44 protein-coding genes, 1 pseudogene and 1 other annotated feature (2 of these 46 only partly in view) are annotated in these 57,671 nt (G+C 44.6%); of the genes and pseudogenes, 3 read left to right on the forward strand and 42 right to left on the reverse strand.

Going from position 1 to position 57,671, the window contains the following annotated elements; genetic code table 11:
- The 18 genes and pseudogenes from C7U56_RS13365 to C7U56_RS13450 form a co-directional block, all read right to left on the reverse strand.
- On the reverse strand, nt 1-136 hold the start of the coding sequence (locus tag C7U56_RS13365; RefSeq protein ID WP_107001627.1) for a nucleotidyltransferase family protein. 779 nt of this gene lie to the left of the window's left edge; the window shows 136 of its 915 coding nt (coding positions 1-136); its start codon is at nt 134-136; its stop codon lies off the left edge, out of view.
- Nucleotides 137-164: 28 nt separating this feature from the next.
- Nucleotides 165-1,718, reverse strand: coding sequence for a DUF6020 family protein (locus C7U56_RS13370; protein ID WP_181357252.1), 1,554 nt, complete (start codon nt 1,716-1,718; stop codon nt 165-167).
- A 232-nt stretch (nt 1,719-1,950) separates the two neighbouring features.
- Nucleotides 1,951-2,888 (reverse strand): annotated as a pseudogene (locus tag C7U56_RS13375) (glycosyltransferase family 2 protein).
- 326 nt (nt 2,889-3,214) lie between these two features.
- Complete coding sequence (locus C7U56_RS13380; protein WP_107001629.1) at nt 3,215-4,234, reverse strand: acyltransferase; 1,020 nt, start codon at nt 4,232-4,234, stop codon at nt 3,215-3,217.
- A 29-nt stretch (nt 4,235-4,263) separates the two neighbouring features.
- Nucleotides 4,264-5,181 carry an NAD-dependent epimerase/dehydratase family protein gene (locus C7U56_RS13385; protein WP_233430276.1) on the reverse strand — a complete coding sequence of 306 codons (918 nt, stop codon included), beginning with the start codon at nt 5,179-5,181 and terminating at the stop codon, nt 4,264-4,266.
- 9 nt (nt 5,182-5,190) lie between these two features.
- Nucleotides 5,191-7,059, reverse strand: coding sequence for a DUF4422 domain-containing protein (locus C7U56_RS13390; RefSeq protein WP_181357253.1), 1,869 nt, complete (start codon nt 7,057-7,059; stop codon nt 5,191-5,193).
- Nucleotides 7,060-7,073: 14 nt separating this feature from the next.
- Complete coding sequence (locus C7U56_RS13395; protein ID WP_107001632.1) at nt 7,074-8,051, reverse strand: glycosyltransferase family 2 protein; 978 nt, start codon at nt 8,049-8,051, stop codon at nt 7,074-7,076.
- Between the two features lie 45 nt (nt 8,052-8,096).
- Nucleotides 8,097-9,932, reverse strand: coding sequence for a DUF4422 domain-containing protein (locus C7U56_RS13400; protein WP_107001633.1), 1,836 nt, complete (start codon nt 9,930-9,932; stop codon nt 8,097-8,099).
- Nucleotides 9,933-9,958: 26 nt separating this feature from the next.
- Complete coding sequence (locus C7U56_RS13405; RefSeq protein WP_333490955.1) at nt 9,959-10,696, reverse strand: ABC transporter ATP-binding protein; 738 nt, start codon at nt 10,694-10,696, stop codon at nt 9,959-9,961.
- A gap of 30 nt (nt 10,697-10,726) precedes the next feature.
- Entirely contained in the window at nt 10,727-11,515 is a 789-nt protein-coding gene (locus C7U56_RS13410) for an ABC transporter permease (protein WP_107001635.1), read from the reverse strand.
- Between the two features lie 2 nt (nt 11,516-11,517).
- On the reverse strand, nt 11,518-12,471 hold the full coding sequence (locus C7U56_RS13415) for a glycosyltransferase family 2 protein (protein WP_338108871.1): 954 nt from the start codon (nt 12,469-12,471) through the stop codon (nt 11,518-11,520).
- A 169-nt stretch (nt 12,472-12,640) separates the two neighbouring features.
- A complete protein-coding gene (locus tag C7U56_RS13420; RefSeq protein ID WP_107001637.1) occupies nt 12,641-14,011 on the reverse strand; it encodes an exopolysaccharide biosynthesis polyprenyl glycosylphosphotransferase in 1,371 nt (456 codons plus the stop codon).
- Between the two features lie 100 nt (nt 14,012-14,111).
- Nucleotides 14,112-15,107 (reverse strand): glycosyltransferase, encoded by a 996-nt coding sequence (locus tag C7U56_RS13425; RefSeq protein ID WP_177272137.1) that lies wholly within the window; start codon nt 15,105-15,107, stop codon nt 14,112-14,114.
- Nucleotides 15,082-15,777, reverse strand: coding sequence for a transcription termination/antitermination NusG family protein (locus C7U56_RS13430; protein WP_107001639.1), 696 nt, complete (start codon nt 15,775-15,777; stop codon nt 15,082-15,084). Before C7U56_RS13430 ends, C7U56_RS13425 begins: the two co-directional genes overlap by 26 nt.
- A 690-nt stretch (nt 15,778-16,467) precedes the next feature.
- Nucleotides 16,468-18,879, reverse strand: coding sequence for a leucine--tRNA ligase (leuS, locus tag C7U56_RS13435; RefSeq protein WP_022360162.1), 2,412 nt, complete (start codon nt 18,877-18,879; stop codon nt 16,468-16,470).
- Nucleotides 18,880-19,073: 194 nt separating this feature from the next.
- Nucleotides 19,074-19,313 (reverse strand) — a binding site (T-box leader).
- A 128-nt stretch (nt 19,314-19,441) separates the two neighbouring features.
- Nucleotides 19,442-19,654, reverse strand: a complete 213-nt coding sequence (locus C7U56_RS13440; RefSeq protein ID WP_022360163.1) for a FeoA family protein — start codon at nt 19,652-19,654, stop codon at nt 19,442-19,444.
- A gap of 232 nt (nt 19,655-19,886) precedes the next feature.
- The gene (locus C7U56_RS13445; RefSeq protein ID WP_107001640.1) at nt 19,887-20,945 is read right to left on the reverse strand and encodes an MBL fold metallo-hydrolase; all 1,059 of its coding nucleotides are present in this window, start codon (nt 20,943-20,945) and stop codon (nt 19,887-19,889) included.
- Nucleotides 20,946-20,975: 30 nt separating this feature from the next.
- Nucleotides 20,976-22,331 (reverse strand): MATE family efflux transporter, encoded by a 1,356-nt coding sequence (locus C7U56_RS13450; protein WP_107001641.1) that lies wholly within the window; start codon nt 22,329-22,331, stop codon nt 20,976-20,978.
- Between the two features lie 393 nt (nt 22,332-22,724).
- Here C7U56_RS13450 and C7U56_RS13455 point away from each other — a divergent pair, with 393 nt between their 5' ends.
- Entirely contained in the window at nt 22,725-24,044 is a 1,320-nt protein-coding gene (locus C7U56_RS13455; RefSeq protein ID WP_107001642.1) for an acetyl-CoA hydrolase/transferase family protein, read from the forward strand.
- Nucleotides 24,045-24,202: 158 nt separating this feature from the next.
- Here C7U56_RS13455 and C7U56_RS13460 read toward each other — a convergent pair whose 3' ends face one another.
- The 3 genes from C7U56_RS13460 to C7U56_RS13470 form a co-directional block, all read right to left on the reverse strand.
- Nucleotides 24,203-24,724: a hypothetical protein gene (locus C7U56_RS13460; RefSeq protein WP_107001643.1), complete on the reverse strand. Its 522-nt coding sequence runs from the start codon at nt 24,722-24,724 to the stop codon at nt 24,203-24,205.
- A complete protein-coding gene (locus tag C7U56_RS13465) occupies nt 24,721-25,851 on the reverse strand; it encodes a hypothetical protein (protein WP_107001644.1) in 1,131 nt (376 codons plus the stop codon). Before C7U56_RS13465 ends, C7U56_RS13460 begins: the two co-directional genes overlap by 4 nt.
- A 380-nt stretch (nt 25,852-26,231) precedes the next feature.
- Nucleotides 26,232-28,322, reverse strand: a complete 2,091-nt coding sequence (locus C7U56_RS13470) for an elongation factor G (RefSeq protein ID WP_107001645.1) — start codon at nt 28,320-28,322, stop codon at nt 26,232-26,234.
- A 334-nt stretch (nt 28,323-28,656) separates the two neighbouring features.
- Between C7U56_RS13470 and C7U56_RS13475 the strand changes: the two genes are divergently transcribed.
- Both C7U56_RS13475 and aroA read left to right on the forward strand, forming a co-directional pair.
- Nucleotides 28,657-29,763, forward strand: a complete 1,107-nt coding sequence (locus tag C7U56_RS13475; protein WP_107001646.1) for a prephenate dehydrogenase — start codon at nt 28,657-28,659, stop codon at nt 29,761-29,763.
- Nucleotides 29,764-29,829: 66 nt separating this feature from the next.
- A complete protein-coding gene (aroA, locus tag C7U56_RS13480) occupies nt 29,830-31,107 on the forward strand; it encodes a 3-phosphoshikimate 1-carboxyvinyltransferase (RefSeq protein WP_107001679.1) in 1,278 nt (425 codons plus the stop codon).
- A 74-nt stretch (nt 31,108-31,181) separates the two neighbouring features.
- Here aroA and C7U56_RS13485 read toward each other — a convergent pair whose 3' ends face one another.
- From C7U56_RS13485 to C7U56_RS13585, 21 genes are all read right to left on the reverse strand, one after another.
- A complete protein-coding gene (locus C7U56_RS13485; protein ID WP_107001647.1) occupies nt 31,182-32,642 on the reverse strand; it encodes a peptidoglycan D,D-transpeptidase FtsI family protein in 1,461 nt (486 codons plus the stop codon).
- Nucleotides 32,626-33,966 carry an FtsW/RodA/SpoVE family cell cycle protein gene (locus tag C7U56_RS13490; RefSeq protein WP_107001648.1) on the reverse strand — a complete coding sequence of 447 codons (1,341 nt, stop codon included), beginning with the start codon at nt 33,964-33,966 and terminating at the stop codon, nt 32,626-32,628. Before C7U56_RS13490 ends, C7U56_RS13485 begins: the two co-directional genes overlap by 17 nt.
- Before the next feature lie 47 nt (nt 33,967-34,013).
- Nucleotides 34,014-36,398, reverse strand: coding sequence for a U32 family peptidase (locus C7U56_RS13495; RefSeq protein ID WP_107001649.1), 2,385 nt, complete (start codon nt 36,396-36,398; stop codon nt 34,014-34,016).
- Nucleotides 36,399-36,411: 13 nt separating this feature from the next.
- On the reverse strand, nt 36,412-37,632 hold the full coding sequence (locus C7U56_RS15715; RefSeq protein WP_181357254.1) for a cell division protein ZapA: 1,221 nt from the start codon (nt 37,630-37,632) through the stop codon (nt 36,412-36,414).
- A gap of 88 nt (nt 37,633-37,720) precedes the next feature.
- Nucleotides 37,721-38,743 (reverse strand): Holliday junction branch migration DNA helicase RuvB, encoded by a 1,023-nt coding sequence (gene ruvB / locus C7U56_RS13505; protein ID WP_107001650.1) that lies wholly within the window; start codon nt 38,741-38,743, stop codon nt 37,721-37,723.
- Between the two features lie 158 nt (nt 38,744-38,901).
- Nucleotides 38,902-39,525: a Holliday junction branch migration protein RuvA gene (gene ruvA, locus C7U56_RS13510; RefSeq protein WP_107001651.1), complete on the reverse strand. Its 624-nt coding sequence runs from the start codon at nt 39,523-39,525 to the stop codon at nt 38,902-38,904.
- A 256-nt stretch (nt 39,526-39,781) separates the two neighbouring features.
- A complete protein-coding gene (locus C7U56_RS13515; RefSeq protein WP_107001652.1) occupies nt 39,782-41,308 on the reverse strand; it encodes an FGGY-family carbohydrate kinase in 1,527 nt (508 codons plus the stop codon).
- A 3-nt stretch (nt 41,309-41,311) separates the two neighbouring features.
- The gene (locus tag C7U56_RS13520) at nt 41,312-42,133 is read right to left on the reverse strand and encodes a BtpA family protein (RefSeq protein WP_107001653.1); all 822 of its coding nucleotides are present in this window, start codon (nt 42,131-42,133) and stop codon (nt 41,312-41,314) included.
- A gap of 14 nt (nt 42,134-42,147) precedes the next feature.
- Complete coding sequence (locus tag C7U56_RS13525) at nt 42,148-42,984, reverse strand: sugar phosphate isomerase/epimerase family protein (protein ID WP_107001654.1); 837 nt, start codon at nt 42,982-42,984, stop codon at nt 42,148-42,150.
- 29 nt (nt 42,985-43,013) lie between these two features.
- Nucleotides 43,014-43,850, reverse strand: a complete 837-nt coding sequence (locus C7U56_RS13530) for a sugar phosphate isomerase/epimerase family protein (protein ID WP_107001655.1) — start codon at nt 43,848-43,850, stop codon at nt 43,014-43,016.
- Between the two features lie 108 nt (nt 43,851-43,958).
- The gene (locus C7U56_RS13535) at nt 43,959-45,326 is read right to left on the reverse strand and encodes a sodium/glutamate symporter (RefSeq protein WP_107001656.1); all 1,368 of its coding nucleotides are present in this window, start codon (nt 45,324-45,326) and stop codon (nt 43,959-43,961) included.
- A 31-nt stretch (nt 45,327-45,357) separates the two neighbouring features.
- The gene (locus C7U56_RS13540) at nt 45,358-45,768 is read right to left on the reverse strand and encodes a hypothetical protein (RefSeq protein WP_022360184.1); all 411 of its coding nucleotides are present in this window, start codon (nt 45,766-45,768) and stop codon (nt 45,358-45,360) included.
- A gap of 389 nt (nt 45,769-46,157) precedes the next feature.
- On the reverse strand, nt 46,158-47,135 hold the full coding sequence (locus C7U56_RS13545; RefSeq protein ID WP_107001657.1) for an SIS domain-containing protein: 978 nt from the start codon (nt 47,133-47,135) through the stop codon (nt 46,158-46,160).
- A 39-nt stretch (nt 47,136-47,174) separates the two neighbouring features.
- Nucleotides 47,175-48,032: a fructoselysine 6-kinase gene (locus tag C7U56_RS13550; RefSeq protein ID WP_107001658.1), complete on the reverse strand. Its 858-nt coding sequence runs from the start codon at nt 48,030-48,032 to the stop codon at nt 47,175-47,177.
- 259 nt (nt 48,033-48,291) lie between these two features.
- On the reverse strand, nt 48,292-49,053 hold the full coding sequence (locus C7U56_RS13555; RefSeq protein WP_338108872.1) for a GntR family transcriptional regulator: 762 nt from the start codon (nt 49,051-49,053) through the stop codon (nt 48,292-48,294).
- Nucleotides 49,054-49,432: 379 nt separating this feature from the next.
- Nucleotides 49,433-50,740, reverse strand: a complete 1,308-nt coding sequence (locus C7U56_RS13560; protein ID WP_107001660.1) for an AMP-binding protein — start codon at nt 50,738-50,740, stop codon at nt 49,433-49,435.
- 104 nt (nt 50,741-50,844) lie between these two features.
- Nucleotides 50,845-51,990, reverse strand: coding sequence for an acetyl-CoA C-acyltransferase (locus C7U56_RS13565; RefSeq protein WP_107001661.1), 1,146 nt, complete (start codon nt 51,988-51,990; stop codon nt 50,845-50,847).
- Nucleotides 51,991-52,125: 135 nt separating this feature from the next.
- Nucleotides 52,126-52,695: a biotin transporter BioY gene (locus C7U56_RS13570; RefSeq protein WP_022360190.1), complete on the reverse strand. Its 570-nt coding sequence runs from the start codon at nt 52,693-52,695 to the stop codon at nt 52,126-52,128.
- A 182-nt stretch (nt 52,696-52,877) separates the two neighbouring features.
- Nucleotides 52,878-53,519 carry a hotdog family protein gene (locus C7U56_RS13575; protein WP_146143928.1) on the reverse strand — a complete coding sequence of 214 codons (642 nt, stop codon included), beginning with the start codon at nt 53,517-53,519 and terminating at the stop codon, nt 52,878-52,880.
- Nucleotides 53,520-53,586: 67 nt separating this feature from the next.
- Nucleotides 53,587-54,741, reverse strand: a complete 1,155-nt coding sequence (locus C7U56_RS13580) for an FAD:protein FMN transferase (protein WP_233430277.1) — start codon at nt 54,739-54,741, stop codon at nt 53,587-53,589.
- 21 nt (nt 54,742-54,762) lie between these two features.
- On the reverse strand, nt 54,763-57,671 hold the 3' portion of the coding sequence (locus tag C7U56_RS13585; RefSeq protein ID WP_107001663.1) for a hemoblobin-interacting domain-containing protein. 1,516 nt of this gene lie beyond the right edge of the window; 2,909 of the gene's 4,425 nt are visible here — the last part of the coding sequence; its start codon lies beyond the right edge, outside the window; its stop codon occupies nt 54,763-54,765.

Raw genomic sequence — 57,671 nt, forward strand, 5'->3', positions numbered from 1 at the left:
AACCAGCTTCCTTCGCATCGTAAATCGAAAAATCCATAATAATCTCTCCATTCGGAGCCATCTTAGCCAGCTGTTTGATACCGGTTCCGAAACGAGAACCGATACCGGCAGCCATGATAATGAGGGTTGTGTTCATGTTTTTTCCTCCGTAAACTATTTAACTTTTATTTACTCCTGGTCTCTTCTTTCAAAAGGAACATTGACGAAATATATAGTGGAGCTGTAAATATAAAAGGTGCACAGTAACGATACATAATTACTGGACTTAAAAGTACAGTAAGCCATATACCAAATATCATACTCAAAAGCAAAATTATTTTCTTATTTCTATTAATCAAAAGAGTATACACACCGAGAAAAAGCAAAAGGCAACTATAAAATCCTGCCTGACATAATATCGAAAAAATCGGTATTTTAGAAAAAATCATTTTCAAACTTCCACCATAACCATTACCTGGAATTCCCTTTCCATACAAATTCTCTAACAATAATTGATAACTCGGAAACAAACTTTCTCTATTAATCTCAAATCCAGGATCATATGCCACCGACTTATCATAACACAGGATATCTATATATGGATGCCATGGTCTGGCATCCGGCCAGTTTTTGTCTGGATACCATAAAGTCAGAGTCTGTAATCCAAATGCCTGTACATATCCTATTGAATCAAAAGCAGCAAATTTTATATATGATTTCAAAAAAGAAATCTTATCCCTCTGTACCTCTTCTACTTTTAAATTTGATTTTACCGGATCCGAAATAAAGGGCGTATAATTTTTCCATCCCTCATCAGGGACAAAGCTTTGCATCTCTTTGCGTTGCTTTTCCGTCAAATCATCATTATTATATACCCACGCCATTTGTTGCAAGGGTAAGCTCAGCATCTCTCTCAGTGCCGTTCCCTTCTGTACTCCACACAAAGCATATACCGGTCCTTGATACACAGCTACCAATATTATAACGCTTGTCAATAACATCAACAATTTTCTTCTGGCTTTCAACAATAAAGCAGTCAGAAGCACAAAAGCAAGAACATATACTCCATTATTTCTAATGACACACATTAAAAACATCCATAAAAACAATTTTATAGTATTTTTCTTGTCCAAAAATTGCTCATCCAGCAAATATTCAATTAGCAATAAGACCACCATGGCAAAAGACGCTGTAAAAATTGAATCTTGCGCTGATGTTAAGGAAAGAATTACATGCATAGGCAACAGAAAAAAAAGTGTAGATAGAATCACCAACGTTTTGTTTGTCTTATCATTTATAAATGATAAGATATTCCAGATAACATAAAGTGAAATACTCATTTGCAGTAAAGTAAACACTGCAAATCCTATGGAATAATTATCAAAAAACAACTTTCCACTATTAACAAACAAATAAAATATTCCACAATATAGTGGAGACCATTGAGATGATATAGGAATATCTTTTCTCAAAAACTCATGATACCAATATGGTGCATCTGTTGCATAAACCCCTGGAAACAGTGCCAAATATGCCATTATCCAAGCAAAAAGAATTATAACAAAACAATTTCTTAAACTTTTTTTATCTTCTTTACCAACAATCTTTTTTTTATCAAAATACTCCATCATGCAAACAATAAATGGAAATATTTCAATCATTAAAAAAAGTAGACTTAAAAGTGTGATTCCATTTAATTGGATTGTGGATAACAAATCCAATTGAATTCCAAAATTCAAAATCACTGCATAAAAAGCAGATAAAGCAACTTGGATATAAAATCTAATACCTCTCTTTATCGAAATTTGATAATACAACTTGGAGGTGACGAAAAATACAATCGCCAGAATACCCCCCCCGGAACATTTTGAGCATAATTCAAATATTACATCTGTATTCCGGTTATACCTATAAATCCCATTACTATCGAAAATATAATTTTTGCTTCATTATATTTTTCTTTTAATACATTCATTTAACAATCCTCTTCTTGCTCATTTCAATCATTTGTAATCTAAATTCATATTCTCTACGTTCTTTCTCCACAATTTCCGATAAAATGAGTCCTGAAAAGAATGAAATCAACGCGGATAATGCAATAAAGCCTGATACAATTAGCGTTGGAAAATTAGGAACTAATCCTGTCTGTAAATATAAAAAAACACCGGCACAAACAATATCAGAGACAAAACAAATAGTAAAACTGACATCATTCCAAAGAAGTTCATCGGTCTATAATTTTTATACAATCTTCCAATAGTCTTTAAAACTTTTACGCCATCAGAATATGTATTTAACTTTGACTCACTTCCTTCCGGGCGATCTCTATATTCAATTATCATATTTTCAACACTCATATTTTTCTCAACTGCGTGGATCGTCATTTCTGTTTCAATTTCGAATCCTTTGGAAAGAACCGGAAAACTTTTCACAAAAAGATAACTAAATGCACGATATCCTGTCATAATATCTCGAATGTTGGTATGGAACAATCGATTAATACTCCCTCTTACTAAACTATTTCCAAAATTATGAAATGGTCTTTTATTTTCTTCAAAATATGTAGATGAAAGCCTGTCCCCTATAACCATATCTACATTTTTATGGAGTACTAGCTCCACCATATTTTTTCCATATTCCGCTGGATAGGTATCATCTCCATCTATCATGATATAACACTCAGCATTAATTTCTCTGAACATTCTTCGAATAACATTACCTTTACCTTGACTATACTCATACCGCACAATTGCCCCAACTTTTTTTGCCAGTTCTACCGTATTATCGGTTGAATTATTATCATATACATAAACCATTGCATCTGGTAATTCTTTTTTCCAATCTTTCACAACTTTTCCAATTGTTTTTTCTTCGTTATAGCACGGAATTAAAACTGCTACTTTATCCATTATTTTATCTCCTACTTTTATGGCAGAAAATATTTTCTACGTATTCTGATTTTTGCATTAGTCTAATAGTTACTCCTACCATTCCATCAAATAGTTTATACCACAGATAAAAGCTTTTATAATTATCCAATTTAATCCACTTTTATCAGTTTTTTGATGCCTGTTTCAAAACAAGTTCCAATATTATCAACCTTAACAATGAAAATCTTATACATGTTTTTCTCCGTAAATCAGCTAATTTTTTTCACTTCTAGTTTTCTCTTTCAAAAAGGACATTTCCAAAACACTAATATAAGTTCTTTGCAACATTTCTTATGATAATTAAATCATGGCAAAACCTTTCTAATGATTTGATTTTTTTTTGCAAAATGCGTAAATAGCGCGCATATTAAGAATATTAAAATTCCTCCTCCAACTCTCCATATCAATCTTCTTCCGTCTATATTAAACTCTTTTGGAAGCCCTATAACAAAAAAATAATGTAACAAATATACACCAAATGTACATTTTGCACATTTAAATATCATATCAGACACAATGTGATAAAATCGACCAAATATTTTTTTATAATCCATATATTTAAAAAGAACAAATATAGCAACTGATTGCAGTAGACACGGAAAATTGGTATATCCTTTAAACATTGTATTTATCTCTGCTCCTGTTGAAAGCATACTTGTTCCTTCAAAATGTATAAACCATCCAATTATACCTACTATATATATACTCCATCTTTTCTTCTTATCCAACGTCACTTTATCTAATATATAACCAAGAAATATATATACCATATATCCACTAACTACAGGCGGTACTACATCTTTATTCATAGTAATATGAAACAACTCACACAGCAAGGGTAGAGTAAACACTACTATGCTTCCAATCAGAGCAAAAAAAGTCATAAGCTGAATATTTTCAGCTGCAAAACTAATAATTGGAAATGATATATATATGGCAAACAAAGGAATAAAGAACCAATAGATTGAAAAGTATCTTGTATTAAACGTATTATCTATTATATGAATAATATTCCAATCCATCGGAACTTCTGAAATATATGCCATAAACATTCCTGAAATCAAACTCCAAAACACGAATGGAACTACTGTCTTTTTTATTCTATTTTTATAAAATTCTGCTGTAGTATATCGTTCTCTATAATCCATCAATGTAGCACCTGAAATCATAAAAAATATCGGCACCGCCCAGTAAAAATAAGTTTCAATAAAATTCGCCGAAATCCAAAGTTCTCCCGAAGGATGACTCCAAAAAATCCCATTTGTGTGTAACAGAACAACAGCAACACATGAAACACAATTCAAAACCGAAATATATAATTTCATTTATCCGTTCTCCATCGTTAATATCTATATCAATTGATGCATTTAAGTTTTCTTTTTTTTAGAAAGCAATAGTATTCATTAATTCCTACTTCAATTGACCTACAGTTACATTTTGAGATTTCCACTATATTGGTGTTATCCAAAATGATTTTTGGAACATCTACGGTTCTATATGGTAGGTATTCAACCTTAATATCAGGGATTAATTTATGCAAAATTTTTAAAATTTCATTTTGAGAAACTCCTTTTTGAGAACTAATATTAAAAATTTCTCTTGAACCTTTATATTCTATTAAAGAGCCTAGCATTTTACATACATCCTGAATATGTATATAATCTCTTACAACAAATCCATCTCCCCAAATCTCTATTGTTTCTTTATTAATTGCTTTTTTTAAAGCTGCGTCGATAAACCCAACTCCTTTTCTATAATCCTGCCCCGGTCCATACGGATTAGAAATTCGAGCAATTATATTGTTCAACCCCATTTGTCTATTAAATGTTCTAATCGTATTTTCGATACATAACTTTAAATTACCATAATGATTTATTGGGACTGGTAAATCTTCTTCTTTTATCGGCATTGCTTCTTTATTTCCATACACAGTACCACCTGATGATAAGAAAAGAATTCTAAACTCATATTGTTTTGACCATTCGCACAATTTTATACTCTGTAAAAAATCATTTTTATATCCAAAGAAATATTTTTCATTTGAATTTCCCGGATTAATTGTGCTTATTGCATGAACTACAACATCACTTTTTTTAAGATAAGGAAGTATATCGGTATCATTAAAGAAATCCCCTTTAATATACTTAATTTTCTTATTGTCTAAAACATTTGGTATTTCTCTATCAAAGGAAAAGACCTCGTAATCATCCTTTAAATATTCTGCTAGATTTTTTCCTATAAATCCATTCCCACCCAATATTAATATTTTCATTAAATCCACCTATATAATACGTCTTATCTTTTTGTAAATCCATTTAACACAACTTCTACGCATAGTTCCGTATGGCATCACTATTTCCGAAATTCTACGCACTTGTTGTCTAAAATTTCTTTTTCCATTAAAATTATTACTTACATGATTTTCTATATCAAGCATTCTTTGTCCAACAAAGCCATACCAAAATGGTGTTCTTACAAATGCATTCCAAAACTCATCCGCCCATTCTTGTTTCGGATATAACCATGGTTTTTCATTCCCAGCATAATGTATAATCTTAGGATTTTGACTCGCTTTTTGATATTCCAAATAATATTGTCTTGGAGCAAATGTTTCAACATATCCCCTATATCCTTCTACTTCATCTCCCATGAAATTCCAGCTTTGTTCTAACCATTTTATTTGATCTTGACACAAAACATTCAACGCATCTTGGTCTTGAAATTGAAATGAAGAACCTTGTGCAAACTCTAACAAATATTTAAAGGTAAATTCTTCTCTCATTTTACTAACGTTAAATAGTAACACACCTGCATTAAATTGCTTAAATACATTTTTCAATCGCATCTTTTCATGAACATATTTTCTGCGAATATCATCAAATCCATTTGCCACTCCAGCAGCTGCAATATCTACTACTCCGGCAACACAAAATTGTGAAATATCCGTTTGAAACAACTCTGATATATCACTTTTTATAATCATATCCCCATCCAAATATAAAACTTTATCGTATTTCTTAAACACTTCAATAATTGATAATTTAAAATATGTCTCAACTGGGATTGTAGGACTTGCATTTAAATTTGAATGTTCAAACAATGGTCCCACATTATAAAACCGTATTTTTACATTTTCTATGTCTTTTATTAATTTTAAAAATAACTCTTTTGTTTTTTTCTTAAAATCTCTATGCAAAAAAACAAGATCATAATTACAATTGTCATTCAAATTATCTAACAACGATCGTATCATTGCAGCGTAAAACGGTGCATAATTGTCATTTGATACCATTGCGATCGGAATATTTCTACTTGAAAATGCTGGCTGTAATTCCTTGCAAGAATCTGTATTTGAAAAAAAATACAATTGTAATTCTTTTGAAGTAATGTTCCTATTGTTCAGTAACCACATATAATATATACCGAACAAACGCTCTCCCAAATGTCCGGGGGTTCTATATCCTTCTACAGAATATGTTGACATATCAACTCTTTTTTCAAATTCATTCAATATATCAAAAAGCCATTTACAATAACTATTAAAAAGTTCTTTTTTCATTATAAATATATTTCCAATATAAGCCGTATATCCATTTAAATATTCTTTGGCTATATCATAAAAATCCGAATATTTCTCATTTATAATTTCAAGCATAATATCCAAGTCCTTAACATGTAGCCTAACTCCATCTTTTTTATATTGCTCATAAACGGTTAAACCGCACGCTTTTTTCAGATCAATTGGTTTCATGGTTAAAACATCATAATTATCAACCATATTTTCAATCTGCTTTAAATACCTATTATCTATATGCATTGCATTAGTTTCATATTTTGTTAAATAATTTTTTGTGACAATATTCCAATTATCCACTTTTTCTTTCAAACTATCATTAAAAGATAAATATCGTCTATAATGGAAAAAGCCGTAATACTCAACATCTATATTTTTCCAAGCCCAATACTGAGCTGTCAATTCACAATACATAGGATTTTTTTCTGAAATATTTATTCCTGTATTATCTTTGTCCATTCCATCAAACTGTTTTTTCGAAAAAGCAGCTCCAACTTGTACTGGTTGTATAAAATCACATTCTGGTATGTAATTATTCTCTTTATGATTTGCGATAAATATTTTCAGTTTTGACATTTTACCCTCCATTTTTAATGTATATTTTTCATACATCTAAAAAATTTATTCTTATATATATCATTCGCATATTCTAAAATCATCTTATTATTAATTGTATTTATAACTTTAATCTTTTTTTCATCTAGTATTTTTCTCATACTTTCAAAAAAATACTTATAAAAACGTATTGTACTAGAATTTCTCTGATGCATAATGGCATTTTCCATAAAAAATTCGTAATAAGCTTTGTTTACTTTTAATGATGTTTTGTTTTCATCCAATATTTCTTGTATTTTTTTATGAATACGTAAAAAATCCGTTTTAAAAGCATCATTGTCTGCTTCCTTGTCTGTAATAGATTCTCCTGCATTTTTTCTATAGTAATATAAATGTTCTGGAATCAACGAAATCCTATTCGCATACAATTCTGCCTGAACGCTATATAAATGATCTTCATAAATAATATTTTCCCAAAAAAGAAGATTGTTTTTCTTTAAAAAATCTGTTTCAAAAAGCTTATCCCACACTCCAACATACTTTATTATTTCAGGACATTCCTCAACTGTAAAAACTTTATTTTTCAAAGTATAATATAGAACTTCATCACGATAACTTTCATATCGTCCTGTATCTTCAAAATAAAGTGAAAAATTAGTGATAACAATATCTGCATTCGTTTCTTCTGCTTTTAAAACCATTTTTTCAATCATATCTAACTCTATGAAGTCATCGCAATCAACAAAAGAAATATATTTTCCAGATGCTCTGCGTATTCCTTCATTCCTCGCCTTACTCTGACCTGCATTTTTTTGATCAATAACTATAAAACGATCATCTTTTTTTTGGTACTCTTTTAAAATACTCAAAGATTTGTCTCTTGAACCATCATTTATACATATAATTTCTAAATTCGTATATGTCTGATTCTGAATCGTATCTAGACATTCCGCTAAATGTTTTTCACCATTATAAATTGGAATAATTATTGAAACTTTATCTTTTTTATACATATCTTGATTTCCTCTATTTTTAGTCCATTTATATATATCTGCATTTTAATATTTCTTTTTTTTCAAATACCTCAACGTATACCCAATCCCATGATCTCTGACGCACCGGATACCTCCTAGAATTTTTCTGCTCCACTTCCTTTTTTCTTCTTTTTCCTGAATCGAAGCAAGCGTCATATCTCTAAGAAGTGTTTCATAATACGGTGTGCGTCTGGCATACTGCCAAAATACACTTCCAAAATCCATCTCTGGATGGTTCCATGGTTTTTCTGAGCCTGCATAATGAATGATTTTCGGATGTTTTCTGGCTTCCAGATACATTTCATTTAACCATGCCGGCGCTTTTGTTATAATCTGCTCTTTTCGTATTCCGGCATAATCGACCATCATGTTCCAGGACATATCTATATAGCGGACTCTGCCCTCGCAGAGTTTGTTCAAGATATCCTGATCCAAGAGCTGAAATTTCCTGGATGCTGCATATTGAAGCTTTTTCTCTACCGTATAGGTTGCCCGAAACGTTTCCAGGTTTATTAGCAACGTTCCGGCCTGAAAATACTGATAAGGATGTTTTAATTGCAGCACCTGATCCATGTATGCTTTTTTATTTGGCTCATAACCGTTATAGAGCCCGGCTGTATCTGCATCGTAACACGCTCCCAGCAGATAGCCGTCAATTGATTCGTTATACAATTTTGCAACATCGTCCAGTACAACCATGTCCGAATCAAGATACAAAATTTTTTTATAATCTGGCAGCAACTCCGGAAGAACCAGTCTGAAATAGGTTTCTATACTAAAATGCCCTCTGATATAAAAAGAACATCCCTGTATATACGGCGTCGGATTGAGATAGCGGATTTTAAAATTACTTTTATCCCCTATTATGAGTGAAAGAATTTTTTTACTTTTTTCCGATATATCTTGTGTCAGTACAAGGATGTCATAATTATTTTTCTGCTCCGCCTGTTCGCAAATACTTTGCAGGAGGACTGCCATATATGGAACAAATTTTTCGTTGCAGGCAGCTGCGATTGCAATATTATTTTTCTCGAACGCTGGAGATACATTTCCCTGCAAGGCAGGCTCTGTATGAAACAGGATAACTGTTTGTAAACTTTTTATTTTTATTTGTCGGGTTCTCTTAAGATGCAGATAGTAAAGCGTCAAAAGGCGTTCTCCCAGATGCCCTGGTGTTCTTCGGCCTTCTATGGAATAATCGTGCAGATTGGAGCGTTTTTCAAATTCTGACAAGATATCAAACAGCCACTCCATATATTCATGAAATAACTCCTTTTTCATGATATACATATTGCAAAAACAAGTATATTTTCCGTTCAGATATTCTTTCAGATCTTGTACATATTCCGGATGTTTTTCCTGTACAATCGAAACGATGCAGTCCAGGTCTTCTATATGAAGAGAATCCCCGTATTGATACTGTTCATAGACATTCGTCGCCTTTCCAGGCATGGATGCTACGTTTTTCTCTTCTGATATGATCAAATCATAGGAAGTAACCACTTTCTCTATCTGTTTATCCGAGAGCCCATATTTTTCTTTTATTGCATCAGAGAATGTATCTTCCCGCACATTTCCCCAACGATCTTCCCGATATTTTTGTTCTGAAAAACTTAAGTATCTGCGATAATGAAAAAATCCGTAATAGTCTGCCTCCAGATTTTTCCAGGCCCAGTACTGCGCTGTCAATTCACAATACATTGGATTTTTCGCAGATATCTGATCCCCTGTATCATCTGAAAGCATTTGTTCAAATCGTCTTGCTGATCCAGCTGCCCCCACCTGGATTGGAATCAAAATTTTACTGTCCAGCAGGGCCGTATCTTTATGACACGCTATGAGAATTTTTATATTACTCATTGAATTTTTCTCTATTCCTCTTATCTTTATGCCAAACTGTCCATGTATTGTTTCGCTATCTCATCCACATTTCCTGCGCCTTTCACTATGCCTTTTTGAAGCCACAGCGCATGATCACAAATCTTTTGAACCGATTCAATCGAATGTGAAACATAAAGCAGCGTTGTTCCTGCTGCCCGCATCTCATTCATCCGTTTCTCGCACTTTTTCTGAAATGCATAATCTCCAACCGAAAGGACTTCATCACAAATCAAAATATCCGGCTTCACAATCGTAGCGATTGCAAATCCAAGTCTCGCCGCCATACCGGAAGAATAGTTCTTAATCGGCATATCCAGAAAATCCCGCAGTTCTGCAAACTCAACAATTTCATCGAAATGCTGTTCCATAAATTTCTTATCATGACCCAATACAGCACCGTTCAGAAATATATTCTCTCTGGCTGTCAGATCCCCATCAAATCCAGCTCCCAGCTCAATCAGCGGTGCGATGCTTCCGTTGACAGTGATTTTCCCTTTATACGGTTTCAGAATCCCGCAAATTGCTTTTAAAAGGGTCGATTTTCCAGAACCATTGACTCCAATGATTCCCCAGGCTTCTCCTTTTTTTACTTCAAACGAAACATCGTTCAGCGCCAGAAACTCTTTAAACATCAGCTCATGCTTTACAAGTTTGATAAAATATTCCTTCAAATTATCGATTTTTTCTGACGCCATATTAAAGCGAATTACTACATGTTCCGCTTTTACAGCACAGTTATTCATATCCATATAGGTTTCTCCTATTTCAAGCAGTTAAATATACAGTATAAAACGATCCTGATTTTTCATAAAACACAGGGTTCCGACAATCAAAACGCCCAAGGCAACCAGACTCCCCTGCAGTATCATCCCCCATTCCGGCAGCTGCTGCATCAATACAACCGTTCTAAACTGGGTAATATACGAATAAAGAGGATTAAATGTCATAATCCCCCACCGTATTCCTTCCGGAAGCTGATTGATCGGATAAAAAATAGGTGTCAGATACATCCATCCCGTCATAAAAGCTGCATATATATACTGAACATCTCTGAAAAACACGGTTGCCTGCGACAAAAACAAACCAATTCCTGTACTAAATACATATACCTGTAAAATAATGACCGGAATAAAAAGCATATACCAATTTAAAGGAACTCTGCATACAAGCAGGACAATCAGCATAGCTCCCAATGAAAACAGCATATTCACACAGGAACTCGTGACTTTAGAAAGTGTAAAAATATATTTAGGCACATATGTCTTTTTCAGCAGTGATGCATTGCCTGTGATAGACCACATTGCCTGATTGGTTGATTCTGATACGAAATTAAATACAGTCTGACCAATAATCAGATAAACCGGATAATCCTGAATATCAAAGCGGAACATATTGGAAAAAACAATTACCATAATCATCATGATCATTAAGGGATTTAAAATACTCCACAAATACCCCAAAAAACTTCTTCGATATTTCAGTTTGACATCTCGTTCAACTAATTGCTGCAAAAGATTTCTATAGCTATATAATCCATTTAATCTTTGTCCCAATCGACCCATTTTTAAAAGCTCCTATTCATCTTACTAAGCGCCCATACCGCCGCCCGGTACAGCCCATACCGGCTTACCCGCAGCAGCTTCACCGCCTTATTTCGGTTCGCATGGTAAATCTCCGGATAGTCCCGAAGTAATTCATCTTCAAACTGCATCAATGCATGCTTTACTTCCTTGTCGGCCGGAAGGCTCAGAAGTATCTTCACTCTCCCAGCTGCCACCCTGGCGATTCCATTTTCAAGATACTGTAGCTTTTCCTGAGTGCATGAAATCTTCTTTCCGTCTTTTCCGGTAAGTGTTCCGCCCTGATACAGGCGGTAAAAGGACAGCAATGATTCCATCTCTCGGTCATAATTTTCCTTATTCCTGATCATCTTCTCCGGGCTGACACTCTGTCCTTCCCGACCGATCCGATATTGATACACAAAATCCGGGATAAAGGATACGGTTTTGACCCACGGAATCGGATACAAAATGTATTCGGCATCAACGTAATAGCAGTGTTCATCGATCGAAAGCGGCATTTTCCGCAGGATCTCTGTTTTCCATGTGATTCCATGCATTTTCATGTAAATCTGGTCTGCGATTCCATCGAATTCATAGGAAATCCCATATTTCACCCCTGAAAATGGTTCCGGAATTTCTGCTTTTTTCGGAAAGGAGCTTTCCTCTCCGCTTCCGTTTTCAAATCGCCAGTAGAAACCGCTGACCAGCACATCATCCCGACAGTTTTTCAGCGCAGCAATCAGATGATCCAATGCCTCCGGATCCACCCAGTCATCGGCATCGACTACTTTCATATATCGCCCCAATGCATTCTGGATGCCGCAGTTGATCCCAGATCCATGACCGCCATTTTCTTTATGAATGACACGGACAACGGTCGGATAGCGCTCCGCATATTGATCGGCAATCGCACCGGTTTGATCCCTTGATCCATCGTCTATAATCAATATTTCCATGTATTCGGACCAATCCATACCTGGTTGAAAATCAGGCATTCTTGCTGATACGGTTTGAATGTTTGATTCCGTTTCATTTCCTGTCCAGCTCTGATTTTTCTTTTTCAAATCCCGGTCTCTGCACCCTGCGCACAGTGAATCCAGGGTATATGTGATATATTTTTCTGCGTTATACGCCGGGATGACGACTGTCAGAAGCTTTTCCATTGTCTGCGACTCCTTCCGTACTCTCTTTGAGCATCATGATCTTCGGTGTCATCAGGATGAGCTTCAGGTCAAGAAGCAGAGAGTAATTTCGTATGTAAGTCAAATCCAGTTTCAGTTTGTCATAGGACGTTGTATTGTATTTTCCATAGACCTGCGCATATCCGGTCAGTCCGGCTTTCATCTTTAAGCGGTAGCAGAATTCCGGGATTTCTTTCTCGATCTCCGCCGCCAGCTCCGGGCGTTCCGGACGCGGTCCTACGATCGACATTTCACCTTTCCAGATATTGAAAAGCTGCGGCAGCTCGTCCAGGCGAGTTCTCCGAAGAAAATGTCCCACCGGCAGGATCCGATCATCGTGTTCCGCTGCCAGTCTCGCCCCGGTTTTTGCCTCCGCGTTCTGGATCATCGTCCGAAATTTGCAGATCTGAAATTCTTTTCCGCCCTCTGTGAGACGGGTCTGCTTGTAAAAGACCGGACCGCGGTCGGTCAGGTAGATCGACAGCGCCACCAGAAGAAAGAATGGAGATAATACCACGATTCCGATGCTCGAACAGATGAAATCCATCGCCCGCTTAATAAATCGCTGAAGATCCGATATGCCATCATTTCTCGATAATAGCAGAGGACTGTCAAAGATATCTAATTCCTGGGAAGTCCGGATCAGAATGTCCGATAATTTCGGCACCGTGTAGGTCCGGATATCCTGCTCAAAACATTTCTTTAAAAGCGCATTTCGATCCTTCGCCGGAATATCTCCGATAATCAGGGCATCATATTTTTTCGCCTCTTCGAGAATGGCTTTTATGCCGACGCCGATATGAATCGCCGTTTCCAGATAATACTTGTCCTCTCTGGAATGAATCTTTTCCATCAGGTGAAAGGCCGGACGGTCTCCGCATACCAAAAGCATCCTTCTTGGCGGAAACAGAATCCTGTATATCTGCTGAAACAGGAACGTCCAGATCAGTGCAATCAAAAGCTGGACAACCGTCATCCCAAGCAGTATCCGGGGATCATGAAATTTTTTATCTAACAGAGAAATCTGAATATACGTAATCAGATTTAAAAGTCCGATCGAAAGGATCTGAGAACAGAGCAGATTTCCTTTTTTCAGGTATCCGATCCGGAATCCCCCGTAAGTCAGCAGGAAAAATAGTAATAGTCCCGCATACAGGGCGATCATCAGCCAGTTTCCTCTTCTCCAGAACGGAAATTCGATCATTTTGTTGAAATATCCGTTCCAGACATATCCATAAGCGCCAACTTCTGCCCCCATCAGGAGCAGCGCACCTATCAGACGGAACAGTCGTTTGAATGGTTCATATTGTCTCAAAATAGTTCCTCTTCTTTTTGTTTTTATTCAGGCCGAACTCCCCAGAACCCAACATGTAATTCTATTCCAGGTAATCTGCCTGTTTCTTTTTATAGGAACACTAAGCATCCTCTGAAAGCGTTCCTCTCAATTTTTTCTGATAGAGTATTCCACGCACGGATGCCGGAATCAGACTTGCAGTAACGCGGATCACGCAGTTTCGCAGATACTCTCTTCTATTTAAAAATCCACTTTTAAAAAACGTTTTCTGCAGATTCAGAGCGGCCCTGGCATAGGACAGACCGCCGCGGCGTTTGATCATCCCATTATCCGTCCTCGCATACACCAGAATATCCGGAAGATTTTCTGCTTTATATCCTGCCTGCAAAAGGCGGACCCACAATTCATAGTCCTCCGCCCCCGGAACCGGATGATAGTTTCCCACCGCCAGCACAGCTGAACGCCGCATCATGACGGCCATATGGTTCATCGGATTGCGCTTTCTGGCAAACGTTAAAATTTCTTTATATTGGCAGGGAAGTGACCGAATTCCAGTGATTCTGCCCGGCGGAAACAATTTTCCATTCATCCCACTTCCAATTTCACCTCTATCTGGCGCATTTAGGTTATCTACATTTTCCTGTTCTGGCACTTCTGCTGCGGCAAATTCTGCAATTTTTCCGCTCAGAAGTCCGAGTTTCCCCTGTTCTGCTTTCTTTCCCAGCAATTTGCCCGCTGCTTCTTCTGCATATCGTTTCAGCTGCTTTTCACAGCGATCCGGACAGGCAATATCATCACTGTCCATGCGGGCGATCCATTCATTTCGGCACGCTTCTACACCTGCTGCCAGCGCCCGTGCGATTCCGCCGCATACAGGAAGGCGAAGCACCTGCAGAACTCCCGGCCATTCCCGGTCAATCGTCTGGATCGTTTCATCCAACACTGGTGTCAACGGTCCATCGCATACCAGGACAAATTCATCTGGAGGAATCGTCTGATTCATCATGCTGGCTGCCGCCTGATAGAAATACGCTGGATTTTCTTTGTGATATACCGGCATCAGAACCGAATATTTCATACACTCATACTCATTATTCTGCTGCCAGCTTTGTTCCATCGTTCTCCGCTCCATGTAATCTTGTTATCTTTTTTGATGGGTTCTTTCCAGAGACCGATACCCGGCTAAAATCGTTTTCCTGGAAATCTCCTGAAAGATTTTTAGGGTTCAGGGGTCCTTTCTTTGGGAAAACTGCCTCCGGATCATCTTCCATCCGGATTGCCAGCTCTACCTGTCGTGCTTCGTTCAGCAGTTCTGCCTGAATCGTCACGATTCGTTTCCGCAGCCGCTTCCGGATGATCTTTGGCAGCATCTCACCAAGCACTCCTTCCGCCCATTCGATCTCCCCCGCGTCATTTGCCCGCACCAGAAACCGCCGGACGGTGTGAGAAGAATCCTCCCGAAGAAGTTCTTTCAGAAATTTCTCTTCCTCTTTTTTTAAGGGGACTGCCGTTCCATATAGATGCGCTTCCGAACCAGCATTCAGAAATCGAACCAGCCCCGCCAGACATTTCACTCCGTCTTCCAAAACCGGCTCATCCGCCGTGTCCACAAACACATAGCCCGGAAACATGACTTCCGTATCTACATAGTAGACACCGCCCATCCGCCAGGTCCGTTCTTTGGACAACACAAAACAAGGCTTTTCAGCCTTATCCCGATAAAAATGATTCAGTTTTTCTGCCGCTTCTGCCTCGCGTCCCACAGGTGTCTGCACCACGTACCACATACAGGCGTTCTCCCTTTCATGTTTGCGATTTTCGCAGAATATCTAGTTCTGCGAAAATAAAAGGTTTTATATGCAGAACCCAAATGCCGTATTGACAAAAACTTCAAAAGCAAAGGGAAATATTATATGAGAATTTCAGAAATTTTTGTTCAGAAATGACGACTTAATAATTTCATAAGAGATTCTTGGGAGAAACTTCTATTGAATTAACCTTGAAAGTATCGTATAATGATTGAAGATTTTCGCAGAACTAGATATTCTGCGAAATTTTTTATTCTGTTTTTTTCAGCTACAAGCTATTATGTTGCATTTATGATATAAGATTTATCTTTTGAATTGGTAGACTTTTTAGACAATTTCATCGAACGATAGTACTCCACGCCTTCGCTCTCTCCCAGAAGCTTCATGTGGAATGTTTCGTATAGACAGCAAAAAAGCATTCCAAATGAGTTTTTCCTCATCAAGAATGCTTTTTGCATTCAGGGCTGATTGAAATGCCGAATTGTCCAGGTTGACAAATATTCCCATATTCAATTTAATTTTATCATTTAAGAAATCAAATAGCAGGCACGTGAAAAAGGAGCGGGCAAAAAAACAGCGGCCACACAGTTTTTCTCCCCTGTATAGCCGCTGACCTTATCTGCATAGAAAAGTCACAGATTCTTCTGCTTCTTCCCATACCATTTTTATTTATTTCATAACAATATTCACAATCCGTCCCGGAACGTAAATTTCTTTTACGATATTTCCAGTCAGCTTGTCCTTGATAGCCTCTTTACCAGCGGCGATAGCATCTTCTTTGGAGATGTCTGCCGGTACGGTGATGGTCGCACGGACTCTGCCGTTGATCTGAACGGCTACCTCTTTCTCGTCATCCTTCATCTTCTCTGCATCGCACTCCGGCCAGGAAGCATGGAAGACACTGTCGGTGCCGCCGAGCTCCTGCCACAGCTCTTCACCCAGATGCGGTGCGAACGGTGCCAGCAGGATAGTGAAGGTCTTGAGGGTTTCTTTGTCGATGCCACCCTCTTTCTTCGCCAGATCGATGAGCTTGTTGTTGTACTCCATGAAACCGGAGATAACGGTATTCAGGCTGAACTGCTCGAAACGCTGCTCAATGTCGAATACCAGTTTGTGGCGCAGTTTAACCATTTCCTTGGTCTCTTTGATGTCTTTGTCCTTGCTGGTCATAACCAGGTTGTAGAAACGGTTCAGGAAACGGGATACGCCCTCGATACCGCGGTCATCCCACTCTGCATCCAGTTCCGGCGGTCCTACGAAAAGCTCATAGAGACGCAGAGAATCGCAGCCGTAGTCGCGTACCAGATCATCCGGGGATACGACATTTCCTTTCGACTTACTCATTTTGATACCATTCTTACCAGTGATCATACCCTGGTTGAACAGCTTCTTGAACGGCTCGTCGAAGTCAATGACACCGATATCGCACAGGAACTTAGTGTAGAAACGGGAATACAACAGATGCAGTACTGCATGTTCAACACCGCCGATGTACATATCAACCGGCAGATATTTGTCTGCTTTCTCACGGGATACCAGTTCTTTATCGTTCTTGTTATCTACATAGCGCAGGAAGTACCAGGAAGATCCAGCCCACTGCGGCATGGTGTTTGTCTCACGTTTTGCCGGAGCGCCGCAGCACGGGCAGGTGGTGTTGACCCACTCGTCGATGGCTGCCAGCGGGGATTCGCCGGTACCAGTCGGCTGATAGCTTTCTACCTCCGGAAGTTTTAACGGAAGCTGATCCTCCGGAACCGGTACGTTGCCGCACTTCGGGCAGTGTACGATCGGGATCGGCTCGCCCCAGTAACGCTGACGGGAGAATACCCAGTCACGCAGCTTATAATTGACTCTCTTGTGACCGATACCTCTCTTCTCAATCATTTCCGGCGCTTCTTTTTTCAGTACGGAAGATTCCATACCATTCCACTCGCCAGAGTTGATCATCGTGCCGGACGCCTCGGTATACGCCTCAGTCATGTTCTCGATCTCTTTGCCATCTTTTGCGATAACCTGGATGATCGGGATATTAAATTTCTTTGCAAACTCGAAGTCACGGTCATCGTGTGCCGGTACGCACATGATAGCGCCGGTACCGTAGTCAGCTAATACATAATCAGACAGCCAGATCGGAACCTTCGCACCGTTGATCGGGTTGATTGCATAAGTTCCGGTAAATACGCCGGTCTTTTCCTTATCCTGCAGACGGTCTACGTTGGAACGCATGGATGAATCGAAAATGTATTTCTCTACTGCCTCGCGGGTCTCATCGGTTGCCAGGCTCTTTGCCATCGCGTGCTCCGGAGCCAGTACCATGAAAGTTGCACCGTACAGGGTGTCCGGGCGGGTGGTGTAAACGGTGATCTTCTCATCGCGTCCCTCTACGCCGAAATCAACCTCTGCACCGTAAGATTTACCGATCCAGTCAGTCTGCATCTTTTTAACCTTCTCCGGCCAGTCCAGTTTGTCCAGATCATTTAAGAGGCGGTCTGCGTACGCGGTAATCTTGAGCATCCACTGGCGCAGGTTTTTCTTGGTAACCGGGGTACCGCAGCGCTCACAGCAGCCGTTGACAACTTCCTCGTTTGCCAGACCTGTCTTACAGGACGGGCACCAGTTGATCGGGAATTCTTTCTCGTATGCCAGGCCTTTTTTGAACATCTGGACGAAGATCCACTGGGTCCATTTGTAGAATGCCGGATCTGTGGTATTTACTTCCATATCCCAGTCATAGATGGCTGCGATCTCGTTGATCTGACGTTTAATATTTTTAATGTTGGACTCGGTCGAGATAGCCGGGTGTACGCCCATCTTGATCGCGTAGTTCTCTGCCGGCAGACCAAATGCGTCCCAGCCCATCGGATGGATCACGTATTTGCCGCGCAGCAGCTGATAACGGCTCCATACATCTGAAATAACGTAGCCTCTCCAGTGACCAACGTGCAGACCACTTCCGGACGGATATGGGAACATATCCAGGCAGTAATATTTTTCTTTCTTTCCATCGTTTACATTGATGGGATGTTTTTCCCAGTTCTCGCGCCATTTTTTCTCAATGGCGGTATGATTGTACTGTGACATCTTTGTTCCTCCTGTTTTCTGCTTAACCCACGCTGATTTTTTGCTATTTCCTGTCAAAATCCGGCTCCAGTCTCTAAAATGATGATTCATTATTGCAATCGACTGGTCCGTTGGCAGTTGCATAACATCCAACCCTTGCGGACATTCTTTCAATCCGGTAACGTCAAAAACGCCCTGCGTCTCTACATTACCTGTATAGAGACGCAGGGCGAAAATTCCAACTGCGCGGTACCACTCTATTTCACACGGAATCCGTGTGCTCCTCATCGTCCTGTAACGGCGGATGACCGGCTCTGTCTACTCGGGTATTCAAAAACACTTCTTTCAACAGGCTGCTCCCGGACCAGTTCGGCGGCTTCCTTCCGCTGCCTCACACCATCCGGCAGCTCTCTGTAGAAATTTCGCGGCTTACTACTTCCGTTCATTGCATTTGTGCTATCTGGTAGAATAGCATAAATGGGAAGAAATGTCAAGTAACGTGACCTTCTCAAACTTGCACGTGACAGATCCGACGTTCTTTCAATACATGACATTTTCGACAATCTTTCAATCACCGTCAAACCTACACCTGAATCCGCTCTGCCACTTCATCGCCCAGTGCCAGCCGAACCTTTCCATTTCCGATGATCAGACCATCCAGCACACGTCCAAGGACCCGGATACGGCTTCCTTCTTTGATTCCATAGCGCTCCAAAAAGTTCATCACATCCGCATTTCCAAACATCCACTTGATTTCACAGGACTCTCCCGCCTGCACCTTTGCCAACGACTGCATACAACGACCTCCTGACTGATATTCCGCTTTCTGTAACTGTTCAGTACCTTCACAGTCACGCGCAAAATCCATTAAAAATTGCCTACGGCAATGGGATTTTTGTCTGCTGGTCCATGTTTTCGTACGGTCAGCGCAGTAAATGCGCAGACCTACTGAACAGTTACTGCTTTCTTTACTATTATTATATGCAGTCAGACTATTGTTAGTCAATGGTAATAATTGTTAGTTAATTCTAACAGTATTTAGCCGTTACCGTGAACCATCTCCACACTTCTCCGTCCATCTCCCGGCGGATTCTGCCGCGCAGGCGGAGGTAGTCCAGATGCGCCATGCACTCGCCCACCGCAAACCACTTCTGGGACGGTGGAAATTCTTCCCAGCTGGCGGCACGGATCTTCCAGCGCATCTTTCCAGCCGTCTCATATGCCGTCATACCCGGATGTTCGGCAAGCAGCGCCTCCGTCTCCGCCAGACGCCGCTCATGGTGTGCCAGCAGCGCCTCGATGCGCGCTGCATAATCGCCCGTCTTCCGGTGTCCCGGCAAGGCAAGGCGGACCGGATATTTTCTGGCGAGGCGCAGGCTATCGAGATAATCACCTAATGAATCCTCCGATTCCAGCCAGGAAGTAATATTCGGCGATATATCAAACAGGATATGATCGCCCGTGAACATGATGCCCTGTTTCTTTGCCCAGAACATCGCATTGCCCGGCGTATGCCCCGGCACGGAGATCATTTCCAGCGTGTAATCTCCTACCGTGTATTTCCAGCCTGCCTCAATCGGAACAAAACGGTCATCAACCTGATCCAGCTTATAGCGGACTGCCGGATTGAGCGCCTGCGTTTTCTTCATTTCATCCTCCGGAAATCCACCGGCACGGAATTGCTCCGCCAGCCGAAGCGGACGCTCTGGTGTAAAACCGTCCTTTAAGATTGCCAGATCGGTTCCGCTGATATAGATGTGGCTGTCCGTCCCTGCCGCCTCCCTGGCAAGTCCTGTGTGATCCGAGTGCAGGTGTGTCAGAAGAATATCCAGCCGCTCCGGACTGCTGCCAAGTGCCCGAAGCCCGGCAAACAGCGCCTCCCGGCATTCCTCGCGCCGAAATCCGGTGTCAATCAGAAGGTCGCGCCCGTTTTCTTTCCCCTTGATCAGGTAACTGTTGAGTTCCCGCAAAGGATTCTGCGGCAATTCCACACCGATCCGCCAGATTCCATCTGCCACCTGTTCTACAAGGGCTTCCCTCTTCTCTATGTTCTTTGTGATTTCTTCTCTTTTATTTTCTTTAAGCATATTTTTCCTTATTGAATCTATTGAATCTTCTCAGCCTTCTGCTTTCTCTTCTCTATGATCCATCGTCCGGAACAGATGTGTGCAAATCAAAATCGCCACCACAATCGACAGATAATCCGCCGCCGGCTGTGCATAGATAACTCCATCCAGGCCAAACATCGCATTCAGCACGAAAATCAGCGGAATAAAAATCAGTCCCTGGCGGCAGATCGTAAGAATCAGCGACGGAAGCGCTTTTCCCATTCCCTGGATCGTATTGATGCAGAGGAATAAGATACCAAGGAGTGGCGCAGAAAGCTGGAGCGCAACCACCATCTGAATACCATACTGGACAACTTCCGCATCATTAATAAACATCTGAATCATTGTCTTTCTTGCGACAATCATAATCAATGTCAGAATCGTTCCCATAATAACCGATACAAGTCCTGTAAATTTGAATACCGACATCAGGCGTTTCTTGTTGCGCGCTCCATAATTATAACCGATCAGCGGCTGGATTCCCACGCAGAGACCAATCTGCAGCAGGACAACAAGCATATTGGATTTCATCGCAACCCCCATCGCCGCTACCGGTGTGTCACCGTAACCGACCAGCGCCTGGTTCAGGATAATATTGGCAAAGCTCATCAGGATGTTATTTAAGGATGCCGGAATACCGATCCCTGCCACGCCGGAAGCGATTCCATCTCCCATCTTAAAATCACGGAAATGAATCGACAGTGTCGATTTTCCCCGTAGATAATAAGCAATATAGTAAAGACAGGCCGCAATATTGCCGATGATCGTCGCAAGCGCTGCACCGGTCACTCCCCAGCCAAGCACCAGGATCATGATCGGATCCAAAATAATATTTACTACGGTACCTATCAGGTTTCCGACCATCGATTCTCTCGATGCGCCTTCTCCCCGCAGAATATTCGCAAATGCAGTTGAAAACATAATAAACGGCGCGCCGATTGCAATAATCGCCAGGTACTGTCTCGCAAAACCGATCGTATTTACACTGGCACCGATGAGATGCAGAATGGTTTCCATTCCAAGTACAGACAGGATAGCCACTATCACGCCCAGCCCCAGGGATCCATAGCAGCAGAATGAACTGATATGACATGCCCGATCTTTATGGCGTTCTCCCAGTGCTCTCGATATCGCTGAGCTGCCGCCGATACCGAACAGATGGCCTAATGCCATAAAAATCATAAAGACCGGCGTTGCCAGCGAAACTGCCGCCACCTGCAGCGGATCCTTCGTCTGACCGATGAAAAATGTATCCGCCATGTTATAGATAACAACCACCAGCATGGAAATCATGGTCGGAACCGCCATGGTTGCGACCGCCTTCGGTACGGGTGTTTTTTCAAATAAATCCGTATTTGTTTTCATTTGTCGTAACTCCTCTCTTTCTATATTTGTTGTATTCTTTACAGTCACATTCTCGCGCCGAGCGCGGTCGCTTGCGACATGTTTCTGCTTCGCGCAAGTGCACATCATTGGCACGTTAGTGCCTTTTTGTGTAATAGGGGATTCCAAGGAATTTCCTATTACATAAAAATACAGGCACTTCTGCCTGCTGTGTAAAAGATCAACTCTTATTTATAAACACTTAATTTTATCATAAACACCTATTTTGTCAACTATTTCCGTATTAAACTTATCTTAAAACCCAGCTTAAAAATTGTCTTTTGGAATTGTCTTTGGAAGTTGCAAAAAAGCGCTTTCTGGGATATGATGGAAACTAGAAAATTATGAATTTCATACCGATGGAGGATTTTTACTATGTCTAACAATTACGCAGGCAAATTTGTAAGTGCTGAGACCGCCGTCAAGGCCGTTCAACCGGGCGACTGGGTGGATTATGGCTTTGGTGCTGGATTTCCGGAGCTTCTCGACCGTGCGCTGGCAGCACGCAGGGATGAGCTGACCGATGTCAAGATCCGCGGCGGTTTAGTCATCCACCCGCGCATCGAGGTTGTCGAAAGCGACCCGGAGCAGAAAGCATTCAGCTACTACAGCTGGCACATCGGCGATTATGAGCGCAAGCTGCAGACCCGTGGGCTCTGCAAGTTTATGCCGATGATGCTGCGTTCCCTGCCGGAAATGTACCGCCACCACATTCGCGTGGATGTTGCCTTTGTACCGGTTTCCAGACCGGATGCGGACGGCTACTGCGGACTGGGTATTTCCAACTATGCATGGCGCACCATCTTTGAGAATGCGCGCACCGTCATCTTCGAGATCAATGAGCGCCTCCCGCGCTTACAGGGCGTCGATGGTTCCCACCGTGTCCACCTCTCAGAGGCAGATTTCATCGTCGAGGGCGAGCATGAGCCGCTTCCGATCCGCACCTACCGCGATCCGAGCGCCGTTGATATTGAGATTGCCAAACGTGTCGTTGAGGAGATCCCGGACGGCGCTGTCCTCTCCCTGGGAGTCGGCGGCGTTCCGTTTACCGTTGCCAATATGCTGGCACAGTCCGACAAAACCGACCTCGGCTGCCACACCGGCACCATCAGCGATGCTTTTTTAGCCCTCTATAAGGCTGGCAAGCTGACCAACAAGAAGAAGGAGATTGACAACGGTTATTCTACCTGGAACCTTGCCATGGGCTCTCAGGAATTATATGACTGGCTGGATAATGAGCCGCAGCTCTTCCATCCGGCTGACGTCGATTACGTCCACTCCCCGTACCGCATCGGTGAGATGAAAAATGTCATCAGTATCAACGGTGGGGTCGAGCTGGATCTGATGGGACAGGAAAATGCCGAGTCTGCCGGCACCCGACAGCTCTCCGGTATCGGCGGACAGATGGATTTCCTGGAGGGCGCATTCCGCTCCGAGGGAGGCAAGGGCTTTATCTGCCTTGCTTCCACCCACAAGAAAAAAGATGGCTCCTTAAAATCCAACATCGTACCGTTCATTCCGGGCGGCAGCACCGTATCTGCACCGCGTACCATGATTCAGTACGTGGCGACCGAATACGGTATCGCAAAACTGACCGGGCTTACCTTAAAAGAACGAGCGGATGCCATGATCGCCATCGCACACCCGGATTTCCGTGATGAGCTGCGCCGGTATGCGGAGGAGAATTTTAAATAAAAATTGGAAAGATACATCGGAACCGAAACATCAACATTCCATGTTATCTTTGATTATTTGAAAACCAGAATTTTCAACATAGAAAAGCCGTAACCTTATACTTTCGCTCATGAGTTTAATCCCATGGGCGAGTATATCTGATTACGGCTTTTTATTTTTTATGCCTCTTTCTTCGCCCCTATAACAACCATAACCACCATAAACCGGCAGACCAGAATAATCATAGACGCAAAGAGCTGCCACAGCGCGATATGCAGAATCAGGCTGACTGCGTACCCACACAGTGCTGCTCCCATTACCATAGCATATCCACAGCACAGTTCGGAGTGATAGGAATGTCTGGGCGAACCTGCGGTGTAGCTTTCCATCAGTCCATAGAGCACCACATATTCCAGCATACACGGAATCAGCGACCAGATGGTTCCGTCCGGCCGCCTCCAGAACATGGACAGAAAGCTAGAAAAAGCAGTCACCAGCACAAGCGCCGCCCCTGCTGCCCGGTACACTCTCATCTCTTTTACATCCATCTGGAAAAATCCAGCCTGCCGCTCTTTCTGGAGAATCCCGATATATAAAATCAGAAACCCGATGCAGGGCGGCAGCAGCATCACATGGAACAGATTAATATGAATCGAAGCAAGAATCAGACCGGCTAAAATCTTATGATCTCCCGTTTTCACTTAAATGCCTCCTCTTTCAGCAGATATTTCCACACATCAATAAAGCGAAGCTCCCTTCTCTTCCTGTATTCATTTTCAAATGAAAGAACCTGCTCCCCGCCATCTTTGCCGATATATGAAAGCACTGCAACTCCTGAATGAAATACCTGCGGCGACTGGTCTTCCTCTTTGCCAATCCAATGGCTCTGGAACGTCAGGACATCACCCGTTTTTACTGTCAGCCGTTTCGGCTCTTCCCCTTCTTTTTGGGCTGGGATAGGCTCTCCATTTAAGGTCATCGAAAAATTTTCCATCTCCCCGGCTGACGCAATGCAGCCTTTTACTTCGATGGTTCCATCTTTCTGAACGGTGTAAACCTGTGTGGCCGTTCCATCTGAATTGGCGCTGGAACTTGGATTTTCCAGGGCGCTCCCGCCCTCCGGATTTGCAATCAGTACCAGATTACCAATTTTTACGTCCGCTGTGTTTCCATCTGAATAGAGCACCTGCGCCCGCGTCAGGATTCTCCACTGACTGATCCCGTTATGCTGCGGATCTTCAATCGAAAGCGTAGCATCCAGGCGATGAAGCGCATACTGTCCCGCTGACTGGACTGTCTCCCGCATTTCCTGCATTTGAAGTTCAGGCAACTCTGAAAAACGAATTTCTCTCACACAGATCTCATCCGTCACATCCGTCAGATAGGCAAAATTTACCTGTGTATACCATACATCCGAAGTTTCATCTGTCTCATCCACACTTTCTTCCCCCAGTGCATACAAAGACACTGTATTCTCCAATCCCATATCCGCATTCAGGTCTTTCATACCTTCGTCTAAAACTCCAACTTTCACATCGGAATCGGTACTTTCTTCTTCAAGCGCCTCACTTGACACAGATGAAACGATTCCATCCTCCGAAGTTTCTACTCCGTCCAGCCCACAGCCCAGATAAGCCGACTGGCTGTAGTGCAGAAACAGCGGTTCTTTCAGCCGGAACGTATACTGGGCGATCAGACCCGCCAGCAGACAAATAAGCGCCAGCACCAGCCAGATATGCACAATCATCCGCTCCGGGTGTTTCCGAACTGTTTTTGCCTGTTCTTTTACTTCCATGAGTTCCCCGCTTTTCTCATTTTTCTCTATCATAAAAAGGCCACCCACCTGTCTGTATAAGTTGTTCTCTTTGCAACATTATACCTTTTTACAGGTGGGTAGTCTTTTCTATTTTCTTACAATTTATAGCCTTCTTTTTGAAAATTGCAAAAGAACGCAATTCGTAGCAATTTGGCATCCGCATTCACTGCCTTAACTTCTCGCCTGTCCCATCGATAACATTCGCAACGCTTTGTTCAATTCAAGCACAGCCTATAACCATATCGATCCGAAAGACCTTCCAGAAAGAGAAAGCCGCCGCTGACAGCCTTGATGAATCGGTATCGATCCACTCAGCCGCCTGCGGCGGTTTTCTGCTTATTTATATAAGAATATCATATTTTTGACCGAAACGGTAAGCACTTCATCTGCCATTATTCAGCTTCTGCCGCTCTCGCCTCCACTTCTCTCTTCTGTACATCGCCCGGAGCCTGCTCATAGCGGCTGAACTCATAGGAGAATTCGCCGATACCGCCGGTCATGGAACGAAGGTCGGTATTATAACCAAACAGCTCGGACATCGGGATATCTGCCTCGATGATCTGTTTGCCGTGATGGTTGGAGTTCATACCGAGAACACGGCCTCTTCTGCGGTTCAGATCGCCCATGACGTCGCCGGTAAATTTATCCGGAACGGTTACCTTCAGGGATGCGATCGGTTCAAGGAGAACTGGATTCGCTTCCATGAACGCTTTCTTGAATGCCAGCGTCGCTGCCATCTTGAATGCCATCTCGGAGGAGTCAACCGGATGATAGGAACCATCTAACAGGGTTGCCTTCACACCGACAACCGGATATCCAGCCAACGGACCCTTCTGTACACATTCCTGAACACCCTTCTCAACTGCCGGGAAGTAGTTCTTCGGAACGGCACCGCCAAATACCTTTTCTTCGAATACATATGGTGTCTCCAGATCGCCGGACGGCTCGAAGGACATCTTAACATCGCCGTACTGTCCATGTCCACCAGACTGTTTCTTATATTTGCCCTGTGCTTCTACTTTCTTGCGAAGTGTCTCGCGGAATGCAAATTTCGGTTTGCTGAGCACAATGTCTACTTTATATCTTGTCTGCAGCTTGCTGACAACGACTTCGAGCTGCTGCTCGCCGATGCCGTAAAGTAAGGTCTGACGGTTCTCGGTATCGCTGACGCTTCTGAGTGTCAGATCTTCGTCCATCATCTTTGCCAGTGCACTGGAGATCTTGTCCTCATCGCCTTTGGTCTTAGCTGCGTATGCCATGTAGGTATACGGGGTAGAAATCTTCGGTTTGTGGTATACAATCGGAGCCGTGCGGACTGCGATGGTATCGCCGGTCTGAGTAACGTTTAATTTGGCAACCGCGCCGATATCGCCCGCCTTTAATTCCGGAACCTCGATGACATCCTTGCCGCGGAGAACATATACTTTCTGAACTTTCTCTTCAGCATCTTTGTTTACATTGTAGATAACGGTATCTGGTTTTAAGGTACCGGTACAAATCTTCATCAGGGAGTATTTGCCGATGAACGGGTCAACCACAGTCTTGAAAACACGTGCCGACAGGGATACATCGTCATTATATTTAGCGGTAAAGCGCTCTGCGGTCGATACATCGACACCGACACACTCGAACTTGTCCGGTGACGGGAAGTATTTATCGATCGCCTGCAGCAAATATGCGAAGCCCTGTGCATTGACACCGGAACCCATCATAACCGGAACGATGTTGCCCTCACTTACGTGCTCGCGCAGCGCCTGTGCGATCTCTTCCTGTGTAAATTCTTCACCGGAGAAATAGCGCTCCATATATTCTTCACTCGTCTCTGCCACTGCCTCGATCAGCGCATCACGGATGATGCCGAGGTTCTTCTTGGTGTACTCCGGAATCTCGCATTTCTCATATTCGCTTAAATGAGTGAAACGGCGGCCTTCCATCTTTACCGCATTGACAAAGCCGACAAATTTTTCATTTTCACGGATCGGCACCTGGAACGGCGCGATCTTACGGCCAAACTGTTTCTCCAGTTTTAAGATCAGCTCACGGAAGCTTGCCTGATCGTCATCCATGTTGGTAACGAAGAACAGGCGCGGCAGGTTGTACTCTTCACAGAGTTCCCATGCCTTCTCGGTTCCGACTTCGATGCCAGCCTTGCAGTTTACAACGATGATTGCTGCATCTGCTACACTGATAGCTTCCTCTACTTCTCCCACAAAATCAAAATAGCCAGGGGTATCTAACAGGTTAATCTTGATCGGTCCATCTTCTCCCTGATACTCCAACGGAATCAGCGTGGTGGAGATAGAGAACTGTCTCTTGATTTCTTCTTTATCATAATCGCTGATGGTGGTTCCTTCCGGAACTTTTCCCATTCTCTTGGTAGTACCTGTTACCAGTGCCAGCGCCTCTGCTACCGTTGTCTTGCCGGCACCGCCGTGCCCCAGTAACACTACATTGCGGATTTGTTTTGTCCCATACACGTTCATAGTTAAGTCCTCCCGTCTATTTATTTTGATGTTTTTTTCTTGTATTTTAACCTCTGTTCATATTGTACAAGAAAATAGAGAAAATTTCAAGCAAAACAACACCTTTATACAAAATTTATTCGTTTTATTTTGAAAAGCATTGAAAATGCGACAATTTCCCTGTTCAAAGGCGGTGAAATCAATCGCATTTTCGCAAATTTAGTAATAAACAGATGTAAAAAAATTTCTTTTTCACTTCAACGCGTAAAATCGTTGACAAGTGACTTGTTCTATTCTACAATAATTTCTAGTTTCATTTTTTACTATACTACCTATGAAAGAGAGCGTAATTGCTATGAATACACCGATTAATCATCTTACCGCCGGTTTCATCGGACTCGGTCTGATCGGCGGCTCTATCGCCAGAGGTTTGAAACGCAGCGCCCCGGATATTCAGATCATGGCTTATATGCGGACCCGCGAAAAATTGGAACAGGCACATGCAGACGGCATTGTTGACCTGATTCTGGACGGCGTGGACGAGCATTTAAGCGAGTGCGACATCATTTTCCTGTGCACACCGGTTGAATTTAATGAATCCTATCTGCGCCAGATCCGGCCGTTCTTAAAGGAAGGCGCGGTTGTGACTGATGTCGGAAGCACCAAGACCAGCATTCATGAGACCGTTGCCGCGCTTGGCATGGAAAGCTGCTTCGTCGGCGGACACCCGATGGCTGGCTCGGAAAAGACCGGCTACGAGAGTTCAACCGACCATTTGCTGGAAAATGCATACTATATCATTACCCCGACACCGCACACCCCGGCTTCCCACACTGACCGTATGGTGAATGTGGCAAAGGCGATCGGTGCGCTGCCCCTGGTGCTGGATTACCATCGTCATGATTTCATTGTCGCGGCGATCAGCCATCTGCCGCACCTCATCGCCTCCAGCCTGGTCAACCTGGTACACGACTGCGACAGTGAGGATCAGATGATGAAACGGCTGGCTGCCGGAGGTTTCAAGGATATCACCCGTATTGCCTCCTCTTCTCCGGTCATGTGGGAACAGATCTGCATGACGAACACAGGCAATATCACTGAGGTGCTGGATCGCTACATTGATTCCCTGACGACATTGCGGGAAGAACTGTCCGACCACCAGTCTAGAGCCATCTACCAGCTGTTTGAGTCCTCCCGCGACTACCGGAATTCGTTTGCAGAAACTCCAAAAGGATCGATACAGCCGGAATACGCCTTCTCCGCCGACGTGGTGGACGAGCCAGGTGCTATCTCCATCATTTCCTCGATCCTCTCCGGTAAAGGAATCAGTATCAAAAATATCGGCATCAGCCACAACCGTGAGCATGGCGAGGGCGCGCTGCGGATCAGCTTCTACGACAAGACTTCGATGGAAGCGGCGTGGGCGCGTTTGAAGAAATACAATTACACGCTGTTCGCGTAGACTGCAATGTATGTTTCAAACTTAACTTTCAACATTAATGTTTAGGCAGGTACAACTATGAACTCAATGAAATTTACCCATACATCTTCTCTCCGGGGCGAACTGACCGTTCCGGGAGACAAGTCCATCTCCCACCGCAGCGTCATGTTCGGCGCTCTTGCGGACGGACTGACCGAAATCCACGGCTTCCTGCAGGGCGCAGACTGTCTCTCCACGATCTCCTGTTTTTCCAAAATGGGAATCTCGATCGAAAATCAGGGCGAGACCGTTCTCGTCCACGGACGTGGACTGCACGGGCTGACTGCCCCAGACTCCGTTTTAGACTGCGGCAACAGCGGCACCACAACGCGCCTGATCTCCGGCATTCTCTCGGCCCAGAAATTTGACACAACACTGACCGGCGACGCTTCCATCCAGAAACGTCCGATGAAGCGCATCATCGATCCTCTCTCTCAGATGGGCGCAAAGATCGAGAGTGTCAATGGAAATGGCTGCGCGCCGCTCCATATCACCGGCTCACCGCTGCACGGCATCCATTATAATTCTCCGGTTGCCTCCGCCCAGGTCAAATCCTCGATTCTGCTGGCAGGTCTGTATGCCGACGGAGAAACCCGCGTGACCGAACCGTACATCTCCCGCGATCACAGTGAACGGATGCTGTCCGCATTCGGCGCAGACATCCACACAGAAGGAACCACCGCGATTTTACAGCCGGCAAAACAGCTCTATGGACAGAAAATTCAGGTTCCGGGCGATATCTCCTCCGCTGCCTTTTTTATCGCAGCCGGACTCATCGTACCGGATTCAGAAATCTTAATTAAAAATGTCGGTATCAACCCGACCCGCGACGGCATCCTGCGCGTCTGCAAGGCGATGAACGCGGACGTCGAACTTCTCAATGTAAACACCGCCTCCGGCGAACCGACCGCCGACCTGCTCGTCCGCTCCGGTAAGCTGACTGGAACCGCAATCGAGGGTGCGATCATCCCGACTCTCATCGACGAGCTTCCGGTGATCGCTGCGATGGCGTGCTATGCCGAGGGAACCACCGTCATACGCGATGCCGCGGAACTGAAGGTAAAAGAGTCAAACCGCATTGCTGTCATGGTAGAGAATTTAACCGCTATGGGCGCGGATGTGACCGAGACCGAGGATGGCATGATCATCCACGGCGGCAAGCCGCTGCACGGTGCTGTGATCGACAGCAAGAAGGATCACCGCATCGCCATGACCTTCGCCGTTGCCGCACTCGGCGCTTCCGGCGAGACCGAAATTCTGGATGCAGACTGCGTGAACATCTCCTATCCGGGATTCTATGGGGATCTGGAACGGCTGTGTAAATAAAATGTGACTATGCATATTTGAGACAAAAAGGGCAGGAAAAGCTTCAAATCGCTTTCCTGCCCTTTTCTTTTGTCCTACTGCCCATATTTCGCAAAATACCGATCCAACACCTGTCTTGCGATCGGCGCAGCGACCGCACCGCCGGAACCGGACTCTTCTGCCAGCACGCAGATCGCCACCTTCGGCTTGTCTGCCGGAGCGAAACCGACAAACCAGGAATGTGTCTCCTTACCTGTCTCAAACTCGGCGGAACCGGTTTTTCCGGCCACCGTATAGGATCCCCCCCGCATCGCGGAACCCGTACCAATCTCGACCACCTGGCTCATGAGATGGGTCAGAAACTGTGCGTCATTCGCAGACATCAGGGTTCCATAGGCGGACGGAAGGAACTTCTTGACCGTCTGACCACCCACATTTTCAACATGATCGATCATATATGGCTTCATCAGCGTGCCGCCGTTGGCGATCGCCGATACGATCATCAGGTTATGCAGCGGCGTAATCTGGGTTTTTCCCTGTCCGATCGCAGTCTGAAGCTTTTCCCAGTCATCCGAACTGCCGTCGAGCGAAAACGTGCTCTGGTTGTACGGAAGTGTGTACGGAAGCTCCGAATTAAAGAGCATCTGATTTGCCAGCGCCCGGAATTTTTCTGAATTAATCTGCATTCCAATCTCCGCAAACGCACCGTTGCAGGAATTGGCAAATGCCTGAATCAGATTCTGCGTCCCGTGTGCCGTCCCGTGGTAACATTTAATCGTATAATCGCCATTCTGGTAAGAACCATTACAATTATACACATAGTCCTGCCAGGTATTCGGGTTCTCTTTCATATATTCCAGCACCGTCAGCATCTTGAACGTCGATCCCGGCGGATATAAGCCCTGCGTTGCACGGTTGACTAACTGCGCCTTCGTGTTGTCCGGAGACACCAGCTCCGCCCAGCGCTCATCGACGAGATTTGCATTAAAATTCGGCTGGGAAACCATCGTCAAAATCTTTCCCGTATCCGGTTCCATGACGATCACTGCGCCCCGGTATTTTCCGATCGCGTCGGATGCCGTCTGCTGCAGATCCACATCGAGCGTCGTAATCACATTGTCGCCCAGATTTTTCTTCCCCTGAAATTCATTGATCGTTTTCTCAATCAGATTCACATGGGAGGAAAGCAGGTAGAAATTCGCCAGCGACTCCAGACCTGTTTTTCCATTTTTGCCGGAATATCCGACCGAATGGACAAACAGATAATCATACGGATAATAGCGTTTCTCGCTTCCGTCACTTGCAACGTTCGTCTGCGCCAGCACCGTTTTATCATTGCTCATAATCGAACCGCGGGTCACCCGGTCTGAGAGGAGATCGAGCCTCGCATTATAAGAGCTGCCGATTACATTTTCACTCTTAAACTGGATAAACCAGCCAAAATAAACGGCCATCGCGATAAAGAGCGCCGCAATCCCATAGGTCAGCCACAGAATATGACGGTTTGAACGCGCTCTCGCATTTTCAGTTCTTTCCATTTCATCCTTCTGCCTCATCAAACTGCTGCTCCTCCTCTTCTTCCTCATTCCGTTTCAGGACATATAGTCCCTGTATCACGCCAAACAGGATAAATGTGCTGAGAATCGAACTGCCTCCATAACTGACAAGCGGCAGCGTCACGCCGGTAGACGGAATGAATTTCGTCACGCCGCCGATCGTCAGGAACACCTGCACCACATACTCAATTCCCAGACCAAACGCGATCAGCTTGTAAAATAATGCCTGCATCCGGGTCGCAATCAGCATGAACTGCATGAAACAGCCCAGACAGATCAGGAGAATACAGAGCGCATAGATGCCGCCCAGCTCCTCCGAGATCGCCGCGAAAATGAAGTCCTTCTCAACAACCGGGATCTTCTTCGGCATCCCCTGGTAAAGTCCCATGCCAAACCAGCCGCCTGTGCCGATCGCAAAGAGCGCCTGCGTAACCTGATACCCTTTTCCTGCGATGTCACTCCACGGATCCTGCCATGCTTCCACGCGGACACGCACATGCGAAAACAGCTTATACGCCAGCATCGCAGCCGCACAGCCGCTTCCAAGACCGCCTGCCAGATACAGCCAGTTGGAGGTTGCAATAAACAGCATCAGGACATAGGCGAGGAAAAAAATCAGCGCACTTCCCAGATCCTTGGATAACACCAGAATCAACACGTGCGCCGCCGCCACGCCGGTCGTGATCGCCACATTTTTAAACTCCGTTGAGCGGTAAAACGTCGTCGCTACGAAGAATACAAAGCTGATCTTAACAAACTCGGACGGCTGGAACGAAAATCCGCCGATACTGATCGAAAGCTGCGCGCCGAAGCTGGTATTGCCGATCACACAGACAACCAGCAGCAGCGCCAGACCTATCAGGCCGTACACCCACGGTATCTTAGCGAGCTGCCAGGTTCTATCTATCACATATGGTATAATCATTGTGATAACCGCCGCAACTGCCATGATGATAAACTGGCGGACCGCCTTGTCCATCGAGATGCGCGTCAGCATGATAAAACTAGTGCACAGAAGCATACACGTGTTGTTCAGCAACAGTCTCGACGCATTCCGGTAAAACAGCCGGTATAAGAGCTGGTACAGGACAAAAAAGACAAGCTGCGCGCCGAAAAACAGCACAACTGCCTCATCCTCGGTTTGTAGATAAATGATCGTACCCGACAGAAGAAATATCAAAAACAGCGGTACATTCTGCAGACGGCAGAGCCGGAGTTTCGACTCGTCATCCGGCAGTGAAAAAAAGCGGAAATTGTAATATGTATAAATCAGTATCAGCAATATCATCAGATACCTGGACATCGTTGTCACAAGATTTATCATGGTGATCCTCCTTTTCATGTGTACCCGGAAGATTCCCGGTACACACGCTACTCTACGCCCCTCTTAAAATGACCTCTTGTAAATTCGCCCTCCAGCTCCACCGGTTCCTGATGGAGGAAGGTCTTCACGTAGGCATCCAGCACTTCCCCGGTCTGTGCCGCACTCTCCGACGTAAATGCCAGACGCAGCACCTCCGGCTGCAGGCGGTCTATCTGCTTTTTATCCTTCAAAAGCGACAGGGGGCTGGAATTGTAGATCGTATTGCAGCAGAAACGGCACTGGTTCCTTACCGGAAATACCTTCTTTTTGCGATCCCGCAGATACAGATATTCCGGACATTTACTGCATCCTTCCACTGTTTTCCGGATGCACTGGGCGGTTACCATGACCGGGATCGAACCATATACGAGAAGTTCCCGTTCCCGGCTGTCGCGCGCCCCCAACTCCCGGCTGTTGAGCTCGACCGGAAGGGTAAAACGCATCGAAAGCTCCGGCGCCATCTCCCGCACAAAATCCTCCGCCCGGTGATTCATCGTATAAATACCATAATCCATCACAAGCGGAATGGAAATCTTCCACTCGCGCACCAGTTCCAGCTCTTCCCATGCCCGGATGACAAGACCGTCAAATCCCGCCGATTCCAGCCTGGAACGATGCGTTTCAAAATATTCCTTTGCCCGATCGCGGAAAATATGCGGCATTACCAAAAGACACTGCTTGTCTGCCTCATGGCAGCGTGATACCCATTCGTTCCACTGTTCGGCGCCAAATTCAGCGCTATCCAGATAGATGGCGCCGACTTCTGGTACGGATAACGCCACTTTTAACTGTGCCGGGTGTTCGACCGAAACGTGGATGTGGTACAGAGCTGTTTTATTCCCTTTTTTATTCTCAAACAGCGTTTTCTGGCTCTGTACAGGTAAATCTGCTGTGAGTTCAACGTCCTGAGCCGGGCTGGTTTTTTCTGATTCCGAACCTGTCTGGTTATTTTCTTCCAGATTCTTTTCTTCCGGATTTTGCCATCCTTTTCCTGTCCCGCACGCCCTATTTTCCGGTATCTCCCGGCGGTATGGACGCAGTATCTCCTCGGTCAGCTGCTCAAACGCAGAGCGGCGGAGTTCATTTAACTCCTGCACCGGCACAAAGGGGCTGCCGCCTGTCTCCACTTCCAGATTTTCAAAATAATACGGCGTATTTCCCGTTTTTCCGAGCTGTTTCTCAATCCGTTCCTTGCTCATCGGCTGTTTCACTGCCGTCTGGACAACTGCTCCGATTCCGCCTGCCATCCGGCTTTCTCCCGTCAGCGGATCTTCGTATTGAAGCGTCAGCTGCAGCGGTTCGCCTTCACAGACACGCGCAAACCCCTGAACCGGTTCTTTCACCTCTGCTTCCACATACGTTTTGTCCAGATACTGGTAAAGTTCCCGGTTTTCCTGGCGGAATGCCGGTTTCTCATGGCAGACCACCATATCGCGTCCATTGTGCTCGGTATAATAGCCTAACGTCTGACCGCCGCGGTCAAACAGATCCAGCAGCTCCTTCCGGTCTTTCGGGTCAACCCGGTAACCTTTTCTGCCATTCTTTAAATATAAATCTACATATTTCCGGTACAGGCGCACCACGCCTGCCGTATAGCGCGAACTCTTCATGCGCCCCTCGATTTTCAAGGAATAAACGCCTGCTTCCAGAATATCCGGCAAAATATCCAGCGTACAAAGATCCTTGAGACTGAGCACATACTTGGAATCACCCGGATTTAACACGCCATTTTCTTTCTTTTTGTTTTTGTTTTCATTCGGGTTGTTCTCATCCAGCCGCCGAAGGACATCAAACGGAAGCCGGCAGGTCTGAGCGCATCGTCCCCGGTTGCCGCTTCTGCCGCCGATCAGGCTGCTGAACAGGCATTGTCCCGAATAACAGTAACAGAGAGCCCCGTGAACAAAGCTCTCTATCTCCACGCCCGTCTCCTGATAAATGCGGCGTATCTCTTCCAATGAAAGTTCACGCGCTGTGACGATGCGGACCGCGCCCATTCTCGTCATAAGCGCCGCGCCCTCCGGTCCGGTAATCGTCATCTGTGTGCTCGCATGAACCGGCAAATCCGGAAAATGCTCCCGGATATAAGAAAATACGCCCATGTCCTGCACGATCACGGCATCCAGTCCCGCCTGGTAATACGGAAGCAGATAGTCGTATAAGTCATCCATCTCGTCTTCCTTTACCAGCGTATTGACCGTCATATAAAGCTGGCGCCCATGCAGATGCACGTAGTTGATCGCTTCCAGCATCCCCGTTTCATCCGGATTTTCCGCATATGCCCTGGCTCCGAAACGGCTGCCGCCCATATAGACTGCGTCCGCCCCCGCAGCAACCGCCGCTTTCATGCTATCGAAGGAACCCGCCGGTGCCAGAATTTCCACCTTTTTTTTCATATCATTTCACCCATTATAACCGCAGAATTGCATCTTTCAGTTCCACCGTTCCCTGTCTCTTGGGAAATGGCTTCCGCTTCATATATGCCTCCACCTGTGCCTGACGGACAGCTGCCAGTTCCTCACGTGCTGCCCCTGCCTCCTGGAGGCTCTCTTCCAGATCTTTCTTTATCGTCTGTTTTTCCTGCTCCAGCTGGCTCAGCTGCTCTTTTACACTTTGTTTTTCCTGTTCCGTCTGCATCAGACGTGCTTCCAGCTGCGATTTTTCCGTCTGCACAGCTGTCGCCGCCTGTCTTGCTTCTTCAAGCTGTTGTTTGAAAATCTCCAGCTTGTCCTGCAAAGAAGCGATTTCACTCTGGGATGACTCGACCGCCAGACGCTGATCTTCTGCCTCCTGTTTCCAAACCTCTGCTTCTCCACGGAAATCGTTTGCTTCCTTCTTTGCATCCGCAATCTGTTCCAATGCCTCTTTCTTTGCAGCTTCTGCCTGCTCCCGGGCTGTCTGCTCCGCCCTAACAGCGCGATCCTGGGCTGCTTTTTCCGCGGATTCCACGCGATCCTGTACCTCTCTCTTCGCACGTTCAATCTGCTCCTGCGCTTCTTTTCTTGCAGACTCAACCTGTTCCTGTGCTGTTTTCTTCACAGCCTCGATCTGTCCCTGCGCTTCTTTTCTTGCAGACTCAACCTGTTCCTGTGCTGTTTTCTTCACAGCCTCGATCTGCCCCTGCGCTTCTTTTCTTGCAGACTCAACCTGTTCCTGTGCTGTTTTCTTCACAGCCTCGATCTGCTCCTGCGCTTCTTTTTTCACACGCTCGATCTGTGCCTGTACCTCATTTTTAGCAGCTTCCGCCTGCTCAGCTGCCTCTTTTGCCGCCTTCTTTGCCGTCTCCAGTTCTTCCTCGCTGACGGTGCGCTCATTGCGGAGACTCTCGAGTTTCATCTGGGTGCTGACCATCTCATGTTTCAGACGGTATGTCTCTTTTTCCATGCTCTCTTTGTCAGATGCAAGTGCCTTCGCACTCTCTTTTTCTTTAAAATAATCATCCGCCAGATTCAGATAAGTCATAATACTCTGGTAGTCTTCCGGCATTTTTAAAAATCCCGGCTGCGCCTTGAGCTGGAAAATCTTCCCATTCAGATACGTGGCAATCTGCTGTACATATCCTTCCGTCTCACTGCCGCCCAGGCTATACACTTTTCCATCAATTAATACATCTATATACTGTTTTGCCATCGCATTCTCTTCTTTCTATCTATAATAAATATGGTTCGACGTTGTCACGTCACCCACACAGAAATACCACCTTCAAATCAATCAAATATCAAATCTCAGAAATACCGTTTTTTGCTTGATTCCAGGCATACCCGAGATGCCGATACGCTGCTTCGGTCGCCATCCGCCCACGCGGAGTCCGGTTGAGCAGACCGTTCATCAGAAGATACGGTTCATACACATCTTCCAGTGTCCCAGCATCCTCGCCCAGCGCTGCCGCCAGCGTCTCCAGTCCGACCGGACCGCCGGAAAACTTGTCGATAATCATATGTAAGATCGCACGGTCGTTGTTGTCAAGTCCCAGCTTGTCCACATCAAGGATATCCAGTGCAAAATCCGCGACTTCTTTCGTAATCACGCCGTTGTACTTGACCTGTGCAAAGTCCCTCACACGTTTTAACAGTCGGTTTGCCAGACGCGGCGTTCCTCTCGAACGTCTCGCAATCTCATAGGCGCCCGTCTTATCAATCTCCACATTCAGAACTCCCGCCGTCCGCAGGACAATCGTCTGCAGCTCTTCAGGCGTATAAAAATCCATCTTCTGCACGATGCCGAAGCGATCGCGCAGCGGCGCCGTCAGAAGCCCCGCGCGTGTCGTCGCGCCTACCAGCGTAAATTTCGGCAGATCCAGACGAATCGAGCGCGCCGTCGAATCTTTTCCCAACATGATATCGATCGCATAGTCCTCCATCGCCGGATAAAGCACCTCTTCCACCTGGCGGTTTAAGCGGTGAATCTCATCCACAAAGAGGACGTCTCCCTCCTGGAGCCCGTTGAGAATCGCCGCAATCTCCCCTGGTTTCTCGATTGCCGGACCGGAAGTAACCTTCATACGGGTTCCCATCTCATTGGCGATAATGCCGCTGAGTGTCGTCTTTCCCAATCCCGGCGGTCCATAGAAAAGAACATGGTCAAGCGCCTCGCCGCGGGATTTCGCCGCATGGATAAATACCTTTAACGTCGATTTGATCCGCTCCTGACCGATATATTCGTCTAAGGTCTGCGGGCGGAGACTTCCCTCAATCCGCTTATCCTCCTCCGTCACCTCGGTTGTAATCGTCCTTCTGCTCATACTTGTTTCCTGTCTTTCCTGTTTTTCTCTCTCATTCAATTAAGCCATGACAGTTCCATTTTCTCATATCTGCCACACATTCCAAATTTTCATCTGACGCACAAGCACCACTATTTTTTATGATCCAGCAATTTCGAATGTCCGACACATAGGTTGTTTTACAAAAACGCCAGATATTTCAGCGATGCCTTCAATACCGCCTCGGAATCCATCTCTTCCGTCACATTGGCGCTCTTGACCGCCTTCACCGCCTCGGCATTCGTATATCCCAGCGCCACCAGCGCCTCCACGGCTTCCTTCACCGCATTGCCTGAAAGCCCGTTTTCCGCAGCCGGCGAAACCGCCGCACTGCCATCTAACAGCGGTGTCAGCAGATCCTCTGCCTGTACTTTATCCTTCAAATCGAGAATGATCCGCTGTGCCGTCTTTGCCCCAACGCCCGGTGCACGGGAGATCGCCTTCGCATCCCCAGTCATAACCGCAAGACGCAGATCCTCCGGACGCAGCGCCGACAAGATGCCAAGTGCCCCCTTCGGACCAATGCCGTTGACCCCCAGAAGCTGGCGGAACATCTCCAGATCCGAACGGCTTAAAAAGCCGTACAGGCTCATATCATCCTCCCGCACCTGCAGGTGCGTATATATCTTTACCTCTTCCCCGAGCGGCGGTAAAACTTCCAGCACCGACATCGGGACAAAAATCCCGATCCCCATCATGCCGGACTCGACCACGATACGGTCCTTTGCTTTCTCCGCCAAGATGCCTTTTACATACGAAATCACGGTAAATTCCTTCCTTTTCTCACTGGTTCAAGATCTGGTTCAAACTAAAAAAAGAACGCTTCAAAATGCCTCCAAATCTTCTTTTCAGTATACCATAGCACAGTTTTCATTGCAAGGAAAGTGCGGAATTTCGAACATATATTCTGCCCGATTGATTGAATTTCATTTTTACACATTATCGGGAACCTATAAATGAAAAAGCTTTTCAATTGTAATATCAATGATTACAGTCAAAAAGCCTTTCCATATCTTTTATTTACTTGTTATGCTTAGATAAACTATGTAATATTTCCTGATTACACCTATATAATTCATCAAATAGCTTTCTAAATGGCTTGTATAACTCATGCCTCTCTAAATCCGGCTTATAAATACATTTCTTTTGGATTACTTGGCGCAAATCTGAAAAACCTTGGTAGAATCCGACTCCAATCGCTGCCATCAGTGCATCTCCATAAGCTGCCCCTATGTCTTCCTTTGGTGTTTCTAACGATACCCCTGCTATATCCGCCACCATCTGCATCCAAACTGCGTTTTTCGTTCCTCCCCCCGCCGCTGCAATCCGTTTTACAGGCAAACCATTTTCACGGAATATGTCAATATGCTGTGCAACTGAATACCCAATTCCTTCCAATGCCGAGCGATACAAATGTCTTTTTGTATGACTCAATGAAAGTCCCACGATCATTCCTCTTGCGTCCGGATCATTCAGCGGTGTCCTTTCTCCCGCAAAGTAGGGTAAAGTTATCAAACCATCTGATCCGGGTGAAATCTCAGAAATTCCTTTCACCATTTCTTCATATGCATTCAATCCTGCTGTTTTTTCCTTTTCCAAGCATTCAGAAAATAACTGTTCCAAATACCATTTTTGAAGTGTGCCTCCATTATTAGTTCCTGCTGCTACACTATAAGTTTCTGGAATTAAAAATGGATTTCCGCGCACTCGCTCATCCTGAATCAGCCGATCTGCACAACAATAGAAAAATAAGGACGATCCAAACTGTACCATCAGATCGCCTGGTGCAAGTACTCCTACACTGATTGCCTCAGCTGCTGAATCTCCAGTTCCAGTAATAACTGGCGTTCCTTCTTTGAGTCCTGTCTCCTTAGCTGCCTGCTTTGTTACCGTTCCACAAATATGGGTAACCGGCATTCCTTCTGCCAACTGCTCCGGCATACAAATCGGTTTACACATTTCTTTATGGATGCTCCCATCCGGATAATACAGCGGACGAAATGAAGCCATCCCCAAAAATGTATCTATTACATATTTTCCAGTTAGTTTAAATGTTAGATAAGAAGAACCTGTCAAAAACTTGTGTGTGCGTCTATATACCTCTGGTTCATGATTTTTTATCCATAAAATTTTAGCAGACACATCTCCACTGCAAATTGGACGTCCAAATAGTTTTTTTACTTTTTCTGTGCCATAATACTGTGAGAGATACTCCATTTCTTCCACGCAACGTGCATCAATACCATATAAAATTGCTTTTCGTAAAGGATGCCCATCCTTATCAACTGGAAGGCAATCTGCTCCCAATGTGCTTCCCCCTACACAAGCAATTTTTTCTGGTTCTACACCACTCTGCTGTAAGAGCATTTTTGACAAAATGCAAAAATCATTCCACCATACCTTATCCGCGTCCTGCTCATAATAACCAGGTTCTGGATTTTCCATTCCGTGATGAGTAACTGCCCGACTTACCACCTTTCCAGACTCATCTGTTAGAACTCCTTTACTTGAATATGTACCAACGTCAATTCCTAAAAAATAATGCAACGTCTATACGCCTTCTTTCATTGTACAGCGATACGCCTTAACTACATCCATAAACTCCATGACTCTCTGTTTTTCAACAAAGTTCTCAAATTTACCATCTTTCTTAAAAGCAGTCCCTACACAAGCGCCATCACATTCACTAAGTTTTTCAACCACATTTTCCTTCGTACACCCTGTATTACAGAAAACAGGAACAAATCCAGAAACTGCCTTGACCCTGCGTACCAAACTTGAATCCGTTTCCTGACCAGCACTACTTCCAGAAACACACAGACCATCTGGAAAGCAATGAAAAATCATGGATTTTGTTATTTTTTCCAGACTTCTCTCTGCTAGATATACATCCGACTCTGGATTTACCTTATATAGCAATTTCATTTTATCTAGTCCAAGTGCTTTTTTTCTACGCAAGACTTCTGGAATATTCGTATCTGTAATTCCATTTTCACCTATATAGGCACCCGTAAATGTACTTCTTACAAAATCTGCCTCTACTGCCGCTGCCAAATCGATCGTCGCCAATGGATTAGAAACAATATTGACACCAAATGGAACTTTTATCTCTTTTTTTAATTCTCCCACAATCCGTCCCATCGCTGCCACAGTTACGTAGGAAACCTTTTTTTCATACGGAAGGCTGAATTCATTGGCAATCAAAATTCCATCTACTCCTCCCTCCTGGAGCGCCTGAAGCTCTCTGGCTGCATTTTTAATTACCTCTCCCATCGTTGCATCTTTTTCATACAGAGGATCCCCCGGCAGCGCCCGCAAATGCAACAGTGCAATGATCGGTTTTTTTACATGAAATAATTCATCTGTCCACATATTCTTTCTCTCCTCTATTCCATGTACATTCTCAAATTCTGCACATTTCTTTTGTCATAACGAAATGGATCCAGGTAATACGCCGGTGCTGTCAGTTCCTGCGTAAAATATCCCTCATATCCATTTTTTACCATGTCCTCTAAATCTTTTCTTAAGTTTCTCTTCCCTTCACCCCAGATGTAATGCCCATAGGGATCACAATCCTGAAAATGTGAATGTACAATGTTTTCCTTTCCAAAAACATCAAACCACTGCTGAATCGTTTCACCAGAAACCGACATTGCTGTCAAATCAATCATAACTTTAAAGCGCGGATGATCGACTAAATCAAATAACTGTTTCATTTGCCGCAAACTATACCCAATTCTTGATTCCTGCGGCCGTAAAGACTCTGCCACAATTGTCACGCCATTTTCCTCTGCGACCTCACAAAGTCTCTGATGCATCTCAGCTGCCCGTTTCAATCCATCCTCCTCCGCTTCATCCCAGTAACCCCATCCGGAATTTGCTTCTATCTTCTCTGCCCCCAGCGCAGCCCCCAGACGTATCCCATTTGCAAAAAATCCAAATGTTTTTTCTCTCAGTTCTGGTTCTTTTACACCAAATTGGTAACCAAACCGGCAATTCTGTGGTGTAAATACCGGACACTTCAAACCGTGTTCCTGTAATTTTTTACGGACTGGCTCTGGATCCTGATATTCCTTTGGATCCAGCCAAAGTCCTTGATGTCCTCCCAGCAATTCTACATTTTTGATTCCCAGTTCCTGCATACAATCCAGGAAATAATCCAACGTATATTGGCAATAATGAAGATTCAATACCGAAAGTTTATCAAAATCAACTATTTTCATTTTCGCTTCCTCCTCATACAATTACTCCATTAATCCATTATAAACGGTTCCAATTCACGCATATTCTGCCGATCGGCTGCAGCCGGATCCTCCAGGTAGCGTGCATCATTCAGTGCCAGGCTTAGCAATCCTTTATATTTGTACTGATCCAGACAAATCAATTGATCCTCTAACGGTCTCAAACCATCTCCCCATGCAAGGCATCCCTGCGGACGTCCATCCACAAAACGGATATGGTATATTTTGTCTCCAAATGCTTCAAACCAGTCTTTCATCGACTCTCCTGCCACTCCAGCACTCGTCAAATTCAGGGCAGCCTGTATCTGCGGCTCATTAACCGACTCCAAAAGTTTTTTTAGTTCTGGAAGCATATTAATAACCGTTGCGTCTTCTGGCCGTACTGTTTCCACTGCAAGAATAACCCCCTCTTCCGCAGCAGTTTTTGAAAGCCGACGCAAGGTTTGAACCGCACGTTCAAAAATACGTCTCGGATCTTCATTTCTTGCACCGCCGCAGCAATTGAATACCATCACTTTCGCACCAGCTTCTGCCGCTGCACGGATTCCATTTTCAAAATATCCGATTGAATGCTTTCTTGCCGTCTCGTCATGACAGCAAAGTGCATAATTATAAATCGTACACTCCGGTGAAAAAGCTCCGATTGTCAATCCATAATCTGCTGCATTCTTTTTTAATTCAGCCGCATCCTCAAACCCATAATCATCTAGCAGGAAATGCGGTCTTGCACACCAAAACTCTATATTTTTTATTCCGAGAGCCTGCTGCGTTTTAAAGAAATAATCCAAAGTTCTGTATTTATAGTGCATATTCATTCCTGCAATCTGTTCCCGCCTTATCTTTATCATCCAGTTGTTCCTCCTCTCTATACACAAAGGCACTGCAAAAAACTTCGCTCTATCAGATTTCACAGTGCCCGCTTATTTATAGATTATATTTACATCTTTTGTCTTTCCCTAAGACTCACTTTCATCCCATGCTTTACCTGGATGTTTATGCCACCATTTGAATACAACCGGGACAATGCAAAGCGCTGCCAGGTAAATCAAAATTGGTGTTACAGCTGCAATCCAGTTTCCCTGAACACAGGCAACCGGAACTGCCGCTAATGCAAAAATTTCAATAATTGACTCAATCGGTGTTACAATTGCTGCATCATCCAGTGTACAGCTCTTGTTCTCCGGATCTACAATTCTTAAAAGCGCCATGCCGATTGCTGTTACACCGGTCGAGTAACCATATACATAGATGCCTCTCTCAAACCACTCCTGTTTTAAGAGTCTCGGCGCAATCACTGTAAAGTGGAATACAACCCAGACAATTCCAAATAACATCAGCAGGCCAAACGGAACTGCGTACTCAATAACAACCGGAATCTTAATTGATGCCACACCGAAAAATACAAGGAAATCAGTTGCACAGCTTCCCATACGGGAAATGATGCGGTTATCTACATATTTATCGGCTTTTATTCCTTTTAATACAAAATGAAATACAATTGCTACCAGGAAGCCGACAGAGAAGCTCGGAACGCCAAGTCCGGTTGCTCCCTGAATTACATTTGTTAAAAGATATCCAATACCGGTTGGAATCAGAATCAGAAGAAGATGCCATGCCAGCGGATCAATTGCCATCGGTGAAACGGTTTCTTCGCCTAATACCGGGCGTTTTCCTTCTTCAATGAGTCCCGTGCGCATATCGTTAGGAAGCTGGCTGAAATCTTTTACAAACTTGGTATAGTTTCTTTTTGTTCCAAGTTTGATCAAAATAATTCCACCAAAAATACCGGTTAAAATACCCACCGTTGCACTTGTCATCGCCAGATCCGTTGCATCTTCCCATCCAAGTGTGCCGAGTGTCGCGCCAAGTGCTGCTGCTGTACCATGACCTCCCTGAAAGCCTGCAGGAATCAACATTCCAAATGCCGGATTTAAATCAGGAGCAACTATTTTCAGGACTACCATTGCAAAAATAATCGGCATTGCATACTGAAACGCCCAGCCAATATTGCGGAAGCAGTAGTAGCTGCCAATCCGATCAAAATTTGTTTTCCAGCCACCAGCTGAAAAATTAAAGCCCCTCAGCCCAATTGATACAAATACTGCAATAATCAGCAGACCTGCATAAGAACCAAACTGTGAAGAAAAACTGATAATTCCAAAACCATTCTGTCCTAACGCAAGCCCGATAAATCCAGCCAGCAGACTGACCGGAACAAACAGGCTCTGCAGAATCTTGATTTTTTCCCTCAGCATTTTCGCCACAAACAGGAAAATACCTGCCCACATGAAATCCACCAACATGGAATACGCATTAAACTCCATCTTTTGTCCTCCTCATTTCTTTTTTATGATGCTACTGCAATGCTTTTTTTGCTTTTTCCCTAACCATACTCAATTCCACTTCTGTCATATCACAGTATTCGCTGTTTTCTGTTGTCGTCCCCGCATCCTGCACATATATCAGCTTTGTATCCTTCTGTGTGATCGTATTAAACCATGTTCCCTGCAAAACATTGTAAACTTTATTTGGCTCCATCGGAATTACATCAATCTTAAATGCATCATTCTCGCGGGACGCCGTCAAAAGAACTGCTTTTCCCTGAACCAGAATAAACTGCTCATCGGTTGCGTGATGCACTTCCAGATACTGAATCTTCTCAATATCATTATTAGGCTTCCAGTTTTTAATACATACGACCCATTTTTTATTGTCATATACACACTGAATACCTTCCCCTTCATACTCAAACACATCTGCTTTCATGACATTTCCTCCTACCTTCTTTTCAAATTCTTCTTGTTCCTGCAGGTTTCAAGCGATTTTTTTATATCATGTCATTATAATACATCATATATCATTATATTGTCAATGCTAATTTGTCATTTTACATATTTTTTTTAGGGGGTCAGCCTCTCTTCCTATCATATTTTTATTACGTTTTCTTTTTCATCACACACATCCATATCAATTTTCACAATTTTTTTCACTTGTCTGTTATCTTTTTCAGCAATTCTTTGATGCCAAACGTTCTGATTTTTTACTTACACTATGCTCACTCTAAATTAACTTGTCCGTATGGACAAAACAGCGAAGTCTGCTCCATACGGTCAGGCCTCGCTGTCTGTCTAAGAAAATATTTAATTGGAGGATCTTTAGTATTCCACTTTCCACATATAACGTCTTTCATCCATAGAATGACCACGCACTTCCGCCATCTGGGAAACATAGTATCTCTCAATCGGAATCATAACAACCGGATTAAAGAATTCTACGACGCTCTTATCGATTTTACCGCCATTTAATTTTTCAAAATCAATTACAATATAATTTTCCGCATAAGTGCGCAGGAATTTTAAGCAGCGTTCATCCAATGCGCGGGTTCTTCCCTCACTCATCAGAAGGATCATCGGAAGCTTCTTATCCGTTGTTTCAAATGGACCATGGAAGTACTCACCCGTATGCAGGCACACAGCATGCTTCCACTGCATCTCCATGAAATGACAGCAGCACATGGAATATGCAACTCCATAGTTTGAACCAGATGCCAGCACGTAAAATACAGGTTCATCTTTATATTTTTCTGCCCAGGCTTTTGCATCCGCCAAAACATTTTTCTTGCCTTCTTCTATAATTTCATCAATGTAACGGTATGCTTCCATCGCCTTGTCATAATTCTCCCAGTTTTCAAACTGTTTTAACAGCTCAAAACCAATCCGAAGGGCGTTCGCCTGGTTAGAATCACTATATACCTGATCATCTCCATTTGAATATGTCACAATATACTGTCCAACTTTTGCCATACCTGTCTGCATATTTCCTGTCATAGCGATTGTCACTGCACCTGCAGCATTGGCTGTTTTTACTGCCTCCACGGTCTCAGGCGTTGCCTTTAATGAACAAATAACTGCGACGCACCGCTCATCCAGTTCTTTTGGTGTTGCATGAACAAATTCATTGCTGGTATATGTAGTAGCGCTAAAAGTTTTTGCCTCACTCTGAAGAAGGTACAGCCCTGGGAAAATAGCTGCCTTAGATCCGCCGCAAGCTACAAAATACACATGCTTTAATCCACCCAGTTTGTCCATCTTTTCTTTGATCTCTGCTACAATTTCTTTTACTGATTTTTCCATCTTTCTGATCTCCTTTTCTTTTTTTGTATCAATTATTTGTCAAAATGACTTTCCATGTCCAAAAGCCCCCTGAACCATACAGGTTTTCGAAGAAAACTCTGCCCCTGCTTCCAGTGCTTTCCTTATCTCTTTTTCATAAATGCTTTCTTTCATCTGTATGCCATACTTTTTCCGGCTCTCCAGAAACGAAAGCAGAAATGCCGTTGCAAATGAATCCCCTGCTCCCAGCGTATCTACTGCTTCAACCAGATGCGGCGGCTGCTCATAAAACTGCGTTCCATCAAATAGAACTGCTCCATAGCTTCCTCTTGTTGCAATTACCATTGGGCATCCAGCACGAAACATCTTCTTACAAATTTCTTCCGCATCCTCTCTCGAAACGGAACCACATGAAAGAAACGCATACGTAATATACGGAGCAACCTTTTTTACTCGTTCTTCATCGACCCACTGACCCGAAAAATCATACGATACAGAGATTCCCTGTTCTGCCAGTTTAGGAAGCTGTTCATCAAAATAGCTATTATTGGTCGTGTGCACATGATCAAATGTTTTAATATACTCCAGATCTTCCACGTCCAGATTTAACGGATTTTCTTTTAATACGCCGCCTTTGTTGCTTCCGAGAAAGACACGGTCTCCGTCTACCAGCGTAACCCTCGCATAACCATTTTCTCCTTCATACTGACGGCACCGACTGTGTTCTACCTGCAGCTCATCGAGTGTTGCTATCACATGTTCTGCAACCTCATCCCGCCCGAACACTCCCATATAAGCTGACTCTGCCCCCAGCATCCCTGCATAAACCGCAAAGTTTGCAGCCTGACCTCCCGGAAACATAAGCCTGAGATGTTCATATTTGTCGCACACATTGTCCCCAATTCCAATGACCCGCATTTTTTCATCTCCTTTGGATTGATTATATATCATTATATAATGTTATGATATCATATTATACTTATGTATGTATTTTGTCAAGTGATTTCTGCATTTTTTTACATCACTTTTTTCTAGGTACTGTTCACGCATACGTGCCCGGTAATGGAATTTCTATCATCTCCGTTTCCATGTTCCTGATAAAAAGAAAAGGCTGACTCCTGTTAGCGCAAATTTTTCTTGCTTCCTAACCTGAATCAGCCTTTTCTTTTCAATTAATTTACTCGATTCCTATTGTAGATTCACAGACATAAAATGAGCATTTTTCTCCATTAAACACCTGATGCCCTACATAAATGGGTTCCTTCTCAGCCGTATATGCCACACTTTTGATAAAAAGCATCGAAGTTCCTTTCGCCATCTGCAAAAGCTCTGCTTCCGCTGCTGTCGCCTTGCAAAGTTCAATCCATTTTTCTGAAATTGCCACTGCTGTATGAGAGTGTTCCTTCAAAAATGTAAACAATGAATTGTCATCAAATCGTTCTTCCAGAAGAAATGCATATTTAAGCGGAAAATAGTTACGCTCAATCGCCATCGGCATACCATCCGCATAGCGGACTCTGGATATATAGATAACCTGGCTGCCTTTTTCCACATTCAAAAGCCGGGCTATCTTTTCACTCGCCGGTTCCAGCCTGTTTTCAAGCATACGTCCTCCGGCCTTCATTCCCATATGAGCACACATTTCCGAAAAACTCTGCAATTTTTTCATATCCTTAGTTACTTTGCGCTGGCAGACAAATGTTCCTTTTCCCTGTTTTTTTTCTACAAGTCCTTTTTCCACCAATTCGCTGACTGCTTTTCGAACTGTAATAATACTGACTCCAAACGATTTTGCCATTTCACCTTCCGTTTGCAGCTTTTCTCCTGGTTTATATTCACCATCACTTATTTTTTGTTCAATTTTTTCTTTTAATTGGACATACAGCGGCACTGCGGCACTACTATTTAACATTTTCTTTCTCCCTGTTCCTAATAACATGAATGATATAACTCTTTATATAACAATATAAACTATATCTAAATAAAAAGCAATCCTACATTGATGCCAATGGAAAATCTACTTTCAGGACTATTCGAAAACTTGGCACCTTAAAAGAATTGCTGGTTGAACACGATCCTACAAGAGATGACGTTATGGCTTGGGCAAAAGAACAGGCCCGGATTGAAACAGACTATGAATTTATCACAAAACGAAAAAGCACCGCCGGAAAAGCTATATAGAATAAGCCTTTCTGCGGTGTTTTTCCAAACATTACTGTCAAAGACGGGAATATACCACCCTTTTCCAATTTTGTCAACGTCGCTTTTGTCATTTTGCACAATAAGCAATTTTCTTTTTTGACAAGAAAAAGCATTTTTCACAGTTCTTTTTTACGAATCTTTCCACTTTCAGTCTTTGGAAACTCCTTTAGAAATACAAATTCGCGTGGAATCTCATAATCTGCCAGTCTTTCTGCCAAAAATTCCCGAATTGCCATATTGATACAACCACTTTTTTCGCTGTCACTTCCGGCAATTTCTTCCCTTTCAGCTTCTTTCTCCCACACAATCCACACTTTCAGATAATCGCGCCCATGCTCATGGACTGCCTTCACTGCCGTCTCTGCCACTCCCGGAAATGTCCGCACCGCTTCTTCGACCCGGAGGGATGACACTTTTCTCCCATTTATGTTGCAGATATCATCATCCCGCCCATCAAAATAGAAGAGTCCCTCTGCATCTGTGTGACCGCAATCCCCAATCACCGCGTCATTTCCAATTCCAAGGATTCCATACCGCGTTTTTACATGAAAATGGTCGTTTTCAATCCAGACATCCACCTCTGGAAATGCACGGCCAACCAGCGTCGTATCTTCTTTCATCTCACTTCCATGGATATAGGTAATATAGTTCAGCTCGCTGGCGCCATAATACAATGTAATCTCCGCTTCGGGAAATGCCTTTTTAAACTGCACTGCCTCCGCACCGCCCATACTCTGGGAGCCGCTGACAAAAGAAATAATCCGGTAATTGACCGCCTGTTCCCGCTCATAGATACGCCGCAGCGCCCGCAGCTTGACAGGAATCAGATAGACGCAGGTCGCCTGTTCTGCCTCGATCATCCGCTTCCAGAGGCGCGGATCAAAGGAATCCGCCGCAACGACGCTTCCGCCGGACGCAAGCTGCGCCATATAAAGGTTCAGGTTGCCCGTAAACGCCAGGCTCCCCTGCATAAACGTAATGCTTCCCTCTCCCATTTTGAAAATTTTATTCTGAAGCTTAAAAAAATCGTGCCAGCTTTCAAAGGAGCGGAACAATACTTTCTGACGACCGGAGGTTCCCGACGTCATCACACCCATATATGCCCCTTCCGGAGGTGTCACGTCACGCAATTCATCGGAAATTTTTACATCGGACGGTGCAATCACCGGAACCGTATTTCCGTCTCCATATGCCAGAAACTGAATAAGCTGATGCGCGATCGTCGGTTCCTGGATCCAGTGGATGTGACGTTTTCCCTGTTTTTCTTCTATCTCTTTCGGATGTTTCCTTACACGTTCTGCCGCCTCGATGAGCTCCCCGAACGTATAGCGCTCTTTCTCCGTGATCAGGGCTTCCCACTCTGGCGGGTATGCCCGGAGCGCATCCAGATATGTATTTATACGTTGTGTCTGTATTTCTTTCATGATTAATTCCTGTCTTTTACTTATTTTTATATAGAACTTTTTACCAATTTGAGCTTTTAAATTTACCACATTTACTTTTTATATCATTCAAGCACTGTCTTCATCTACTTCATTACTTTCTCCACCAGAATACTGCTTCCGATCCCTCCGGCGGCTGCCACGCAGCACATTCCCAAATGCCCATTTTTATGTTCCAGTGCTTTCATCAGATGCAGCAGAATCATTGCGCCGGAGACTCCATATGGATGCCCATAGGCAAGTGCCCCGCCCCAGATATTATAACGGTCTTCAATCCCCGGAAATGCACGTTCAAATAGAACATCAATAACGGCAAACGCTTCATTGACCTCAAAAGCATCGATCTCCTGATAAGAATGCCCCGTTTTTGCAAGTATCGCCTTAGCAGCGCTGACGGCTGATTTTGGGCTCATCATCGGATCATCCCCGATCGCTGTACCAAACCGGAAACGGCATTCTGCTTTCCGTCCCTGTTCCCGCAAAAACCGTTCCGAACAAAGTACCACAAATGCCGCGCCATCGTGCATCAGGCACGCATTTGCCGCCGTGATTTTCGTGCCATTTGGAAGCAGATACGGCAGGCGGTCGATCAGACGCTGGCTCATTGTCGGACGGATTCCCTCATCCCGGCTGCTGCCGTCGATGGAAACCGTTATATCCTCCAATATTCCCTCTTTGCGCGCCTGCGCCGCCCTCTTATGGCTCCGGAGCACCCAGGTGTCCATCTCTTCCTTAGAGACATTTTCCCGGATCGCAGTCTCCTCCGCGCCCTCTAACATAACCTGCTCGCCGCGCTTTCCCGGCACAAACTGTGCAACCGTATACACCTTTCCACCGTCATACTCCGGATGGTTCGGGGACATCATGCGGTACGGCTGTACCGAAGAACTCTCCATTCCCCCGGCAATGACCAGATCCGCCATCCCGCTCTCAATCTTGGCTGCTGCCGCGCTGATCGCCTCCAGCGCCGACCCGCACTGCAGATCCAAAGTAACCGCCGGAATCCGCTCTGGAAACCCTGCCGAAAGTGCCGCCAGACGCGTGATATTGCCGCCTCCCCCGACCGCATTTCCTCCTATTATATAGTCGATCGCATCGGTTGGAAGCTCAAATCGCGAAACCACCTCCCGCAGCACCTCCGCCCCCAGCTTTTCCGCCGGGATATGACGGTACATTCCATCTTTCACCCCGATGTAACTGCGCAAACCGCCCAGAATATATACGTGATTCATGCTTTTCTCCTGTTTTTCTTCTATTCCTAATTAAAATTAAAGGGATGCGGCAACGGACTCCTCATGCCTCCTGGCTGCATTTCTGCACTAAAAGGCTGATTCTGTTCACTACCACATCCCATCTTTATTTTCTATCTAATTTCCAAATAAGCCCGTCCGCTTCAGCGCCTTTCCAAGTGCTACCGCTGCCACACACTTAACGATGTCCAGCGGAATAAACGGAATTATCGACTGCACGATAACTGCACCCCACGGCTGTCCGGTCACGTGTTTCATCCAGCCTGCACCGAATGCGTAAATCACCGGAATACCAACTACAATCAGGAACGCTGTCTGGAATGCAACATTTTTCCATTTCCGGCAAAACAGGGAAATCAGGAACGCTACAACCAGAAATCCGATATAGTAACCGCCGCTCGGTCCAAGCAGTTTTCCCGGTCCTGCGCTTCCGCCGCTGAATACCGGCACGCCGCATAAGCCTAACAGCAGCCAGCTCGCCATAACTAAAATGGTATCCTGTGGTGCAATCAGCAGACCGATCAGGTTGACAATCATCGTCTGCGCTGTGATCTTTGCATCCGAAAACGGAAGCGGAATCGCAATATACGAAGACACACTGATCAGAGCCAGCATCATCGCCAAAAGTGTAAGCCGCTTCGCGCTCCATGCGCCGTGTACGTTCACTGCACTTGTCTCTGAACTCATTATATATACCTCCTCAGTGATAAAATTCTAAGCCGTGTAATGCATTTTCCTATGAATCACACACAGAGAATCTTTGCTAGAAAAGAGTATATCGGAATTTCAGATGATTGTCAACCTTGTTTTTATAAATGGTTTACATATGCATCCATAGCTCCTCTGCACCCACTTTATCATCGGCATCCCTATTTTTCTGTAATCGAAAGAATTTCCTTTCCCTCTTGCTTCGTTCTCAGATACACCGCGTTTCTTCCCTCCTGCCCCGAATCCGACAAATATACCTCCTCATCAGGACGAAGTGGGGCAAGAAAACGTACTTCCAGAGCGGTCTGTCCCTTCATCCAGCCCTTCTTCCACAGACGAAGCAGGCAGGCATTCATAACAAGAAACCCCGGCAGAACTGCCGCTTCTCCCTGATGGATCGGATTGGTATCTGCCGCCTCCCGGAGATATTCTTCCATCTGGCTGCGGCTAAATGCCAGCGTATCATCATCCTCACTTCCCAGTTCCGTAATTGCTTTCATGAGCGGCATTTTCTCTTTTTCCGGGACAAGGACGCTCTGGCGCGGTTTTACCAGCAGCACTTCCATCTCCTCATTTTCCCGTTCCTTTTCCTCCTCCGCTACCGCTATGCGGACCCGGATTGCCGAGCGACCTTTTTTGATGATTTCTGGAGTTAATTTGGTATGGCAAAACTCATTCTCCCCCTGTTTGGGCTGCCAGTCCAGATGAAGTGTAGTTGTGCCTATCATCCATCCCTCGTATCCTTCCAATGTGGAGAGAGCGCGCTCAAAGCAAAGAAGCTTCTTTTTCAATCTATCATTCACGGTATTTTCGACCTCTTCGTTATAAATTGTAAATCTGACTCGCATGCACTTTTCTCTGCTCATTATACTAGATCTGTTCCAGAATCACAATATCCGAATCTCCCGCGTCTCCCCCCTGATCCACCGGAATAAATCGGTCTTTTAAGCCCGGCGTCAGCCAGATCGTGCCGCTCTCGTCAACTAGGACTGCCTCATAGTCCTGATGCGCCGCCCAATGTGCCGCTGCCTTTTCCCGTCCCATGACAAACAGGGCGGTCGAAAGCCCATCGCAGCGCAGCCCGCACGGTCCGATGATTGTCACAGAAATCAGCCCGCTATGCGCCGGCGCCCCAGTGGACGGATCCATGATATGCCAGTAAATTGTTCCGTCATCATCCGTGAAATAGCGCTCATAGCCGCCGGAGGTAATGACCGCCTCATCCTGCACCCTGACTCCGCCCAGATAGCCGTCGCTCTCTGGATCCTTGATGCCGACATACCATTTCTCGCCATCCGGTTTTGTTCCGATCGTCTGGATATTGCCTCCAAGACTGAACAGTGCGCTCGTCACGCCATCCTCCTTCATAGTCTTTACCACCTCATCTCCGGTAAATCCCTTTCCGACACCGCCTAGATCCACCATCATTCCTGGCTCGATCGATGCCGTATCTGCTTCTAAACCGACCAGACGATAATCGACCGATTTAAGCAGGCTTTCCCGCTCGCTCTCACTGGGGACCCGGTAATTTCCCGTTGTAAATCCCCAGCTTTGCACAACCGGGTAAATTGAAATATCGAGTGCACCATCTGTTTCGACTCCCAGTGCCAGCGCCTCCTGCATCAGATAACGCGTATCCGCTGAAAGTTCCGCCGTTTTCTCCTGGTTCAGATGAAAAATATCGCTGTTTTCCTGTGTTGTCGAAAGCTCCCCTTCCAGCTCTTCCACCCGCCGTTTCACTTTTTCCTGCAAATTTGCACTTCCGCCGTAGGCGTCAAACTGCATCACAGTATCCATCGCAAACACTGTCCAATTCTGCCCTTCTCCCGGATTCTGGTTCGAATTTGAGGGATTTTTCTCTAAATTTTCGTTTTTTTCTACTGCTGCCACATTTTCTGCCGTCTCTTCCATAGACGCAGATAAACGAGGACGGTCATTCTGGACCGTCCCCGTTTGATCCGGCTGCGATGAAGCACCGCAGCCACACAGCAGCAGAGTTAATAAAATCCACCACTTCTGTTTCAATTTTTACTCCTTTAAATACAACTACTCTTCTTCAGAAACAGACTCTTCTTTCTCAGAAGTATCGCCTTTACCTCCGTCGGATTCTTCCTTATCAGAAATATCATCTTTTACGTTACCGGTCTCATCCTTCTTGGAATCATTGTCCTTAGATTCATCCGTTTCATTCTTCTTGGAATCGTCACCAGTTTCGCCGGATTCATCTTTCGAATCATCCTTGTCAGCATCGCCTTTATCTGAAGTTTCGTCTTTCTTCTCATCCGAAGTATCCTTGGACTCGTCCGAATCCTCTTTCTTGTCCTCGTCTACTTCCGGTGCCTTGTTCGCATCGTCTGTCTCGTTCTTCTTATCGCCATCCGGTACATCTGCCTTGTTTTCGTCATTCGTCTTCGGCTCTTCCGGTGTTTGCTCCGGTGTGGCGACGATCTCATCTGGGAGAACTTCGTCGGCGAGAAGCACTTGGGATTTCTTGATTAATTTCCAGCTTTTATCAAGTTTGCACTCAATCGTTTCGTTATTCCCAGTATAGATAAGAATTTCATTCTCCTCTTCTTCACTCAGTCCGGACGCTGAAACCTTTAAACAATCGTAATTATCATTGCTCTGAGATGTATCCGTTGCATGCGGTGCAAACTCACCACTTCCAAGGGACGCAGAACTGAATGCCTTGCTATACGGTTTTCCATTTACCTCAACCGAATTAATCTTCTTTAAGAAGGTTTTTAGCTCTTCTCCCTCAACTCCATTGAAGCGAATCAGTAAATACTTATTTCCCCAATTACTCTCTGTTACAACACTGGAAACCTTAATTTCTGTATCCGCTTTCTGGCTCTCAACTGTAACCATGATCGACTGATTATCGTAACCTTTCGCTTCGATCACAACCTCATTCAGACCACTATCCAGTGCGCTTGTCTGAATTGTCAATGTTGTACCATTTACTGCAAATCCAAGCGCAACATCTTCCTCCTCATCATTGCCAGTTACTTTTACAGACTTAATTGCTTTCAGATACTCCTCATCACCAGTCAGAACCAGCGGTTTTCCCTCATCAACCGTAGTGCTGCCTGTCAGTTCCGGTGCTGGAAGCAGTTTCTCTTCGTCACCCGCTAACTTCATATCCTTTGTAACTGTAAAGGTAAGCTCTTTGTATCCTTCTGCCTGGATCGTTACATCGGTGCTTTCTTCGGTGCTGAAACCGTCTAAAGTGAAATCGATGCAATCAAAATCCTGTACATTGTTATATGGATCATCTGCATCTGTCATCTTCCATGTAGGGTTATACGAACTAAGGCTGTAAGCTTTTGTATACTCTTTATTTCCAACCTTCACGGATGTAATCTTAGCTAGGTAATCTTTTACACTCGTTCCCTTTGAAGCCTTAAAAGAAGCACGTCCAAAATCTGGATCAAATGACCAGCTGGCTTTATGTTTGCTGAACTCCACTACTTCTGGAGCTGCCATCTCTTCCTGAATTTCTTCCTCTTCCTTCTCAACCACAAATTCACATCTCAGCGCCTCTGTGTAGTAATTCGAACGAAGAGTCAGCTTATAGCTTCCCGGCTGAACCTGATGGAGAATCAGCTTCTTGCCATCCCCGGATACTTCATAGTAAACATCGTTGCTGCTGGACACGCCCTTCGTGTAGATATTTCTCTCAACAGCATCCTCCTCATCGGAAAGCAGAGTAACAGATTTCAGGTTCTTCAAGAAATCTCCCTCGCTGCCCTCAACGGTAAATTCAGCATCTGCAAAGTAGTATGTTTTCTTTCCATCTACTGTCTTCTTTGCTGAAAATGCATTTTTAGCATCCGCATAATCAACCTTCAGCGCCAGATCACTCTCCAGCACCTTATTATATGTAAATGCAATACTCTGGCTCTTATATCCCGTTGCATCAACGGTCAGCTTGTACTCCTCACCAGCCTTGAATACATCCGCATTAATGGTAATGGTGCCAGCTTCTTTGTCGATGGAATATTTATCCTTGCTGAGTGCCTGCCAGTTTCCATTGACAACGATACCCTGAACTGCCTCGATATACTTTGTATCCTCTGTCTTCAGGACTACCGGATCGCCCTCTTTGTTCTGTACAACTGTAATCGCCGGTGCATCCTGACGGGAGAAGTTTCCATTGTACTGGATATCGCCGAGCAGACCATCTTCAAGAACCTCTTTTGCCGTTGCCGGATGGTTCGGATCCAGTACTCCGTTTTCACGGTAATCTGCAAATGGGAGCATTCTGTTCTCTTCGTATTTCTGATTCTCGCTCTTATTTACGTAGTCTGTCCATCTGAAGAAATCATCATCTCCAGTATCAAAGACTGCATCTGGAATCGCATTGTACCACCACTCCATCACTGCCTTGGACGCATCATTTTCCATCTTGGTCTGTTCAAGGAGATGTGCATTTACAAGCAGATCTGAATCAAAAATCAGGTTTGCAGAGATTGCAGAGCTTCCTGAGCTGCTGCCGCTGGAGCTTCCACTTCCGCTGGAACCAGTCGATGCGGTGCTGATACCGTCGAATCCGTATGCCGCCATTTTCTGGCCATTGGTCTGTTCCTTCTCTTTTACCGGCTCTGCGCCCGTTGTCACCTTGAAGCTCTTGGAGAATGACCGGAAACCATTTGCATATACAGTGATCTTGTAATTGCCCTTGTATGGCAGATGGTCTGTATTATCATTGTACAGAACAAATAAATCCTGGCTGTAGAGATACCAGTCATCGATCATCTTAAGGTCGCTTACTGTTCCGTTCGGAGCTTCCAGTGTCACACGCTCGATCGGTGTCTCAATTGCGTATACCAGATCGCTGACTGCAAAATGGAGATTCTTACCGGACTGCGGTGTTTCCTTAAGCTCCAGCGTCGGTACTGTCTCATTGACGACATGAATCGGGACGAGCGCGGAACCGCCTGCCGACGATACAA

The sequence above is a fragment of the Clostridium fessum genome (genome assembly GCF_003024715.1).
Taxonomy (GTDB): Bacteria; Bacillota; Clostridia; order Lachnospirales; family Lachnospiraceae; genus Otoolea; species Otoolea fessa.

Bases quoted from the DNA above. Each gene is read 5' to 3' on its own strand.
- C7U56_RS13380 (WP_107001629.1), bottom strand. From the start codon at position 4,234: ATGAAATTATATATTTCGGTTTTGAATTGTGTTTCATGTGTTGCTGTT.
- C7U56_RS13385 (WP_233430276.1), bottom strand. From the start codon at position 5,181: ATGAAAATATTAATATTGGGTGGGAATGGATTTATAGGAAAAAATCTA.
- C7U56_RS13390 (WP_181357253.1), bottom strand. From the start codon at position 7,059: ATGTCAAAACTGAAAATATTTATCGCAAATCATAAAGAGAATAATTAC.
- C7U56_RS13395 (WP_107001632.1), bottom strand. From the start codon at position 8,051: ATGTATAAAAAAGATAAAGTTTCAATAATTATTCCAATTTATAATGGT.
- C7U56_RS13400 (WP_107001633.1), bottom strand. From the start codon at position 9,932: ATGAGTAATATAAAAATTCTCATAGCGTGTCATAAAGATACGGCCCTG.
- C7U56_RS13405 (WP_333490955.1), bottom strand. From the start codon at position 10,696: ATGAATAACTGTGCTGTAAAAGCGGAACATGTAGTAATTCGCTTTAAT.
- C7U56_RS13410 (WP_107001635.1), bottom strand. From the start codon at position 11,515: ATGGGTCGATTGGGACAAAGATTAAATGGATTATATAGCTATAGAAAT.
- C7U56_RS13415 (WP_338108871.1), bottom strand. From the start codon at position 12,471: ATGGAAATATTGATTATAGACGATGGATCAAGGGATCAAACCGGTGCG.
- C7U56_RS13425 (WP_177272137.1), bottom strand. From the start codon at position 15,107: ATGGAACAAAGCTGGCAGCAGAATAATGAGTATGAGTGTATGAAATAT.
- C7U56_RS13430 (WP_107001639.1), bottom strand. From the start codon at position 15,777: ATGTGGTACGTGGTGCAGACACCTGTGGGACGCGAGGCAGAAGCGGCA.
- leuS (WP_022360162.1), bottom strand. From the start codon at position 18,879: ATGTCACAGTACAATCATACCGCCATTGAGAAAAAATGGCGCGAGAAC.
- C7U56_RS13440 (WP_022360163.1), bottom strand. From the start codon at position 19,654: ATGCAGTCGTTGGCAAAGGTGCAGGCGGGAGAGTCCTGTGAAATCAAG.
- C7U56_RS13445 (WP_107001640.1), bottom strand. From the start codon at position 20,945: ATGCTTAAAGAAAATAAAAGAGAAGAAATCACAAAGAACATAGAGAAG.
- C7U56_RS13450 (WP_107001641.1), bottom strand. From the start codon at position 22,331: ATGAAAACAAATACGGATTTATTTGAAAAAACACCCGTACCGAAGGCG.
- C7U56_RS13455 (WP_107001642.1), top strand. From the start codon at position 22,725: ATGTCTAACAATTACGCAGGCAAATTTGTAAGTGCTGAGACCGCCGTC.
- C7U56_RS13465 (WP_107001644.1), bottom strand. From the start codon at position 25,851: ATGATAGAGAAAAATGAGAAAAGCGGGGAACTCATGGAAGTAAAAGAA.
- C7U56_RS13470 (WP_107001645.1), bottom strand. From the start codon at position 28,322: ATGAACGTGTATGGGACAAAACAAATCCGCAATGTAGTGTTACTGGGG.
- C7U56_RS13475 (WP_107001646.1), top strand. From the start codon at position 28,657: ATGAATACACCGATTAATCATCTTACCGCCGGTTTCATCGGACTCGGT.
- aroA (WP_107001679.1), top strand. From the start codon at position 29,830: ATGAAATTTACCCATACATCTTCTCTCCGGGGCGAACTGACCGTTCCG.
- C7U56_RS13485 (WP_107001647.1), bottom strand. From the start codon at position 32,642: ATGAGGCAGAAGGATGAAATGGAAAGAACTGAAAATGCGAGAGCGCGT.
- C7U56_RS13490 (WP_107001648.1), bottom strand. From the start codon at position 33,966: ATGATAAATCTTGTGACAACGATGTCCAGGTATCTGATGATATTGCTG.
- C7U56_RS13495 (WP_107001649.1), bottom strand. From the start codon at position 36,398: ATGAAAAAAAAGGTGGAAATTCTGGCACCGGCGGGTTCCTTCGATAGC.
- C7U56_RS15715 (WP_181357254.1), bottom strand. From the start codon at position 37,632: ATGGCAAAACAGTATATAGATGTATTAATTGATGGAAAAGTGTATAGC.
- ruvB (WP_107001650.1), bottom strand. From the start codon at position 38,743: ATGAGCAGAAGGACGATTACAACCGAGGTGACGGAGGAGGATAAGCGG.
- C7U56_RS13520 (WP_107001653.1), bottom strand. From the start codon at position 42,133: ATGTGGACAGATGAATTATTTCATGTAAAAAAACCGATCATTGCACTG.
- C7U56_RS13525 (WP_107001654.1), bottom strand. From the start codon at position 42,984: ATGAAAATAGTTGATTTTGATAAACTTTCGGTATTGAATCTTCATTAT.
- C7U56_RS13530 (WP_107001655.1), bottom strand. From the start codon at position 43,850: ATGATAAAGATAAGGCGGGAACAGATTGCAGGAATGAATATGCACTAT.
- C7U56_RS13535 (WP_107001656.1), bottom strand. From the start codon at position 45,326: ATGGAGTTTAATGCGTATTCCATGTTGGTGGATTTCATGTGGGCAGGT.
- C7U56_RS13540 (WP_022360184.1), bottom strand. From the start codon at position 45,768: ATGAAAGCAGATGTGTTTGAGTATGAAGGGGAAGGTATTCAGTGTGTA.
- C7U56_RS13545 (WP_107001657.1), bottom strand. From the start codon at position 47,135: ATGGAAAAATCAGTAAAAGAAATTGTAGCAGAGATCAAAGAAAAGATG.
- C7U56_RS13550 (WP_107001658.1), bottom strand. From the start codon at position 48,032: ATGCGGGTCATTGGAATTGGGGACAATGTGTGCGACAAATATGAACAT.
- C7U56_RS13555 (WP_338108872.1), bottom strand. From the start codon at position 49,053: ATGTTATTAGGAACAGGGAGAAAGAAAATGTTAAATAGTAGTGCCGCA.
- C7U56_RS13560 (WP_107001660.1), bottom strand. From the start codon at position 50,740: ATGAAAGAAATACAGACACAACGTATAAATACATATCTGGATGCGCTC.
- C7U56_RS13565 (WP_107001661.1), bottom strand. From the start codon at position 51,990: ATGAATCACGTATATATTCTGGGCGGTTTGCGCAGTTACATCGGGGTG.
- C7U56_RS13570 (WP_022360190.1), bottom strand. From the start codon at position 52,695: ATGAGTTCAGAGACAAGTGCAGTGAACGTACACGGCGCATGGAGCGCG.